This is a genomic window from Mucilaginibacter gossypii (genome assembly GCF_900100945.1).
Lineage (GTDB): Bacteria > Bacteroidota > Bacteroidia > Sphingobacteriales > Sphingobacteriaceae > Mucilaginibacter > Mucilaginibacter gossypii.
Map to the genome: position 1 here is coordinate 1 of NZ_FNCG01000023.1, position 57,671 is coordinate 57,671.

Consider the following 57,671-nt stretch of genomic DNA (forward strand, 5'->3'; position numbering starts at 1 on the left):
ATCGTACTTCTCCCGGTTTAAAGCCGAGCTATTGCAGGACGGCTCTTTTGAAAATATAGAAAATGCCCGCAGCGAGATATTTGAATATATTGAAATGTACTATAACCCTATCCGAAGACATTCAGCCTTAGGCTATATCAGCCCGATGGCGTTTGAGCGAAAGGCAAGTTATCCACAAAAAGCGGAGGCCCGATAAAAAGAAAAAAAGAAGCAAAAAAAGAAAAACGTGTTGAAATATGGAAAACTCTCCGAGTTTCCCACATTTCAACACCACAAACAAACAACAAGTTATTTATTTTTACTTTTATAAATCATGACAGATCAACTGTCCGGATAAACCATCACACCCCAGCGGGCAGGCCTCTGCGCACGGGTCTTCGACAGGCTCAGACTGACAGGCCATCTTTTGTCATTTCACCTTCAGAGGCCTCCGGGTTTAAACACTCAGCATCACAATCTATTAAATTCTACTCAAACACACTCTTCGCCTTCTTAATAGTTTTTTCCAGGTCGATGCCTTTTGCCAGTACACCTTTAAAAAGGTCGCCGGTTTCTTTAAGGCGGTCGATGGAATTAAAAATGGTAAAATCTTTCATGGTGAGCCCAGGTTTCACTTCGTCCCAATGCAGGGGCATAGAAACAGTAGCGCCCGGTTTAGGTCTTAAGGAATACGGCCCCGCTACGGTAGCTCCCGGACGGTTCTGCAGAAAATCAAGGTACATTTTACCATTTCGCTTGGCTACCATACGTTCCAAACTTGTATAATCGGGAATTTGCTTATGAACAATGCCCACCACGAGCCGCGCAAACATCTGTGACTGATCATAATCATACTTCGCGCCCAACGGGATATAAATATGCATCCCTGTTGATCCCGATGTTTTACAGTATGAAGGTACATCTATAGCGTCAAGCACTTTTTTTACCTCCAAAGCGGCCGCAATAACCTGGTCGAACGTATTTTTATCCGGATCGAGGTCGATCACGCAGTAATCAGGATTATCCGGCGATTGTACCCGGCTAAACCAGGGGTTCATTTCAATACATCCCAGTGATGCCATCCATAGTAAATAAGATTCATCAGAACCTACCAGATATTCTTTATGTTCCCCTTCGCTGGTGGTGTAAGGGAAAGTTTTAGTAATCCAATCGGGTGCTTTACCTTTCACATCCTTTTGGTAAAAACTTGGCCCATGAATGCCATTAGGAAACCTGTTGAGCGACATAGGCCTATCCTTTAAATAAGGTAAAATATATTCAGCGACCTGGTAATAGTAGTTGAACATATCCCGCTTGGTTACACCATCTTCGGGCCAGTAAACTTTGCTCAGGTGTGTAAATTTGAGCTCATGTCCGCAAATTTTGCGTACCTGGGTTTCATCTTTAGGATTAAGAAGGGTTTTCCGGTCAGTATTTTTCACGGGCTTAATGGCTTTAGCGTGTGTATCATTATCAGCTCCTTCGGCTTCCTCAACGGTTTCGGCGGTATGTTTCGGAGTTTCCAGTACAACATCTTTTGTTTTTTTATCGCTACGCATCCCTTTAAAAGAGGCTTGCCTGAACACTCCATCATTGGTCACTTCAGCAAATGCCACCTCGCAAACCAATTCGGGTTTAAGCCAGGTGGGTTTGGCCCCTAATCGCTGCGGCCTGAACCTTGACGGCTTATCCACATCAGGCTCCACTTCAAACGGACTTTTATCGGTAATAAGCGGCTTAAACTGTTCCATCATTTCTTTCTGCAGTTTATCAGAAAAGCCTGTACCCACTTTACCGGCATACTGTAGTTTACCCTTATCATCATATAAAGCAAGCACCAGCGCGCTGAACGATTTGGAAGTGCCCGCATTTTTGGTAAAGCCGGCAATGATCACTTCCTGCCTGCGTTGCACTTTTATTTTAAGCCACTCTTTTGAGCGAAGATCGGAAGTATAAACACTGCTGGCTTTTTTAGCGATGATACCTTCCAGTCCAATCCTTTCGGCGGCGTTAAAAAATTCGATCCCACCTGTATCAAAAACTTTGCTTTGACGGATGCGGTCATCATTGGTGGGAAGAACCGCACTTAAGATAGCCTGGCGTTGTTTAAGGGGCAATCCCATCAGGTTTTTACCCTCATACCAAAGGATATCGAAAACATAATAAACCAAATTGCCATCGGCCTCGCTCCGCCAGTTTTGCAGCGCTCCAAAATCGGAAACACCTTTATCATTCAATACCAGGATCTCGCCATCAATTACAGCATTGATCTGCCAGTCTTTCAGTAATTTATTAATTGGATAATATTTATCAAAAGGAAGATTATTACGGGAGATCAGCTCCGCTCCTTTCTTGTCGATCACGGCAATGGCCCTGTAGCCATCCCATTTAACCTCGTAAAGCCAATCGGGGTCATCAAAAGGCTCGTCTACAAGGGTGGCCTTCATTGGCTTTATCTTAGTTGGCGCTTTTGATTCAGGTGCTTTTTTTAGTAGTTGTTCAACATCAAAATCCTCCGTATCATTAGTGTCCACTTTCTTTTCCAGTTGTTCAACGGGTTCGTTCAGGACTTTTTTTTTACCTGTTTTTTCAGGCTTTTCTACATCCTCTTCATGCCCGTGCTGCCAAACCTTTTCGCTGGTTTTTTCCATATTTTCAATGGTTTTTCCAGAAAGAATAGATTTATCTTTTTTGGTAATATCTTTAACCGACGCAAATTGATCATTGTGCTTAATGAGCAGCCAGCCGTTTTCGCCCATACCATGAGTTTTAACAAGGGCATATTCACCCTCCAGCTTCTCGCCATGCAGTTTGATCTTTACCGACCCTGCCTCGAGTTGTTTAAGCAGGTGTTTTTCCTGGGCTTTTTTGCCTTTGATCTCTTCAATGGGCTCATAAGTACCCTCATCCCAAACTATAACGGTACCGCCGCCATACTCACCTTTGGGGATCAGGCCTTCAAAATTCCGGTAGTCAAATGGATGATCCTCAACCATCATAGCAAGGCGCTTGACCTTAGGATCGGTTGAGGGGCCTTTGGGTATGGCCCAGCTTTTAAGTACACCATCCATTTCAAGCCTGAAATCATAGTGTAAACGCGAAGCATCATGCTTTTGGATCACAAACATCAGGTGGTCTTTGTCCTTGCTCCTCCCCGCTTTGGGCTCACGGGTTTTGCTAAAATCGCGTTTTTCTGCATACTTTTCCAGGCTCATAGTGGTGCTATTTGTTGTTCAAAAATTTGGCTACCGCGACGGCTGAATTCCCAACGGCACGTACCGCTGTTTTTAACCTTTCCGGGCGAACTCCAAATTTGTTTGCCCAATACTCAACCTCATAATTTTCGCTGGTATTGATGATGCTGTTGTCATGCAATCCCGCTTTGTTCCCGTTGTTCATGATTAGTTTTATGATTGATATATTAACAGATCGGCCAATTAAAGGTTTGATTATTAATTAATAAATTATTGTACTAAAATTTATTAATCAGCAGATGGTTACTCCCACCCATCACTTTGGTCGGCGTAGTTTGGCATCATCATGTAAACCAGTACAGCAAGGCAGGCAAGCAATACCAAGCGGGTTACCCAGAATATAAACGTTTCCATAGTTATTTTTTTAGATATTTTAATTTGGTTTGCTGTGTAAAACTTAAGCATACCGCGTGCCATTTTACAACTATTTAAATACCAACAGGTTACATCAATACCACTAATTAAAATTCACCATATTTCGAGTATCGACGATTGTTTAACGATTATTAGTGATAAACACCCGCCCTTTTATTGATGCTACAAACAGTTTTTAAATCGCATTCAGGACAGTTTCAAACAACAAAGCCTGAGAAGTTTCGCTTCCCAGGCTTTTAGATAAAACGCTTAAAAGAATGTTACGATCAGGCTTTTATGTTTTGCCTGCCGGCCTTATGCCCTATTGTAGAATAAAAAAGGATAAACAGGTAAATAGGAATAAGCAAAATATAGGCAGACTGCGCCGAAAACTTTTCCGAAAAATAACCATAGAGCGGGGGCAAAACAGCGCCACCTGCAATGCCCATAACCAATAATGAAGATGCTATTTTAGTAAAGCGGCCTAAACCGGCCAATGCCAGCGGCCATATAGCAGGCCACATTAACGAATTGGCCAAACCAAGCAATGCAATACAAAATACCGATGCGTAGCCGTGGGTTAACAATGTTGCAATGGTTAAAATGAGACCCAAAATTGCCGAAGCTACCAACGCTTTTTGTTGTGTGATAAGTTTCGGGATACAGAAAACACCAACCAGGTAACCAACGATCATGGAGATCAAAGTACATGATGTAAAAAATTTAGCTGTTGATAATGGGATATGTTGAGAAGTGCCGTAAAGTGAAATTGAATCGCCGGCAATAACTTCGGCACCTACATAAACAAACAGGGTTGCTACGCCAAGCATCAAATGCGGAAACTGTACAATACTTGTTTTATTGGTATTTGCGGCAGCTACGGTTTCGTCTTCATGCTCGGTGTTGATCTCGGGTAATGATGAAAAATAAATAAGGATGGCCAGCAAAATCAAAACTACCACCATGATACTGTAGGGCATAATCACCCTTGATGCCAGCTCATTTAACTCCAGTGCTTTTTCTGTTGCACTTAAAGTTTTAAGCTTTTCGGTTATCGAATCAATATTGGCGAGTACTACAGTACCCAAAATAACAGGTGCTAAAGCGCCGGCGATCTTGTTACAGATCCCCATGATACTGATCCGCCGGGCAGCAGTTTCGGCAGGCCCCAAAATAGTGATATAGGGGTTTGAAGCGGTTTGCAGCACGGTTAGCCCAGTGCCCTGAACAAACAAGCCAATTAAAAATATCCCGTAAGTACGGGTCATTGCAGCGGGGATAAATATCAATGCACCTATTGCCATTACAAACAAGCCTATGGCCATCCCGTTTTTAAATCCAAACTTTTTGATGGTTTTTCCGGCGGGAATACCCATAACAACGTAAGCAATATAAAAAGCTGTAGTTACAAAATATGCTTCCTTGGTAGTCAGCTCGCACGCTATTTTTAAGTAGGGAATGAGTGTTCCGTTCATCCAGGTTACAAAACCAAAAATGAAAAATAAAGCACCGATAATTACAATTGGGTTTATCGCTGATCTTTTTACCGGCGATTCGATTACTGAACTTGTTGCCTGGGCCATAGTATATTATTTTATTTAGAGGTATTTTATTTTAAATGAATTTTACCGTACCAAAAAACTGCGACAAATGAAAATCAGGTACGGGGCTATCTATGTTGCTCCAGCTTATAAAATGCGGTTCGGGCAGGTCATCGCCGCATTTAAAAAAGTTTGCCCGGCTGGTTATGCCATTCAATGTTTGAATATCATGATAAATAAAAACATCAAAAGGAACCAGCAACGTTAACTCCCATTTATTAAAACTGGCTAAATCTTCAGCCCAATTTATCTTACTTAATACTTTTATGCCACTCACCGTATCATTAGGTACAGCCAGCCTTCCATTGCGGTCTTTACCAAAGCCAACCAATGCAGTCCCGAGGGCATTAAATTCCAGGTTGTAGTAATTTTGGTCATCGGCAAAACTTATAAAAAACTCCACGCAGCTATCTTTATAAACCGGATCATTTACAGCTTTATAAGTTACCTGTGTATATTGTTCCTCTACAAAATATTTTAGGGCTACACCGTTTTTGACATGAGCTATTGAAAAATTAACTGATGGAAAATATTGGGTATCGCTCCATAAAAGATTATCGATAGCGTACTTTTCTCCTTTTTCGAGTAAAACCGATAGCTCATCAAGGTTATTTTCATTGTAAGTACCCGGAATAAAGGGGGCGTAAACTTCCTTCACTGTTATTTTATAAAATGTTTAGTTTCAAATTATCAAAAGCGCATTCCAAATCAATGATTCATGCAGAATTAACAGGCTAATGTTAATTTTTCTACCAAAATAAACAAAAAGTTTATAAATTTTTTAATAATCTAAATTTACTTATTAAAAAAATATAAAAACTTTTCAATCCTCGTGCTTACCGGAGAACCACCTGCAATTTCTCTTTCAGTTCTACTTTATAATTAGCTACCTTGTACTAACCAATTTGTTATGAAAAGAAAAACTTTCATTCGATTAAGTACTACCTTGATGGCGTCTCCCTTATTATCATCATTCGAATCATTCGCGCAACAACCCCGCCTGCAAAACTGGTCGGGTAATTTAACTTACAGCACAGGCAATGTATTTTACCCAAAATCGGTTGAAGAGGTACAGCAGCTCATTAATAAGTACGATAAAATAAAAGCATTGGGCACCAGGCATTGCTTTAATAATATCGCAGACAGTAAAGATAACCTGCTCTCCACGCGCGACCTGAACAAAGTGGTATCCATCGACAAGCAAAATCATACAGTTACGGTTGAAGGAGGTATAAAATACGGCGAGCTTGCCCCGCATCTCGATAAAGAGGGCTTTGCGCTGCATAACCTCGCCTCGTTGCCCCATATATCAGTAGCCGGCTCAATTACAACGGCAACACATGGCTCGGGCGTAAAAAACGGTAACCTATCAAGCGCAGTAGTGGGGCTGGAAATTGTTAAAGCCGATGGCAGTATCGTTCATCTTTCAAAAGCAAAAGATGCGATAAAGCTAAATGCGGCCGTGGTTGGGCTTGGAGCATTGGGTGTAATCACCAAAGTTACCCTGCAAATACAACCAACTTACATGATGAAACAGCATGTATTTACAGGCTTGCCTATGAGCGAGCTAAAGCAGCATTTTGAAAAAATTGTTTCGGCCGGGTATAGTGTTAGCCTGTTTACCGACTGGCAAAGTGACGATATTAACGAAGTTTGGATAAAAAGCCGGATGGGTACCGATAAAGACGAAAACCTGAAGGAATTTTACGGAGCAAAAGCAGCTACAAAAAACCTGCACCCAATTATAGGGCTCTCTGCCGAAAACTGCACCGATCAAATGGGCGTTCCGGGGCCATGGTATGAGCGGTTGCCGCATTTTAAAATGGGCTTTACACCAAGCAGCGGAAAGGAGCTACAATCAGAGTTTTTTGTGCCTTTTGATCATGCCGTTGAAGCTATCGAAGCAGTGGCGCGATTAGGGAAGCAGATTGGCCCTCATCTTTTCATCACCGAGATCCGCACCATTGCCGCCGATGACCTGTGGATGAGCCCTGCCCATAATCAAAAATCGGTGGCTATCCATTTTACCTGGAAACAGGAAACAGAAGCTGTGTTGAAATTGCTCCCTCAAATTGAACAGGAGCTTTCTCCGTTTAAAGCAAAACCACACTGGGGTAAAATCTTTACCATCCCTGCTAAAACATTAGCAGCACGTTACGAAAAGATGGATGCTTTTAAAGCTCTGGTAGCCGAATACGATCCGCATGGAAAATTCAGAAACCAATTTTTAGCAAACGAGCTTTATACTTCCTGAAATCAATGGGCTAAGGCTGCAGCTAATTAAAAAATCAATTTATTAGCTTTTAGCCTTATGCTTTTTGCTTTAAGCTTTTCGAAAAAACTTATGGCTGCTGCCTGCGCGGGCGTTTTGCTCTTACCGGGGCCGCAGCCTCCTGCTGTTCATAGCGGTTATTTTCGCGCGGAAAGCGGGGCTTATTGTAACCTTGTGGTTTTACCTTGTTAAAACCGGGCTTAGGTTTTGAAAATTGCTGCTTTTGTTGCGGCTGGTGCTTTTGTTCTGCTATCCTCACGCTTATCTCACGCTCATCGATAGTAGCACCATTCATAGCGTCAATTGCCCGTTGAGCGCCTGCCTCATCAGTCATTTCTAAAAAACCATAACCTTTACTAATGCCGCTGTCTTTATCGGTAATTATCCGCACGGTGCTTACCGTGCCATAAGCACTGAACAGTTCAACAAGTTCAATTTCTTCCATGTCCCGCGGAAAACCCACGATAAAAAGCTTAATCATACTCTACCAAGTAATTGCAATAGGTAACCAGTCAGCAAATATAGTGCACAAAAATGGTTTAGCCTATTGCTTAACCACCTGTTAAAGGCTTATTTACAAAAAAAGCGTTCCGGATATTATCCCGGAACGCTTTTTCACACTAATTGTGTAGTAAATCGCTTTGGATTATTTCCATTCAAACCTCTTTAGCGTCTTAAATATTATCTCAACTCATAATCAATCCCTTGCCCTTTATTTAGCTACTTAAGCTGCATATATATACACGAGCATTATCACTGTGGATCGATGCTATTCAAAGGATTGATATAGTATCGGTATCGCTCGAGAATTCACGGCTTGATTTTTTCTTTTACCGTTGCTGTTAACACCTCGCACTATTGGTTAACTGGTGAAAATTGCTGATAAAATTACCCATAGTTCCTCAATATTGTAATGCCTGGTTAAAACTTATTAAACGCTGCTTAATTATTTTGCCTTGCGGATATAAAGACTGCCGAAGGTGGTTTTCATCAATAATTCGGGACCGCCGCCGGCTATTTTCCCGTAAACCCAATCCTCCATTTTCAGGCTGTACATTCCTTTTTCACCGGTATTTTTGGTAACAACCGGTTTGCGCTGCTCGGTAACCACATCAAAATCGGTGAATATATCACCCTGATCTGATTTTAACTTTACATTGGCCTTAAGGCTTGCCGGGAACGTAACATCAACCTTGCCGTTGAGCGTTGAAAATGCCATGGCCGCTTTTGCATCAATGCTTTTAAAGCTAACCTCAACATTGCCATTAACCGTATTGGCCACAACAGATCCTGATATATTATTTAGTTTGATATAGCCATTAACATTCCGTATTTCCAGGTCGCCGCTCAGATTGCTGGCATTGATGTTACCATTATTTACAGTGGACAATTTAACGCTGGTACTATTCATGGGTACTTTAATAGTCAAATTAGTAGTTTTATTAGGGCTGCCATGAACGTTTACCTGGTTATTGTTTTCCTGGGCTTGTACATCCAGGTTGCTCCCGGCCGATAAACGCCTCATTCCGCCCGGTGCCGGTTCCTTTTCACGGTGTTTTCTTTCTTCAGCCTGGGCATCAATAATAATATCCTTACCCTCATAACCTGTTATGGTTATTGAACCATTAATCAGTCCAACTTCCAGTTTATATGGCTTTCCCGGATCACTTAACGGCACAACTAACTGCCCTTTTTCACCGTCCTGCGCCCAAAGCCTCGTGCTTAACAGCGCAGTTAGTAGTAATATACCTGTAAATCTTATCGTTTTCATGTTGTTATTTTTTATTGTTGTTTTTTGATATAAATATTGCCGTTAAGTGTTTCAAACTTAAATAGCTTTCCGCCTGCCCCTATACGTACGCCATTATTTTTACTAAGCTTGTAAGTAGTGCTGCTGCCGCTTTTTGATTCAGTTTTACTTACTCTTGCAGGCAAAATCTCTGCATCCGGAAAATCGGTATAAAACTGTCCGTTCATACTTTTAAATTCAAGATCAGCTGCCAGGTTAGCCGGGTAAGTTACTTCAAGCTTACCATTAAGTGTATAATAGCTTGAAGCATCGGGTGGCACCGAGAGGTAAGTTACATTAAGCGGCCCGTTAATGGTATGTGCGCTGGTTGTACCTTTGGCATTGGCAATGGTTATGCCGCCGTTTACATTGTTTACTTTTAATGCCCCATATACATCATTAACTTCAATGTTACCATCGTTTACGGTTGATACGCACAGGTTTATACCATAGGGCACTTTAACAGTATACTCTAATTTTACCGTATAATCTATATGATGACGATCCTCTCGGTTCCAGTTGCGGCGTGGGCGGGTATCGTAGGGTTCGGCCGTGTAAGCGATAATACTATCAGCCTTTTGATCAAATCCCAGTTTAACTTCTTTTTTACCGGTTTCTACATCACCAGCGCTTTTGCCCCGGATGGTTTCATCTACCTCAATTGATACCTGGTTGCCTGAATATCCCTGCACGGTTATAGAGCCCCAAATATTGTAAATGGCCAGCGTAGTGCCCGAAGCCGCTCCCTGCAAAGTGAATTGCTTACTGATATGCTCTTTATAATCCTGGGCATGGGCCGAAATTTGGGCAAGGCAAAGCCCCAGACCTGCTAAAACAGGTAATAGTGATCTTTTCATGATTTGGTTTATTTTTAAATAAGTTGGGTTATCGTTTGTTTGATTTTATCGCGAACGCCATTATCAAGGCCTTTTTGTTTCAGTAGTTCTTTAAATGATTTTACTGATCGTTTTTCCTGCAGTTTCAGCATGACATCAGCAATGGCCAGTTGCATCAGCGGCGAATCCTGCTCAACTATTGATTTGATGAGGCCTTCCCTTACTTCCGGGTAACCGGTAAGGTGTGTCAGCGCATCAAGCGTGCTCAGGCGTACATTTACATTGGGGTCGTTGTTCAGCGTAGCCAGTAAAGCATCTATCACCTGCTTATCTGCATGCTTGATCTCGCTGGTATAGCTTACCCCCCTGATCCGCTCGGAGGCTGATGGATTTTCAAGCAGGGCCAGCATCATGGTTTGTTTAAGCTCATGCACCTGCGAGCTTAGGGCTTTCAGTTGTTTATCCTGGTCATCACTTTTGCTTTTACCGAAAAACAGGTAGCCTGCGCCGACTAAAATCACAACCATTGCCAGGTTATAGGCCATGGGCCAGCGTGGCTGCCACTCCCAGATCCGGCTTACCTGGTATTTAATATCAGCCCACAAACTCCTTTGCTCTTTTACAGATTCCTTGTAGGTATCCAGCATGGCATAAAACTTCACGCCCATATTGGCCGATGGTTCGGGCGTTTCGATTTGGCCCATTGCATCCCACATTTGCTGAAGTCCCTGCAGCTCTTCGCGACAATTGGCACAGCCTGCAATATGTCGCTCTAAAGCCCCACTTTCTTCAGGACTTAACTCTTTGTTTATCCAACCGGTAAACAGTTCCTCATATAGCTCACATTTCATCTTATACTGTTTTATCGTTCCATTTTTACATAAATACTTTTAAGCTCCTGCATGGCCCGGTGGATGCGCACTTTTACTGTGCCTTCGGTCATGCCCAGTATTTCGGCTATCTCCTGGCATTTTAGTTCCTGGAAACGGCTCAGGGCCAAAATCTCGCGCTGGCTTTCACTTAACTTTTCCATGGCACGATGTAGCTCAGCCTTAGCTTGCTTTTTTTCAAATTGTTCATCCGGCACCAGGCCCCCTGCCATGGTTTCAGCCGCTTCCACGCCCTCGTGTTGTACCTGCTGTTTGTTTTTGCGCCAGTGATCTTTTAAAACATTGCGGGCGATAGAGTACATCCAGTGGATATATTCGCCGGTGCCGGTAAACGTGTGCCGGTATTTGAGCATTTTGTAAAAAACCTGCTGTACCATGTCCTCACTTAGTTCGCGCTGGTAGGTCATGTGGAACAGAAAGCCATACAACTGCCGATTGTAGCGTTCAAAGAGCATACCCATCCTGTCAAGGTCGCCGGCTTTCACCTTTAGCATAATGGCATTGTCTGTAAGCGTATTCAATCAGTTTGTAATTATGTAATATACCTTAAGTACTTCAGCGGCGTAAAATGGTTACAGAAAATTTTTATTTTTTTGGAGGATGCAATTGGCGATCAAACTTAACAGAAATTTAAACCAAACAGGCAATTGGTTTGAAGTGTAATTAACTAACTTTATAATAACAATTAAAACCATAACATCATGACCACCACCGAAGTAGCAGCAAAATTAGTTCAGTATTGCCGCGAAGGCAATCATACCCAGGCTATTGATGAGCTTTATGCAGATAATATTGTGAGCCGGGAGCCAAAAGGTTCGCCAATGGAGCTTACTGAAGGTAAAGAGGCAGTTAAAGGCAAAACAGAATATTGGTATGCCTCGGTTCAGGAGATTCACAGCGGCGAGGTATCTGACCCGATTGTTACCGGTAATTTTTTCGCGGTAACCATGGATATGGATGTTACCTATAAAGAAGGTGGCCGTATGCCAATGAATGAAATTGCGGTTTATGAAGTGAAAGACGGAAAAATTATAGCCGAGCAGTTTTTTTATAATATGGGCTAAGCGCACCTAACCAATAATAAATGACAAAGGCCTTCGCTCTCCGCAAAGGCCTTTTGTTTTTATCTTCGGAGCAATAAAGATCACTATTCCATTGAGCGGATAATACCCAGCTCAAGCCCTCTTAATTCGGCAAGGCCACGCAGCCTGCCAATGGCCGAATAACCGGGATTAGTTTTCTTTTTAAGGTCATCAAGCATCTGGTGACCATGATCGGGGCGCATAGGGATACTTAATTTACGTTGTTTCATTACCTGCACCAACTCTTTTACCACAGCGTACATATCCACATCGCCTTCCAGGTGGTTATCCTCATAAAAATCGCCAAACTCATTGCGGCGGGTGCTGCGCAGGTGGATGAAGTTGATCCTGTCGCCAAATTGTTTTACCATGGCTGGCAGGTCATTATCCGATCTTACTCCGTATGAACCTGTGCAAAAGCATAAACCATTGTTTAATGAAGGTACAGCCTCAATAAGCGCGTTGATATGTTCGGCGGTGCTCACTACCCTTGGTAGGCCTAAAATGGCATATGGAGGATCGTCCGGGTGGATAACCATTTTTATATTATTGGCATCGGCAACCGGGATAACCTGCTGCAGGAAAAAGATCAGGTTTTGCCTCAGCCTTTCCGCATCAATGCCGTCATAGGCAGCAAGGGCGTCCCTGAATTTATCCAGCGTAAAGCTTTCTTCGCTACCGGGCAGGCCGGCTATTATATTGCGCTGAAGTAGTTGCTTGTCATCATCGCTCATGCCACCAAAACGGGCTTTGGCACGGGCAAGTTCATCGGCGGTATACTCCTGTTCGGCCCCTTCTCTTTTGAGCATAAATACGTCGAAAGCTATAAATGCAGCATTTTCAAAGCGGAGGGCCTTTGAGCCGTCTTCAACTGTAAAAGCGAGATCGGTACGCGTCCAATCCAGTACAGGCATAAAGTTATAGGTAACGATATGGATCCCGCAGGCGGCCAGGTTTTGCAGGCTTTGTTTATAGTTTTCGATGTATTGCAGGTAGTCTCCGGTTTGGGTTTTGATGGCTTCATGAACGGGTACGCTTTCAACTACGTCCCAGGTAAGCCCGGCAGCTTCAATGATCGCCTTGCGCTCGTTAATGGCCTCAATTGTCCATACCTGGCCATTGGGTACCTGGTGCAGGGCGCTTACTACGCCTGTACATCCCGCCTGCCTGATATCGGCCAAACTTACAGGATCATTAGGGCCATACCAACGCATCGTGTTGATCATACTGAAGGCATTGCTTGTATTGGTATCACTCATTTTATATAGTAGTAGATTTAATATTCAAAAACAGGGTGTTCAATTTTAGAAAGGTTGAACACTTCAAAAAAAGCCAATATTGATAATCAAGCACTTAAGTGTTCAAAATATTACAGCAAAATAACTAAAGCACTAATAATCAACAAAATAACATTTAATAACTTATTTCATTGAACACCTGATTTTTAAAAATTGAACACTGACACAGCCATGTCAGTAAACACATATCAAGCTGCAATTATCACGCGCCAATAATCGTTATATTTTTTTAATAGCCTAACAGGTAATTACAAATAATTTTGTGTGCTGGTTGAGCTTTGAGCAATCTCACATTCAATCCTTTCATTATGCAGCGCGATCCTTACGGCAGGTAAAAGAAATTATTGTTATCAAACTTGCATCGTCGCGCTCTTGGCCGCGCGGGGCCAGGTACTTTTGTCTTGATACAAAAGTACCCAAAAAATCAAGTCAGCAGGGAGGCTTCTTTGCGCTCACCCACTCCACAGCCCGTCGCGCCGGCCTTTGCCCTGCAAAACGGGCAGAACCACGGGCTGCAATTATTTTGCCCCGCTACGCTCGCGCTTTCCCAATGCTTCTGCAAAAACTTGCTATGCCCCTTCCTGCGCTCAAGGCCACTATTGTTCTGCCCGCTTTCACCCGAAGCTTACCTGCTGACGGAAAAGTGCTTTTTTCAACGGCCCATGTTGAGCCAATCGAAGCATGGTGCGCAAGGCCTTTGCGCGCGACCCTTCGACTGGCTGCCATTGACAAGTGTACAATATACTGATTATCAGACGCAAAAAAATGTCATCTGCAATGCGATCATTTGTGAACAAATAAACCCCTACTCAGGGTGACAAGCCCCTCTCTTGGTTTACGCCCAATCAAAATCAACCACCCTGCCATTCAGTTTCCATTTGGTTGGCAACATGGTTTCCATCCAATCTAATGGCTGGCCCTGTGGCTGTACTTTGGCGGCTTGTGCGAAAGCCGTTTTTACTGCTTTCTTTTGATCTTCGCCCATGGCTTCGGGCTGACCGGAGATGAACAGCGGCGCGCCACTTTCGGCTAATAATTGCAGCCACTGCTTGTTCCTTTTCCATTCAATATCTTTAGTAAGACCTACGCAATCGCCATCTACTGCATAAAAGGCATTGTGCTGCGGCAGGCGGAAAGCGAGCGTGTTAACGCCCATTTTACGGGTACGCGCCCATTCATGACCACTGGTATCATCGCCGATACGGCAAAGTTCAAACACCCCGGCCGACAGGTGGCTCATCGTATTACAACCAATCACATAAATGCCATCACCCGCGGCTTCACGGATGGAGCGGTACAGGTGCAGGATGATTTCGGCGTTGGTTTTTGTCCTGTCGTTAAAATGCCAGCCCGGCGAAGTAAAGCTGTCCTTCATATCAAAACCCCAGCGGCCTGCTATGTCATAAGTGGTAAAATCATGCTTTACCATTTCGTATCCCCATTGCTTGTACACATCAAAATTATGTTTAATACGGGCTATATTTTCGGGGATGGTTGGATCGAGTACCGGATTTTTCGGGTCATCCCTGCCGGGGACCTTTGGCGCCAGTAAGCTGGTCTTCTCATCATGCTTAGCACAAAGCGGACGCATCCACAGGCCGGGGCGCATACCCAATTTTTTGATCTCATCACCCAGCGCATGCATATCCTTAAACTTATCGTTTGGCTTTGAAAAGTCATCGTTCCAGCCGCCGTCACCGGGTAATAACGGCGAATAAGTGGCCCAACCGGCATCTATAACCGAAAAAGGTTTATTACTATGATCGGTAACCAGTTCGGCCATCATAGCGGTGGTTTTTTTGATCAGTTCGGCCGAGTTGTTTCCGTAAGCAAAGTACCAGTCGTTAATCCCGTATACCGGTTGCTTTGGAATGCGCGGCTTTTCGCACATCATTTTACAAAAGCGATGGGTTGCAGCAAAAGTATTCTCTCCTGTTTTAGCATTGGTGGTTATAACATCCGCAGCATGCAGTTGCCTGTCGCCCAGCAGCACCCCCACACCACCCGAAGTTGTATCCAGGGTAAGTTCAATGCTGTCATTATTTACGCCCCACCAGCAAATACTATTAGCACCGGTTTTTACCCCGAAGCAGGCCGTTTGCTTATCATCATGAATAATTACATACCACGGATTTTTAATGCCTGCAGCTATAGTTTTCCATTGCAGGTCGCCATAAGAACGTTCCCAATGATCGCCCAGGAACTTGGCTGATGCAGCAGTATTGTGTTTCCACTTTAATCTTATCGCGTTTAATTCCTGTTTTGGCGATGAAACGAATACGCCAAGTGCATTGCCATTAGTTTTCAAGCTTACGCTTATTTCTTTATTAGCGTAGTGAGATCCGTTTGACGCAGTAAGCTTAACCCAATCGGTACCGGATTGAGCCCAAACCTCATCAGGGGCGTTCATCATCGCGGCTCCGTTCAGGGCCGAATAAGTAAGCTTGCTAAAAAGCATTGCAGCGCCCGTGGCTGCAGAAATTTTGATAAAATGCCGTCTTTGCATAGTAGATGTAATTGCAGTGATTATCTGTTAAGGTAACATTTAAATTGGTTTACAACGTTACTAAAAGGATTAAGCAAAAACTAATACAATGTTGAATTTTTATTGAAGTTACCCAACCAACTCATCTTGACTGCTTTTTCAACGGCGGCCGGAGGCCGCTTGATAGTTGCCGCTCGGCTGGGGCCGAGCGGCGGCGAAATGCAATTGGATTTTTTGGGTAGAGACGCATAGTTGCGTCTCTCATAGGACAAGCGGCTTTCCTCGTCGTTTTTTACTTGCCGTAATTTGCATTAGGGAGACGCAATTATGCGTCTCTACAATTAAAACAATTGAATTTAAACAGTTTATCTGTGAAACATAAAGGCCGAATCAAAAATAAACCACAAACTCCGTTTGCCTTTCAGCCACCGTTTTTAACGAAAACTCAAAGCCATGGTTCAGCATGATTTCACGTACCAGGGTTAAGCCTATCCCCTGCCCGTCTTTTTTGGTGCTGAAGAAGGGAGTAAACAGGTTGGCATTTTGTTCGGCTGAGATACCTTTGCCGGTATCAGTGATAACGAGCTTTTTTTCTTTGAGGTTGATGGTAAAGGTTACTGATCCCTGGTCATCAATAGCTTCAATAGCGTTTTTTACAATGTTAATGAATGCCTGCTCCAGTTGTTGTTCATCAGCCATAATATTAACCGGTTCTTCGGGTAAATGAAGGACTAATGCCACATTTTTTTCTTTGGCACGGATATTCATCAGCTTTACTACCGATGCTAAGAGCTTTTGCAATACAACCGGTTGTTTGTTGGCCGGCGGCAGTTTCACCAAATCGGCAAAATTGCGCATGAATAAGTTAAGGTTTTGGTTCCTATCCATTGCAACCTGCAAGGCATCTTTTATCGGATCGAAATCATGACCGGCCCAAAGCTGATCGGTTTTCATGGCCGATTGCATGATGGAATTAACCGGGCCTATGGTATTATTAACTTCATGTGCCATCATCCTGATCACTTTACCATAAACCTTCTTCTCAGCTGCCAGGATCTCAGCGGTCAAATCCTCCAGCATAATAAAATGGCGCGAAAATCCCCGGTCGATAAAATGCGATTTTTGGAGTTTGAATGAATTGATCCCATCCAGCTTAACCACTATGGTTTCACCCGATTTAAGGGCTTTGATCTGTGCGAAGAGCGGGTGTTTCAATTCTCCTATCAGTTCACCTATCAGGTCTTTTGCGCTCATGTTCAGCGCCTGCAGCGCCTTAGGGTTTACCTGTTGCACACGGTCATCAAAATCAAGGATGATGATACCTGTTGGCGAAGTGTGGATGAGCTTTTCTAAAAAGAAATGCTGCTGTTCCTGTCGTGTCCGTTCGGTTCTTAGCTCGTCCATCATTTGGTTATAAACATCAATCAGCGCGTCAACCTCGTGCTTGCCGGTTGAAAGGAATTTCACATTAAAATCTTTATCTTTAATAGCCTCAACGCCCTGCATCAGCATTTTTAGTGGCTGAATGAGCTGCCGGTAAAGCTGCACGGCAATTACCGAAGAGATGATCACAACCACCTCCGATATGATAAAATAGATCTTGTTATCGTTGAAAATAAAATAAGTAAGCACCAGGGTTAGCAGGTGCAGGATCACTACGAATAAAATGTATTTAGTCCTCAGCTTCATCGTACGGGATCTGGTATTTCTCGAGCCGCCGGTACAGGGCGCTGCGCGTAAGCCCTAAAGCAGCGGCGGCCTTGCTTATCTTGTTTTTATGATGATCTAAAGCCCGTTTTATCATCTCTACTTCAACCTCTTCTAAAGTTAAAGTACCCACCCCCGGCAACTGGATATTTCCTTTTTTAACTGGTGATAATTCCAATTGCGACCGGAAGTCATCGATACTCAGTTCATCCCTGCGGCTCACCAAAATGGAGCGCTCCACCAGGTTTTTCAACTGCCGTATATTGCCCGGTAAAGGCAACTGCTGTAACCACTTCATAGCCGATGGTGCTACCGACAAATTGGGCCGGTTATAGATCTGCTTCAAGTTATTAATAAAAAAGCTAACCAGCAATGGAATATCCTTCGGCCGCTCGCGCAGGGCGGGCAGGTAAACAGTGATCAGGTTGATTCGGTACAGCAAATCCTCGCGAAAAGTACCCCGGGCCACCATCTCGTTAAGGTTTTTATTTGTGGCGCAAACCACACGCGTATCAACGGTTTTGGTGCGACTGCTGCCCAATACTTCATAGGTGCGGTCCTGCAATACGCGGAGCAGCTTTACCTGGCTGCCGGCATCCAGGTCGCCTATTTCATCTAAAAAAATGGTGCCTTTATTTGCCATTTCAAAGCGGCCTATCCTGTCAAACCGTGCATCAGTAAACGCTCCGCGGATATGGCCGAACATTTCGCTTTCAAACAACGATGTTGAGATGCCCCCAAGGTTTACTTTAATAAACGGCTTATTACGACGCAGGCTATTTTGGTGAATGGCCTCGGCTATCAGCTCTTTACCTGTGCCGCTTTCGCCCATGATCAGCACCGATGCATCGGTCGAGGCTACCCGGCCAATGGTTTCCAGGATATCGAGCATCCGGGGATCTTCGCCTACAATATTTTCAAAGTTGTAGGTTTTATCCAGTTGCTTACGGGTATGGTGCTCGGTCTTTTTATCCTGCAGATCGAGCAGGGTTTTAACTGATTGAATAAGGTACTCGTTATTCCACGGCTTATTGATGAAATCATTGGCGCCCAGTTTCATACCTTTAACTGCCAATTCAATGCTCCCCCAGCCGGTGATCAGGATCACGGGGATAGCGCTGTTAAAAGCTTTGATCTTTGCAAGCAGTTCCATTCCCTCCTGCCCTGATGTATCTATCGAAAAATTAAGATCTAAAATGACCAACTCAGGAGCCTTTTTCTTAATGATCTTAAGGGCTTCGGCAGGCTCATCGGTACCTGCAGCATCATACCCCTCGCTTTTTAGCAGCAGGATCAGCGAGGTGCGTACGGCAATATCATCATCAATAACCAATATCATAACAAGCGGTCAATATCGTAATTATTCTTCGTGTAAAGCAACAGCCGGGTAAATAGCCGCGGCCTGTTTGCCGGGGTAAAGCGAACAAATGAGCACCAGCAGGTAAACAAACAAAACAGATATTAATATCCCTTCGATATAAACAATTGCAGGCAAATCAAAAACGTTTAGCAATGGAAACTGGGCCGCGAAAAAGGTCCCGATAATAAGGGCCAGCGTTGCCAGGATCATAGATTCGGACACTAATTGGGCTGATACCGCGCCACCTGTAGCACCAATGGCCCGGCGTAAACCTATCTCTCCCCTGCGCTTATTAATATTATACCACAATACGCCAAACAGGCCCAGCGCCACGTTAATCACCAGGAATGTGCTCACGATAGCCAATATGATCATAGGCACCAAAGCAAAGTAGTTAGCATCGGTTCGTTTACTGGCAAGGTGTTCAATTTCGATATTGGCATTTTTCATATCGTTGGCCATTGTTTTGTACAATTTACCTTCAAAGGCAGCATCGGCACCATGATCAACCTTTACCAGGATCTTATCGAGCCATCGGAATGAGCCTGTATCCGTTCTGAAATACATACCCGGCCCTGGGTTTAAATAATCCCCATTCTTTTTAATAGTTTGAATTACCCCGACTACCTTAAACTTGTTTTTATCATCATCGTTGCCTAAAAGTTTCCCAACAGCAGGTTCTTTACCAAACGTAGCTTCCTTTAAAGCAGCATCAATAATGATACTTTTGTTTTTGCCAACCACATCTTCCTTATCAAACCAGCGCCCTTCCAATAAAGTAACATTCATTACTTTTTGATAGTAATCTTCAACAGTAAAATTATTAAGATGTTGAACGTGCTTACCCCTGAAAGTCAACCCGCTTTCGTTTGTTCGTGATGAAAACGGAATATTGCCGCTAACAAAAGTGATTTCTTTTATATGGGGTAATGATTTTATTGTTTTGCGAAGCGTTTCGTAATAAAGATTAAGTGAATCCACATTTTTGGTTTGGTATGAATTGTTATAATTAATAACCCATACATCCTGGTAATCAAAACCCATGGGCTTTTTGTAATTGTTATAGTAATACATCATAAGTGTAAATACCGCAAACAATACCAGGAAGGATACCAGCATCTCGGTAATGAGCAGAAAGTTCTGCTTCTTTTTATTCCAGATGAGTTTAAATAAATGCTTGAACATAATATTTTGATTTAAAAGTAAATGACCATTAAGCTTTTAATGCCGTAACCACGTTCAGTTTTGACATGCGCCAGGCCGGATAAACACCTGATAGTAGACCAAAAACAAGACAAACCAGCAAGCCTATAAATAAAACCGTAAAGTTGATGCTTAGCTCAAGATTGGCTATAAGATTAGCGTTATTGATCGCAGAAAGCACAATCAGCGATAGAACAATCCCAATTAAGCCGCCCAATAAAGTAAGTATCAGGTTTTCGACAATAAACTGGTAAACCAATGTTTTTGACGAGGCACCAAAAGCCTTCCGTACGCCAATTTCTGACGAACGTTCCATAATACGGGTGATATTGATGTTAACCAGGTTAAGTGTTGGCAGCAGGGTAAATATGAATACAAATATGCTTATGGCCGTGACTACTATGAATACGCCAGAATGTTCTTCGTTTCCGGTATCAACATAACTCCTGAAAAAAGTGTTGGCATGGCTGTAAAGGTGTTTAAATTCCTTTCGCTCAACAGGCACCCGTTTTATAATATTCTCATATTCGGCCTTCATTTTGGGGACATCCCCTGGCGAGTTGGCAAGCAAAATGCCCAGATAACCGCCCAGATAACCTTTGCTTTTATAATCTTCTTTTGATACGGTATACGGCAGGTAGATATCGCTGTAAAGCATGTAATTAGTTACCGGTACGTTCTTAACAACACCAATTACCCTGTAATTCACGTTATCTGCCTCAATGTACTTACCTACCACCTGTGTTACATCGCCAAAGTATTGCCGTTTCATATCTTCTGATATGATAGCTACACGATCTGCATTGCTTACCTGCTGCTTATTAAACGGTTTCCCTTCTGTAAAATCGTAATCCAGCACATCCCAGTAATCGGCATTGGTGTATTTGAAGTTTACAGCTATCTTTTTATTGTTGACATAGGTATTGGTTCCCTTAAACATAGATGATATGGCAACCTTTACAGGGGTTTTCATCATGCTCGTATAATGGCTTAAAAAATAATAAGATAAGGTACTCGACATCATATTATTATCCCCCGACTCCTGGATCCGGGTAATATACAATGACCTGTCACGCTTTTTATCCGGGTAGTTATCACCAATTACCTTATCAATAAAAGCTGTTAAAACTATCAGGATGGTAAGCGTAAAACTAATCCCGAACAAGCTGATAAACGTAAAAAACTTACGGCGCTTGAGTACCGCTATGGCTATTTTAAAATAATTTTTTAGCATAACTTTAATTTTAAAACCGGTTAATTATTGAACTTGTGCACCATCAAATAAGCGCACCAGCCTGTGGGTTTTATGCGCCATATTTTCATCGTGCGTAACCATTACTATGGTAGTGCCATCATTACGGTTAAGGTTAAGGAGGATCTCCATAATTTCATTGCCCATAGCACTATCGAGGTTGCCGGTAGGCTCGTCGGCTAAAATAATTTCGGGTTTGCCTACAATAGCCCTTGCTATGGCCACACGCTGCCGCTGACCACCAGACAGTTGTGTAGGAAAATGTTTTAAACGGTTAGCAAGCCCTACCTTTTCCAGTGCTTCGGCAGCCAGTTCACGGCGTTGTTTGGCGGTAGTATCGCGATAAAGTAAGGGCAGCTCCACGTTATCAAGCACCTGCAGATCGTTAATAAGATGATAGCTTTGAAAAATAAAACCCAGCTTTTTATTCCGGAAAGCTGCCAGTTGCTTATCATTCATACCTTCTGTTTTTTGATCGTCAATCCTGATCTGTCCTTTTGAGGGCGCGTCAAGCAGGCCCATGATGTTAAGCAGGGTGCTTTTGCCGCAGCCCGAGGGGCCCATGATGGATAAAAATTCGCCTTTGGCAATATCAAGGCTTACGCTGTTCAGGGCCAGGGTTTCTACGGTATCGGTGCGGTACACCTTTTCAATGTTTTGTAAACGTATCATGAGTGAATAATTATTGAGTTAGTGAATTAGTGATTTTTATCGTTTATGTGTTTAGGGTTTTGTTAAATAAATTATTGATTTAGTTATAGGTGATTTTTTTGTTTGTTTCAAAATCATAGAGCGAAAGGTAACGCAACTGGTAGTAAGCTCCCCAAAAATCACGGAGGGCGGCTACATAATCGCGCTGGGCCTGGTCGTTTTCGCGGAAGGCAATGCCAAGGTCGGTAATGCTCAGGTCGCCTAAAACATAGCGTTCACGTGCTATCTGGTATTTTTCGGCGGCTATGCTATCGGCCTGCGCGGTATAAACCAGTTGCTCTTTCATTACATTAAAAAGCGATACCTGGGTTACTATCTGCTGTTTAAAAGTTTGTTTATCCTGCTCAACAGCATACTCGGTAAACTGCTGGTTGGCTAAAGCCGTTTTAGCACGGGACTTGGATCTGCCCCAATCCAGTATCGGTATAGAAAGCTGTACCTGCAGCAATTGCTGGTTTTGAGGGTTCTTGTATACATCAGGAATATTGGTAGCTGTATTTGAAAAGCCCAGGCTGGCGGTAAGCGTGGCGGTTAAACCATTTTGCCCTTTGGCTTTAGCCACATCGCGCTTTGCTTCTGCAATACGGCGTGAAAAAGCGATTGCATCCGAGCGGTTGGCGTAAGCTTCGGCCAGCACTTTATCTGATGATACGGTCATCTGGCTAATATTTTTCGGTACTACCAGTACTATCCGCTCACTCCCCTCCTGCCCCGTAAAACTGCGCAGGTTCAGTGTTGCAATCTCCATATCGCGCCTGGCTGTACCAACGGCTTTCTGCGCGTTGATCTTTTCCAGCTGTAGTTGCAGGATCTCGTTTTTTGATACCTTTCCTAACTCGTACTTGAGGTTGGCTACCTTTAAGATCCCCTGGGTATTAGTCAAGTTGGTTTCGGCAATCTTCAGGTTTACCTGGGCCAGCAGCAGGTCGAAAAAGTACCCTTCCACGTCAACAGCTATCTTTTCCTGGGCTTCAATATAAACCTGTTTGCTTTCATTAAACTTTAAAGGCTCAATTTTTTTATCCCATTTAAGGCTGTTGAACTGAAACAGCGGCTGTGAATAATTTATACCGTAAGGGATACCGTTATACAATACATTATGCCTGTCAAAATCATCAAACCGCTGTAATTGTGTGGTGCCATAAATAGTACCGCCGGTAGCTGTAATACTTTGGCTAAAGTTAAGCTGTAATGATGAGTTATCGTTATGAATAGGCTGGAAAAGTATAGTACCGTCAGGCTGCTGCACCTGCGAAAATGTTTTAGTATATCCAGGTAAAGTACCGCTTAATGCCAGCTGCGGCTGGTAGTTTGATTTGTAGGTGCGGTATTCCCAATATTTGGTTTCGCGTACAGTAGCAGCCTGCTTGGCGGCTATTGAATTGGCTTTGGCCATGTCAACCACCTGCTGCAGCGTTAGCCGCAGGGTATCGGTGCCAGCGTGTGCTAACGCCACTGAGCTTGTGGTTAATAATAGTATGATGTATATAAATTTCATGATGCCCGATTCTATTTTTTAACCGTTTTTAATCTGTTATGGTTACCCCGCCGTTGTTGGTGTTGTCAGCAACAACCGTTTGGGGAATTTTTTAATTCCCTCCCTTGGGAGGGGTGTGTAGACATGCGTAGTGGCAGGGAGGGGTTTATCCGCCATTTAAACGAATTGTTTGTCCACGAAACCCCTCCCTACACCCTCCCAGGGGAGGGAATCGCACAGCCCTCGCTTTTTTTGTTTCTTCCAAGGGCCTGCCGTGATAACACCGTTGTGTCACAAGCTCCTGTTTCTAATTTTTCACCGTTACTTCCTTCGAATTTTTATATTCGCTCATATCCGATGTGATTATCACATCACCAGGCTTTACGCCGCTCTGTATCTCCACATAGTCAAAATTGGTGAGACCAATGTGTACCGTGCGGCGTTCGGCTTTACCATTGTTCAGTACAAAAATGTCCTGAACAGAAGGGCCTTTAAATGCCGGGCCGTTAGCCACGCGCATAATTTTATTATGTGTAGCCGTCACCAAAAAAACGTCGACTTTCATATTGGGCCGGAGCAATTTGCTGGCCCGGTCATCCAGCTGCACATCAAACGAAATGATGCTGTTTTGTACCGATGGGGATATATTGCTTACATGCCCCCTTAGCTGGGCATCATTGATCCGCACAATAACCGGCAAGCCGCTATGCAGCTGATCGGCAGAGTTATCAGAAATACTGCCCTGGATCCTGAAACTGCCCAGATCGGCAATCCGTGCCAGGGTTTCACCTTCGTGAATGTTGGCGCCAATATTTTTGTTTACGTAGGTGATCACTCCTGCCCGTGTTGCCACCACATTGGCCAGGTCAAGTTTACGTTGTAATTCTTTCAAATCGTTTTGCTGGATATCTGCCGCTATTTCAGCTTCTTTAATCTCCAGCTGCATGGTTTGCTGCTTGCTTTTGATCTCGTTTTCCAGCTGTTTTTTTTCAAGCTGTGCAACTTTGAGGTTCAGCTCGGCCTGTTCAATATTTTCGCGGGTACCGCCGCCGGCTTTATACAGGCGTTTGGCATTTTCAACGGCATCGGCAAGGTTGCTGATGTGGAGTTGTTTAATATCATTATTGGATTGAATGTCGTAGAAGCTTTTGTTCAGATCAAGCTTGAGTTTGCTGATCTCGGTGCGTTTGGTTTCGAGCTGAAACTTTTGTTTTTCAAAATCGGTTTGGGTAGCCGATTTATCCAGCGTTAATATCGATTGGCCGGCTTTGACCTTATTACCCGCATCCATCAGCGCACTCTTGATAGATGCATTTATCGGGCTGGTGATGATCTCTTCAAACTCAGGCAAAACCTCGCCAGTGGCGTTTATGGTATTTTCGATATTGCCGATTTCAACTTTGGCGGTTGTAATTTCGGCCCTGGTAATGGTTGATTTAATATATCCGCGCAAAAGCATTACGGCAAGCACCAGAACAGCTATGCTGATAATGATGACTACCGCGCTTTTTTTGCGTTTGGCAGCTGTAACTTCAAGTGTAATTTCCTTATCCATTGTGATAAATTTGGATAAGGTTTTGCAAGAGCTATACCAATATTAAAACATTAAATATCAATAAGTTACATGTTTTTAATTTTGAAAAAGTGATCGATATCGGACAAAATATTCAATACCGACCGTTGATTGATTTTTGATTGCGTTGATGGCGCTGATTTATTTTTATACCGTTGAGTTGTTGTTCATGTCCCCTCAGGGTCTCTCGCAGAGGACCCTGAGGTATACGCCATGCTTATTTGCCGTCCTGGATAATCAATCCGGTAGATATTTAAATTGCGGTGCCCCTCAGGGTCCTCTGCGAGAGACCCTGAGGGGACGAAGATGCTGCAAACCTTTTGCACCTCTGGTGCAAGTCCATAAGTTGAACCTGCCGGCAACCTAAAAATCAGAATAATCTGCCGGGCGCAGAAAGATAATATCAGCATGGGAAACGTTATGCTGATACTCAGCTTTAGCCGAAAGCGTTTTCCAGTAAGCATCTTTACCAAAAGTGTCCCAATGCTTGTCCCGGTCTTCTTTACTGTTAAAAGTGGTCATGTACATTAAATTAGGCATATGACTGCCCGCAATAACCTCCGAATAAAAAACGGCATTAAAACCAAGCCGTTTAAACAGGCCTATTTCATCGCCCACATTAAACATGGTTACCTTATTGACATTGTATTTTTCGGTAGGACTTTCATAACTACGCAATTCATAAACCCTATCGGCTTTTTTAGCGGTCAAATTAGGCACCGCTGTTGAAGGCATGCCCGGAAAAGCCTGTAGTATAATTGTTTCAAAACGGGTATAAGGCTGATCATTATAAGCGGCGTCAATGTAATCCTTTCCATCCGCAAGATATGCGGCATCGGCCTGTAACTTTTGATCGATACCCATTAACTTGTCCCATGATTGAAAGGGTGTAAATACATATAACAGCTTCGCGGTATCTGCCTGGCTTACAGGCTTAAACACACCGACATTCTTAATGCCGGCCCGGTGCAGCGCAGGTATGTAGGCCTGTTCTAAATACTTTTCAATGGTATTTTCCTGCGCCTGGGTTTTGTAATGGTATATTTTAAGCTGATAATAATTACGCGCCGGTGCATTTGCCAATGCCACTGCAGCGATAAATAAACAGGCAAAAAAAGCGATAGATGATTTTACAAAAGGTTTCATAACTGCGTTATATTTTCGAAGTAAATATAATGTCAATTCATTAAACCTGCATTATGTCCGTTTATATATTTACCCCATTTTTCAAGCATTTCCATTAAGTCAGAAAGTTTCATGGGCTTGCTCAGATAATCATTCATCCCGGCGTCAATACATGCCTGCTTATCTTCAGGCATTGCGTTTGCGGTCATGGCAATAATTACTGGTTGGTCCTGCATGTTACTGCGGATAAAGCGCGTTGCTTCCAAACCATCCATATCGGGCATTTGTACATCCATCAAAATAAGGTTGTAATGTTTTGTTACCATAGCATTTAACGCAGCATGACCATTTTCGGCAATATCGGCGCTATAGCCCATTTTACTTAACATATGCATAGCAAGCTTCTGATTTATTAAGTTGTCCTCGGCTATCAGAATGCTCATGGGGTAATTTTTAGCAAAATCTTTAGAAAACGCTGTTTGCACCTGGTGGTACTCAGTTTTAATACCGCTGCCGGCTTTTAACTGCTCAACTATATGCTTATGTAACAGATTATGCTTTGTAGGCTTAGTTAACACCGCGTTAAATACATTGTCTTCCCGCTTGCTTTGTTCGCTGCCTATCGAGCTTAATAATACAATAGGCATTTCAGGAAATTTCCGTTTTACTTCTTTAGCCAGCTGCAGGCCATCCATTTCGGGCATGCTCATATCTGTTATCAGCAGGTCAACATGCTCATGCTGATCGTTAAGCACTTTTAACGCCTCAGTTGCCGATGCCACAACTACAGGATCATATTTCCACTGCCTCAGCTGCGTGTCAATTATATCGCGGTTGGTAGCATTGTCATCAACAAATAAAATACGCTTGTTTTCAAGCTCGGTAAGGTTAAGGTAAACGTAATTTCGTTTTACCTTTTGCCCCACTTTTGATTTTATGGTGAACGAGAAAGTAGTCCCCCTGCCTATTTCACTTTGTACGCTGATTTCGCCGCCCATTAGCTTAACCAGTTTTTCGCTTATAGCCAAGCCTAAACCAGTGCCGCCATATTTACGGGTTGTACTTGAATCAACCTGCGAAAACGGCTTAAACAAACGCTCCAGTTTATCCTCGGCAATGCCGATGCCTGTATCCCTTATTTTAAAGATCAATTCCAGGTCGTCATCTTTTTGCTCTTTTACCCCTACCAGTATAAAAACTTCGCCCTGGGTTGTGAATTTCACCGCATTGCCTACCAGGTTAATCAGGATCTGTCGAAGACGTATCGAATCGGAAATAATTTGAACCGGCACATTATGTTCAACCTGGTAAACCAAATCAAGGTTTAACCGCGAAGCTTTTTCGGCAAAAACATCCAAAACGCCTTCTATGCAATCGCGCAGGTCAAAATCCTCTTCATCAAGCTCCATATTGCCCGATTCAATTTTAGAAAAATCAAGAATGTCATTAATAACCGTTAACAGGGCATCGCCGCAATTTTTTATGGTTTCGGTATACTCCTCCTGCTCGCTGGTAAGCCGGGTACTGGCCAGCAATGTTGCCATGCCGATAACACCGTTCATAGGTGTCCGGATTTCATGGCTCATGGTAGCAAGGAAAATACTCTTGGCTTTATTGGCGCTTTCGGCTTCTTCACGCGCTTTTTCTGATGCCTCACGGGCCAGGCGTTCATTCGCTGTCATTTTTACCAAGCTTTCGGTACGTTCTTTTACCTGGCGTTCCAGTACGGTTTTCTGTGCCTTCAAAAATTTAACCCGGTATTTAAAAATAAAGTATACCAAACCAATTATGGTTACCGCGGCAATTAATTTAAACCACCAGGTTAACCAAAACGGCGGCACAATAGTAATTTTTAATCCCGCTGAAGGTGGCGACCATAACCCTGATGTATTCTGATACTTTAACTTAAAAGTATACTCGCCCGGCGGCAAATTGGTATATGAAGCAGTATTCCGGCTTCCCACATTGTTCCAGTCTGTGTCGAAGTTTTCGAGTATGTAACTGTACTTCTTTTTATCAGATGAAGAGTAATCAAGCGCCGCATACTGTAATGTAATTACAGATTGAGTATAGGATAATTTAATTGATTTGGTATCACTTATATCTTGTTTTAAGGGTGATGGGTCATCCTTGCCGCGGGCAATTTTAACTGTTTTATTGAACAATTGAAAATTGGTGATAACCAGGGGCATAAAGGCGGATGGTTTTAAGATCTGTCCGGGTGTAAAGGAATTAAAACCGTTAATTCCCCCAAAAAAGATCCTGCCGTCCTTAGTTTGCAGGGCCGAATGTGATTTAAATTCTTCATCCTGTAAACCATCTTCAATAGTATAGTTTTTAAAGATGTTCTTAACCGGATCGTAGTTGGATAAACCATTATTGGTACTAACCCATATGGTGCCCAGCTTATCTTCGCGCACAGCATAAATGACATCGCTTGGTAAGCCATTTTTGGTCGTAAACGCCGTAAAATGTTTGGTAACCGGGTTAAATAGATTAAGCCCCGAAAGTGTACTGATCCAGATGCGGCCCTTACTATCCTCAAACAAATCGGGGACACTGTTATTGCTGATACTGTTACGCCTCTCGTCGTGCTGAAACCGGGTGAAGGTACCTGTTTTCCTATCCATCAAATTGAGGCCGGCATCAAAAGTGCCAACCCAAAAATTGCCGTTATGATCCTCAAGCAGGGAATATACCCTATCGCTGCTGATACTTTTAGGATCATTAGGATCATAATTAAAAGCCGAAAATGTGCCCGACTTTTCGTCATACAAATCGAGTCCGCCGTTATAGGTACCTACCCAGATGCGGTTGTCGCGGGTTTGGGTAAGGGCATAAACATTGTTATTACTTAAGCTGCCGTGCTTTGCCACGTCATGTTTAAAACCGGTAAAACTGCCGGTGCGGGGATTAAACCGGCACAAACCATCAGCCCAGGTGCCTATCCAAAAGTCACCTTTAAAATCCTGGATGATGTTCAATACATAATTTCCGGTCAGGCTATTGGCATTAGCCGGATCATTCACATAATGTTTAACGGTACCATCCTTATTAAACACATTAACACCGCCCCCGTCGGTGCCTACCCAAATATTACTATCCTGATCTTCATGCAGGCACAGTACAAAATTATTGGCCAGGCTGTTTGGCGATGAGCTATGCCTGAAATGCGAAAAACTTTCGGTACTGCGCTTATACAGGTTAATGCCGCCACTAAATGCCCCAAGCCACATATTCCCCATCCTATCCCGGCAAATACTGTAAATGGAATTACCATTCATACTGCCCCTGTCAATATCATCATGCTTGTAGGCTGTTATTTTTCCGGTTACAGGGTTCAGGATATTAACGCCATTATTTTCGGTACCTACCCACAAATTACCGTTCAGGTCCATGTTTAATGCCAAAACACTATAGCCTGAGTTAGAGCCGGAATCTTTTTTATTCTCAAGGTAATGTTTAAATGTGCCTTTTCCCGGGTCAAATAAATTAAGCCCGCCATCTTCCGTCCCTATCCATAACCTGCCCTCAATATCTTCGTATATAGCAATTACATAGCCTCCTGAAATACTGGCGTTTACCCCCGGCTGGCTTTGATATCGTGTAAAAGTTTCCTTCTTTCTGTCAAACAGATTAAGACCGTGGCTCAGGGTACCAACCCATAAACGGTGCTTGGAGTCTTCCTTTAACGCGGTTACATCATCGTCACTTAATGACGACAGGTCGGCCTCGTTGTGTTTATAATGAGTAAATTTATTTTGGTAGATATCAAACCGGTCGAGCCCGCCTTTTTGGCTGCCTATCCATAAAATACCATCATGATCAAATATCAGCCTGTTTACAAAATTGCTTGAGATGCTGTTTGAATTGGCGCTGTCATGAAAGTAATGTATAAACTTACCTGTTTTGCGGTCGAGCTTATTTAAGCCAAAAAGGGTGGCCAGCCATATGTTGCCCTCTTTGTCTTCGGCGATATCTGATATCAGGTTACTGCTTAATGAATTATCATCCTGGATACTGTGCTTATATATCACAAAGCTATATCCGTCATACCGGTTAAGGCCGTCGCGGGTACCTATCCACATAAAACCCCGGCTATCCTGAATTATGGTACTCACATTAATTTGTGATAAGCCCTCCCGGGTGCCGATATGCTCAAACTTAAGGTTCCTATCTTGCGCAAACCCATTTCGGGTAATCAACAAGGCAACCACAACAAACAAATATTTATAGATATTCAAAATAACAGGCGGTGTTGAGTTTTAATTTTCGTGAAAATCCGTTCCTTAAAAAGAGAAACAGAATGGTTTATAGTTAACTTATACGGCTATAATATTTATAAGTTTAATGTAGACAAAAAAAAGCAATGATATAAAAACTGAAAGCGGAATACACAAAAACCAAAGCTAACAGACTGATTAGTAAATAGACTATATAAATAGCGACAGCGTTTAGCAACCGTAGGTTCTACCTTTAGAATATTAAATACCATAAAAAAAGCCTCCCGGCATTACCGGGAGGCTTATCATATTTTCAAAAATTAGTAGCGTTGCTTACAGCTCTCTTACCCAAATATTGCGGAAGCTAAGCGGTTCGCTCTTATCGCCATGGGCCTGTAACTTAATTGGCGACGGGCCATGTTTTTTGCCTTCGTACGATGGTTTGCCGATGTATTGAGTAGGACCAAGCAGCTCAAAATTATTTTCAACAAGCACACCATTGAAAAATACGGTAGCCCTTGCTGCCGATTTCAATGAACCGTCTTCGTTAAATACAGGAGCGGTCCAAATTACATCATAAACATTCCACTCGCCGGGTTTACGACCAGGGTTTGCCAGTGGGATCACTTGCTTATACAAGCTGCCTGCCATGCCGTTAACATAAGTTTTATTTTCGTACGAATCTAAAACCTGTAGCTCATAACCTGCGTCACCTTTACCTATCGAAGCTAAGAACACGCCGCTGTTGCCGCGGGCCTGCCCGCTGCCTGTAATGTTTGCAGGTACTTTCCACTCAATGTGCAGTTGGTAGTTGCCAAAGCTTTTTTTAGTTTCTATGTTACCGGTAGCTTTATTTACGGTAAGTACATCTCCTTTTACCAGCCATTTAGCAGGGGTTTTATCTTCAACAGAAACCCACTCGTCAAGGCCTTTACCGTTAAACAAAATAATTGCGTCTGAAGGGGCATCGCCTAAATTTTTGCCCGGTGTAACTACCTTAGGTACCGGTTCCCAAATCTCGGTGTCTTCAGGTTTGGCACTTTGCGCGTTTGCCATGAAGCAGCTGCCTGCTAAAAGGGCGGTTAGTATTAATGGATATTTCATCTCTCTAAAATAATTGGTTTAAACGTGAAGCGTATTTTTAAGGTATGAAGCGCTTTTTGCAATGCTCACATACGGGTCGATATTGGTATAGTTTTCCTGCTCAACAATAAAGTGCTTAATGCCTGCAAGCTTAGCTTTACCCAATATGGTTTTAAAGTCGATATCACCGTTACCTATTTCAGTATTCAGTTCGGCATTGGTTTTATCCCTGTCTTTAACATGCACAAAAGCGAACCGGCCGGGGTGTTTTTCAAAAATCTCAACCGGGTTTTTACCGGCACGCACTACCCAGTAAATATCCATTTCCATGGCTACCAGTTTAGGATCGGTATTGGCAAGCACCACATCGTAAAAAGTAGTGTCACCAACCGGTGCCCACTCAAAGTTGTGGTTATGGTAACCTAATTTTAAGCCCGATGCTTTCAGGATCTCGGCAATCTTGTTCATTTTCTCGGCCACACCTTTACAATCATCAACAGTTTTAATAAAGTTGTGGTTTAAAGCCGGGATAATAATATGTGACTGACCAATGGTATTGGCAACTTCAATGTAAGCGTTCAGGTCATCAGTTTTACCTGAGCCTAAATACTCGTCAAGGCCATAGTGACCGCTTGGAGTTGTTAGTCCGTTATCTTTTAAAAGCTGACTAAATTCTTTACCTTTTAATCCCCAATAACCGGTTTCTTTGTTAAAACCAAAGGTTTCAACTTCGTTATAACCGGCTTTTGCTACTTGTGCAATAACACCTTTTACATCTTTGGGTAACTGATCGCGCAGGCTATACAATTGCAGGCCCACTTTATTTGAAGCTTTCGCCGATACCAATTTCGGCGCAAGCATTGCGCCTGCGGCCATTAATCCGGCTTGTGCTAAAAATGTTCTTCTGGTTGTCATGTATTTGTTTTATTAGTTTAGCTTTTTAGAGTGATAAGGTGATGTAAGGTTTAAACATCACAAATATGCACCGCCTTTTTAAGCGAAGCTATTTTGTCTTTCTGTTTCGGGATGAACTCCTGGGCTACAAAGCCTTTATGCCCTACCTCCACAATGGCACGCATAATGGCCGGGTAGTAAAGTTCCTGGGTTTCATCAATCTCGTTACGGCCGGGAACACCGCCGGTATGGTAATGAGCGATGTACTGATGATTAGCGCGGATATTGCGGATCACATCGCCTTCGTCAATCTGCATATGATAGATATCATACAGCAATTTAAAGTTTTCTGAACCAAGCCTGCGGCAAAGTTCGGCGCCCCACTCTACCCTGTCGCACTGGTAATCTTTGTGATCAATTTTGCTGTTCAGCAGTTCCATTACCAATATTACGTTGTGTTTTTCGGCAAGGGCAACCATAGGTTTCAAGCCTTCAACGCAATTATTCCAGCCTTCCTCATCGGTTTTACCGCGACGGCTGCCGCTAAAGCAGATCAGGTTTTTATAACCCGCCTCTGCCACCAGCGGGATCATTTTGGTATAATTTTCATGCAGTTTGGCATGAAACTGTTTATCACCAAAACCATCGGTAAGGTTGATCTCGGCACCATTGCACATAGATGAGAACAAGCCGTATTTTTTTAGTGTAGGCCAGTCTGAAGGGCCAACCAGATCGATCCCTTTTATGCCGATGTCCTTAGCAGCGGCACAAAGTTGATCTATCGTAAAATCGCCGTAACACCAGCGGCATACAGCATGGTTAATATTGCCTTTGAGCTTATCATCAGCCTGCATATGTTTTTCAGTTTCGATGGTAAATGAAGATAATACACCCGACGCGCCAATTGCCGCCGTGCCCGCGATCATGCTTTTGATAGCCGACCGCCTGTTTTGATTTGATGCCATAATTATATTTCGGTTTGTGCTGATGGTTCCTGAATATCCAAACCTGGTTTTGTGGCCATGCTTGTTTTATCTTTAAATAAAGCGAGGAATAATATCAATACCACAGCGGCAATACCTGCAGGTATAAGCCAAATGGTTTGCCAGTTATGTGATGTATCGGATACTTTCCAATGATCAACAATAGGGCCTGAAATGTACGAGCCTATAAGCATACCTACGCCATAAGTAGCTAAGGTAATAAAGCCCTGGGCCGCGCTTTTAAAACGCTCGCCCGCTAAATTATCGGTATAGATCTGACCGGTTACAAAGAAGAAATCGTAACAGATACCATGCATTACTATACCCGCAATAAGCATCCAGTAGCTTGAACCTGCGTCGCCGTAGGCAAAGAATATATACCGCAGTACCCAGGCCAGCATACCAATAGCCAGCATTTTTTTTACACCGAACCGCACAAAAAACAAAGGCATCGCTGCCATGAACGCCAGCTCGGATACCTGCCCCATTGCCTGTACACCGGCAGCGGCTTTAACGCCCACTTCATTTAAAAAAGGGTTGGTAAAGTTGTAGTAAAACGCCAAGGGCACACATATGGCTACCGACGCCAAAAAGAAAATTAAATACGACCTGTTTTTTAACAAGCTGATTGAATCTAAGCCAATGATATCGCCAAATGTAGTTTTTTGGCCCCTTTTTACCGGAGGGGTATCAGGTAAGGTAAAGCTTAATAAACCTAATATCAACGACGCTATTGATGCCATTTTGAAGGTGAGCACAAGCGTTCCGCTTTTTTCCCATCCTAATAAGCCGATAACAATACCTGCAATGATCCACCCTGCTGTTCCGAACACCCTGATTAAAGGAAACTCTTTACTTGGGTTTTGCATCTGCTTAAATGAAACCGAATTTACCAGTGCCAGTGTTGGCATGTAAATGATCATGTAAAACAGGATATTAGGGTAAAACTTATCAAAATCAGCTATGGTAGTTGCATAATAAAGTGAGGCCGCGCCCAACAGGTGCAGTACACCCAGAATCCTTTGTGCCGAAAAATACTTATCAGCAATAAGTCCGATAACAAAAGGGGCTATAATAGCACCTAACGATTGCGTTGCGTAAGCACCCGCATTTTGTGTGCCGGTAGCCTTTAACGTAACTGTTAAATAAGTGCCCATTGTTACAAACCACGCTCCCCAGATAAAGAACTCCAGGAACATCATTGTTGAAAGTTTTACCCTAATTCCGATATTCATAATTATATTTTAAAGCCAGACTAACTTATCCTTCTCGTTATTTTTTTAATGATAAAATATATTTAACGATTTCTTTGGCATCGCTTTCAGGCAATGAAGGGTGTGGGGTCATGGCTATGTTGCCCCAGTTGCCGCTACCGCCGGCGATGATCTTTTTAGCCAACATTTCGATATTAGCATCTGAAGCTTCGTATTTACCTGCTATATCCTGAAATGCAGGGCCAATAACTTTGGTGTCAACTTTATGACAGGTGCTGCAATCTAACGTTGCAATTAATTTTTCGCCGGCTGATGAACCTGCAGAACCACCTGCCGGTTCGGTGCCGGTTTTTGCTACTACAGTATCAGCATTGGCATCGGCAGCTTTAGCTGATTGGTTTGTACCGTTAGTGCTATCGCTACCACCGGTGTTTTTTGATGAATTTCCGCCACAGGCAGCAAACGCTGCGCTGATACAAAGAATAACGAATACTTTTTTCATAAAGATTAATTGTGGTTTATGATGATAACCTAACAGAAAATCTGTTCATTAACAATGCCCCTGCTGTTTTTCATCATGTAATTTTAATTGGGTTGGTTAATCAGGCGAAAATTACAACTTTTTATCATAATTAAAGCCTCATTAAACCGATATAGCGCCTAATGAAGCGGTTTTTTTACGTGAGCGCATATAAATTACCAATCCTATAAATGCAACGATTAATGCAATCGGGATAATCAGGGTAGTATTTAATACTTCAGGACCTGCCGCCGACCGTGCTGCATCAAACGCTTTAGCCATATCCGAGCCCGCCGGCGCCGACCGATAAGCGTCCAGACTGGCACCCGCCGGTAATTTTGAAGCCATGATTTTATCGTAAAAACCGCCCATAAACATCATATAAATAGATACCCCGAACATACCGGCCCCGCCCATCAGGTTTAAACCTACGGCACCTGTACGCGGCAGGTTTTCGGCCACAAAGCCTATCATGCAAGGCCAGAAGAAAGCTACACCAAGACCAAAAACTACCGCTGCAAAATAGATAGCATCACCATGCAGGTGTACCATCAAATAAATGCCCAAAGCTGATAATACGGCCGAGATCAACAGTACCCCCTGTGGTGCCAAACGGTGAACTATCGGGCTTGCAAACGCGCGGCCCAATACCTGTACCGAGGCAACAAAAGTTAAAATAAGGATGGCGTTGTCCGTAACTGTTTTGAATAAAACGTCAGTCCACTGGTTGGTGAATAATTCGGTAATAGCTGTTCCGAACATACAAATGATCATGAACAGGAACAACGGGTTGACCAATGCCTTATACATATCCTCGGTACTTATACCGGCAGATACACGCTCGGTAACCGGGAAATCCAACTTCGAGAACAGGTAACCATAAGCAATGGTAGGGATCAGCATCAATGCTATCTCAATCTGCGAGATCCAGTACGGTTTAGGTGATACACCGTGAGCCAAAGTGGTATCCAGTCCGAACACGATGAGCGTACCGATCACGATGCCCGCCGGAAACCAGAGGTGAAAGTGATTAAGCTTTGTAGTTTTATTATCTGTATATAGCGAAGCTACAAGCGGGTTACATGAAGCTTCAACCGTACCATTAGCAATACCAATCATTAAGGTAGAAAGAAACAGCGTCCAGTAGCCATTGGCAAAAATGGTAAGCAGGATCCCCACCAGGTGAAACACGAAAGCTGACACCAGCAGCTTTTTCATACCGATGATATCGACAATAAAGCCGCCTACAATGATAGCCAGCGGAAAGCCCCAGAAAGCAGTTGCTGCAATGGTGCCCAGTTGCGAAGCGTTCAAATGAAATCTTACGCCCTGGTCATTCAAAATCCCGGCACGGATACCGAATGATAATGACGTTACCAGCAACGACAGGCAGCTTGCCCTGAATAGCTGTGTACGGTTAATAGTTTGCATTTTAAATTATTTAAGGTTATTTGATAATTGGTTAATTGGCTGTATCAAAATGCTTTTTGCCGAAATTATTTCAGCTGTATGTTTCCTTTTAGTAAAATCCCATGTTTTACCGATGGGCTATTTTATGATTAAATAAAGTCATTATCGCGAGCGCAGGCCTGTTATCCTTAGCCTGTCGAAGGGTCGCGCGTAAAGGCCTCCCACCATGCTTCGGCAGGCTCAGCATGACACTCGTTTTTGATCTGGCATTTGTAGATCCAGACTTACGAAGTTTTAAATCATGTCGTCATGCTGAACTTGCTTCAGCATCCCACTTGCCAGGCAGCCATGCTAAGCACTCGCATACCTATCTTGTGGGGTGCCGAAACAAGTTCGGCATGACGTTTTTTACGATTTTATAATTCCGAAATCAAAAATCCCAATTCCGAAATCAAAAAATTATATCCCTAACGTTTTCCTGTTGAAAGCGTCATCAGAACCCGATGCGGCGAAATCATCAAAAGCTCGTTCGGTTACACGGATAATATGATCTTTAATGAATTGGGCACCTTCCCTTGCACCGTCTTCAGGATGTTTGAGCGCACATTCCCATTCAAGCACCGCCCATCCTTTGTAATCATATTGTGTTAATTTACTGAATATCGATTTAAAATCTACCTGACCATCACCCAATGAGCGGAAACGGCCTGCGCGGTTAACCCAGTTCTGGTAACCACCGTAAACACCCTGACGACCTGTTGGATTAAACTCGGCATCCTTAACATGGAACATTTTAATGCGCTCATGGTATAGGTCGATATATTCCAGGTAATCCAGGCACTGTAATACAAAGTGCGAAGGATCATACAGTAAGTTAGCACGTTTGTGGCCTTTTACATGATCAAGGAACATCTCGTAAGTGATACCATCATGCAGGTCTTCACCCGGGTGAATCTCGTAGCAAAGGTCGATGCCGTTTTCCTCGTAAACATCCAGTATCGGCGTCCAGCGTTTGGCCAGTTCGCCAAAAGCAGTCTCAACAATCCCGGCAGGGCGTTGAGGCCACGGATATACCATTGGCCAAAGCAGGGCACCACTAAAAGTTACCGATGCATTTAAACCTAAATTTTTTGATGCCTGTGCAGCATATTTCAATTGCTGTATAGCCCATTTTTGCCTTTCGGCCGGGTTACCGCGTAAATGCTCGGGTGCGAAACCGTCGAACAGATCGTCATAAACCGGATTTACCGCTACCAGCTGGCCTTGAAGGTGGGTTGATAGCTCAGTTATTTCTAACCCTGCGGCGTTAACTATACCTTTAATTTCATCAGCATAAGTTTTGCTTTCGGCGGCTTTTTGCAGGTCGATAAAACGGGTATCGTTTGTTGGCAGCTGCACACCTTTGTAGCCTAAACCCGCTGCCCACTGGCAAATAGATTCAAGGCTGTTAAATGGTGCCGCGTCTCCTATAAACTGTGCTATAAATATGGCAGGTCCTTTTATAGTAGTCATGTTGTTTGTTTTAAATAGATGGTGGATTAAATAGTGAAATCAGTCCATTTGGCATCTGATTTACCTGATGCTATCACATTTTCAATAAAAGCCATTCCCCGAACGCCTTCTTCGATACCCGGAAAATCAAGTTCTTCGGGAGTGGCCTGCTTACCTTCCAAACCGGCTTTAACTGTCAAAGCAAAATTACGGTACAGGTTGGCGAATGCCTCCAGATAACCTTCGGGGTGACCGGCAGGCGTACGTGTATTATGCTGCGCGAATGAGCTGGTATACCCCCCGCCGGTGCGCCAGGTTTCGGCAGGCTTATCGGTATACATTACAGTTAATGAGTTAGCATCGCTCTGGTGCCATTCCAAACCGCCTTTTTCACCATAAACCCTGATCTTCACATTATTTTCTTCGCCAGCCGCAATTTGGGTAGCTGTGAGCACGCCGCTTGCACCGTTGTTAAATTTTAACAACGCCGCGCCATCATCATCCAGCTTGCGGCCTTCAACTACAATGTTGATATCGGCACAAATTTTAGTAACCTGTAAGCCGGTAACGTATTCGGCAAGGTTAAAGGCATGTGTACCTATATCACCCATGGCACCGGCAATCCCGCTTTTACCCGGATCGGTACGCCAGGAGGCTTGTTTGTTATCTTCTCCTTCTAAAAAACTGCTCAACCACCCCTGCGGATACTCAACATAAACCTTCCGTATTGTACCTATGGCGCCTGCTTTAATCAATTGCTTAGCTTCCTTAACCATTGGGTAGCCTGTGTAAGTATGTGTAAGGCAAAATAGTTTGCCAGATGTACTAACTACTTTTTCCAGTTCCTTAGCTTCCTCAAGCGAAAAGGTCATGGGTTTATCAAGCACCACATGAAAACCGTTTTCGAGCGCCATTTTGGTTGGGGCAAAATGCACATGGTTAGGCGTTACAATGCTGATCACCTGCACACGTTCGTTCTCGGGCAGTTGCTTTTCTTTTTCAATAAGTTCCTGGTATGAGCTATATGAGCGGCTTGCCGGTAAGCCAAGCAAAAGGCCGCTGGCCTGCGATTTTTCGGCATTACTGCTAAAAGCGCCGCAAACCAGTTCATACTCACCATCAATACGGGCAGCTATGCGGTGTACGGCACCAATAAAGGCACCTTGTCCGCCGCCTATCATTCCTAATCTTAATTTCATTTGTTTTTGTTGGGGTTGATGTTTTTGATGATTAAACGCTTCTCAATCGATTGTATACATCAAAAACAGCATTATTACATAATGCTGTTTTTGATAGCAATTCAAATTTTGTAAAAATCAAAGGTATAATCAATTGATATTGCAATTTTTTAGGTTGCCCAGGCTTTATCACCTTTTTTGTATGGCAGGTTACCGTCATATTTACCAGGAACGGCTATATAACGTAATGCCTGTGTGGCACCCGGTTTTGAAGTGAAGAAACCCAGCAGGGTTAATTCCTTCAGCATCCTGAAATAATGGTTAGGATCTTCGGGCTTTTTGGTTTTGGTATAGTCTTTTTGTTCTTTGTCAAGCGCAGTTAATAGTTCGGTACGCTGCTCCGGAGTGGCCTCCAAAAACTTTTTACCAAATTTTTTGTCGCTTGCATCATTCAGGTCTTTAAGGCCTTTGGTGAAAATTTTCTGATCATCGGCAGTATAGCAATCCTGTACCATTACGGTCATAAATTTGCCAATTTCGGCAGCTTTAGCCCCAGGGGTTGAGGTTGCAGGCAAAATGGTTTCGCCAATTTCATCCATCAGGGCTACATCATCCTGTGTAAAAAGGTCGTTTACTTTCGGCGAAGATGATTTACATCCGGAGATGAAGAACTCGGCGCCGATGATGGTACCGCCAAGGATCAAACCTACCCTGCCTATCGCTTCTCTTCTATTCATGTTTAATTATTGATTTACTGAATTAGTTGGGTTAGTGAATTAGTGTTTACCAGACTTACGAAGTTTTAAAAACTTCGTAAGTCTTTCCCCAACTAATCACGTATTCCTAAATTACGCTTTTAACACGAAACCTTCGCGGTAATCGCGTTTTATATATTGGTTAACAGCATCAAAGTTGGTAACTTTCATAGCCTGGTTATCCCAAACCAATTTTACTCTGCCGCCATTTAGCTCATGACCGCGAACCGCAAGGTTAGCCATCAATAGCGCCTCAGTAAGCGGACCAGCCTTATCAAACGATGAGCTTAACTCTGTTTTACCATAACCTGCTATACATCCTTCAACCCACTGTGCGTAGTGGCCGTTAGCGCCGCCCGGTACACGTGCCCATTTCTGCGGAGCTTTAGCGCTTTTGGTAAGCGATTTCGGCAATAATGTTGCTGCATCAGAATAGGTGCTTGCATACATTTTACCTTTTGTACCGATAAACAATGTACCGTTACCTTCTTCACCGCCAAAATCTTCGCTCGCTAATAATTCAGCAGGCCTTTCTGGTTGGATACCACCGTCCATCCAGTGCAGTGTAACATCACCTTTGGTTTTATCGGTTTTAGGGAATGTTAACGTGATGTGGCTTGATGGAGGGCAGCTTTCAGGGAAGTGGCCTTCTTTAAACTCATCTACATAAACACTGCCAACACTGGCCTGTACATCCTTAGCATACTGAATACCCAACACGCGGAAAGGAGCTTCAACCAGGTGACAGCCCATATCGCCAAGGGCGCCGGTACCGTAATCCCACCAGCCGCGCCAGTTAAATGGTACCAGTTTATCAACATAATCTTTTTTAGGTGCTGTACCCAGCCACAGGTCCCAATCCAACTCTTTAGGGATATTTGGTTGGGGCGGTGGCCATGCAATGCCTTGCGGCCAAACGGGGCGGTTTGTCCAGCAGTAAACTGTGTGCACATCGCCAATCAGGTCGGCATCATACCATTCCGACATTAGGCGTGTACCATCATTTGATGCACCCTGGTTACCCATTTGTGTAACCACTTTATACTTTTTGGCAGCCTCTGTTAGTAAACGGGCTTCCCAAATATCGTGCGTTAGCGGCTTTTGAACATAAACGTGTTTGTTCAGCTGCATAGCATTGTAGGTAATAATAGCGTGGTTGTGATCGGGTGTTGAAACCGATACCGCGTCAAAATGCTTGTGTTCTTTGTCAAACATTTCGCGCCAGTCCTTATAATACTTTGCCTTAGGAAAATCGCTGCGTGATCTTGCTGCTCTGCGGTCGTCAACATCGCACAGGAAGGCGATCTCGGCCTTGCCGCTTTTGTAAAAATTAGCAATATCGCTTTGCCCTTTACCACCGGCACCTACGCCGGCAATCAATAACTTGTCGCTTGGAGCTATAAAACCTTTACCGCCCAAAACATGGCGCGGAACTATCATAAAACCAGCGGCCGCTATGGCGCTGCTTTTAATAAATTGCCGTCTCGACGGGTTTGGGGTTTTGTCCTTTTCTTCAGTCATAGGTGTTTTTATTAGGTTGTTTTTATGTGATGTTGGTTAAATTTCACCTTTTTTAAGGATCTCAACAGCATGGTTGGCTGCACGTGCGGTTAATGCCATATACGTGAGCGACGGGTTTTGGCATGCAGCCGAAGTCATACATGAGCCATCGGTAACAAATACGTTCTTAGCATCCCAAACCTGGTTCCACTCGTTCAATACTGAAGTTTTTGGATCACGGCCCATACGTGCGGTACCCATTTCGTGAATACCACGGCCAAGGAACGGATTAGTGCTTGAAGTTTGTACATCTTTAGCGCCAATAGCTTCCAGCATTTCTTTGCCGTCTTTTTCCATATCGATACGCATTTTCAGCTCATTCGCTTTCAATTCGGCATCAATGGCAACAACAGGCAAGCCCCATTTATCTTTTTTGGTTTTGTCGATGGTAACCTTGTTTTCGTGATAAGGCAATGTTTCGCCAAAAGCGCCCATACCTATATGCCATGAACCTGGCTCGGTCAATGCATCCTTAAACGCACCGCCAATGTTCAATTCGGCAATGTCACGGCTCCAGCCTTCGCGGCTTGCCGAGCCCTGGTAACCGAAACCACGGATGTAATCACGTTTTTCGCCGTTAAGGTTACGGTAGCGCGGGATATAAAAACCATTTGCACGGCGACCGAAATAATATTTATCCTCATAACCTTCGATCCTGCCATAAGCGCTAACATTAAGGTGGTGGTCCATCAGGTTGTGGCCAAGCTCGCCGCTGCTGCTGCCTAAGCCACCTTCCCAAACGTCGGTTGCTGAGTTCATCAGGATCCAGGCCGAGTTAATGGTTGATGCGTTTACGAATACGATCTTAGCGAAGTATTCATAAGTTTTATTGGTTTCAGCATCCAATACCTCAACGCCTTTGGCTTTTTTGGTATCCTTATCGTACAATATTTTGGTAACTATAGACCAAGGGCGAACGGTTAAATTACCGGTAGCCATAGCCGCAGGCAATGTAGCCGATTGTGTGCTGAAATAAGCACCGAACGGACAGCCCAACCAGCATTTGTTACGGTATTGACAGTTGGTACGGTTGTTATGCGGTACAGTGATATTAGCCGTACGACCGATGATCATGTGACGCGCTTCTTTATAAAATTCTTTCAAGCGTTTTGAAACGTCTTTTTCAACCACGTTCATTTCCATAGGCGGCATAAAATCGCCATCAGGAAGGATAGGTAAACCATCTTTATTACCGGAGATCCCGGCAAACTGCTCAGCGTAGCTATACCACGGAGCGATGTCTTTGTAGCGGATAGGCCAGTCGACAGCAATGCCATCCTTTAAGTTGGCTTCAAAATCAACATCAGCCCAGCGGTACGATTGGCGTCCCCACATCAGTGAGCGGCCTCCTACGTGGTAACCACGGAACCAGTCAAAACGTTTAATTTCTGTATAAGGACTATCTTTATCACTTGCCCAATAGTCAAGGTTGGTTTCATTTAACGGATAGTCGCGTTTAAGAACCGGGTAATCATCAATCATTTTCTGGGTACGGCCGCCTCTGTGCGGAAATTCCCATGGATCTTTGGTTGCGTTTACGTAATCTTTAATGTGCTCAATATTACGGCCACGCTCAAGCATGATGGTTTTCAAACCCTTTTGTGTTAGTTCCTTGGCAGCCCACCCGCCTGAAATTCCTGAGCCAATGACTATTGCGTCATAAGTGTTTGCAGACATACGAATAATATGATTAGTTAAATTTGTTTAGTACTTGGTTGTGTCGTTAAATGTATGAATAAAATTCATTTTCCAAATATTACATTGTGTTTTTTTTACACGAAGCCTTTAGTTGTAGTAGCACTGGTAGTAAGTTTTAGTAGCAGTAGCACTGGCAGTTGCAGTTAGTTTCCCCTACATATTTGCTGTTTTCTACAACTTTTACTTTTAAATAGCTGCTACTTTTAACTGCAACTGCTACTATTTAAATAACCGCCACTCAAAACTACACTATATATTCCCCTTCTTCATCTCGCTCATGGCATAATCGGCGGCCCTTGCCGTAAAGGCCATATAAGTTAGTGACGGATTTTGGCACGAGGTTGATGTCATGCTGGCGCCGTCGGTAACAAATACGTTTTTAACGCTATGCACCTGGTTCCATTTGTTTAATATCGATGTTTTAGGATCATTCCCCATACGGGCACCGCCCATTTCATGAATATCAAGCCCCGGTGCTCGTTTATCGGTACTTGCTTTAATGTTAGTAAAGCCCGCGCTGGTGAACATCTCAGTTAACTGCTCCACATAATCCTTCTTCATCTTCTCGTCGTTATCGTCGTAATCAATGTTCATCTTTAATAACGGCACACCCCAGGCATCTTTTTGCTTGTCATCAAGACTTACAAAATTGCTTTCCTTCGGGATGGTTTCGCCCATCATGTGCGAGCCTACACGCCACGGGCCAAGCTCTTTGTTAGCCAGGTTATCTTTCAGACTGCTACCTACGCCGTCCCAACTACGCTGCGGGGATCTGTAAGCGCCAAAGCCTGAAGCATAACCGCGTAAAAAGTCGGTTTCTTGTTTGTACACATTCCTGAACCTTGGGATATACCCCCCGCCGGCAGGGTTACGGCCATCTGTAGTCCATTCCTTTGCACCATCATACTCGGCTCCAATATGGGCCGAATAATTATGGAAAGCTACATATTTACCCAGCACACCGCTATCATTGCCCAAACCATTAGGGAAGCGGTGTGATTTAGAATTAAGCAATATCAGGTTGGTATTTAACGCCGCTGCATTGACAAATATTACTTTGGCGTAGTAGTCGATAGCTTCTTTGGTATTGGTATCAATAACCCGCACACCGGTAGCTTTACCCAGCTTATCATCATATATAATAGATTCCACTACCGAAAATGGCCTTAATGTGGCGTGACCAGATTTTAAAGCCCAGGGGATAGTGGTAGCGTTAGCGCTGAAATAGCCACCAAAGGGGCAGCCACGCTCACAGATCGTTCTCCTTTGGCATTGTACCCTGCCCTGATCAAGGTGGATTTGATTAGGGGTTGACAGGTGGGCGCAACGAGCGCTGATCACATGTCGGTTTTTATACTTACTTTTTACGTGATCTCTGAAATATTCTTCAACAGCATTTAATGGGAATGCGGGTAGGAACTCACCATCCGGCAATTCGGCAATGCCATCACGGTTACCCGAAATGCCGGCGAATTTCTCTACATAACTATACCATGGTGCAATATCTTTGTAACGGATAGGCCAGTCTACCGCGAAACCATCGCGGGCGGGGCCTTCAAAATCAAAATCGCTCCAACGCTGGGTTTGGCGCGCCCAAAGCAGGGATTTACCGCCAACCTGGTATCCGCGGATCCAGTCGAAGGGTTTATCCTGAATGTATGGGTGCTCTGCATCTTTAACAAAAAAATGCGCGGCGCTTTCTCCAAAAGCATAACAGCGGTTTACAATAGGATTGGCTTCCTGTACAGCCATCGGCAATTCGCCCCGGTGTTCAAACTCCCAGGGGTACATATTGGTAGTCGGGTAATCCTTAATGTGCTTCACATCGCGGCCACGCTCCAGTATCAATGTTTTTAACCCTTTATCTGCAAACTCTTTAGCAGCCCATCCCCCGCTCATGCCCGAACCAATTACTATCGCGTCGAAAGTGCGTTCTTTAACGCTGTCGATATTTAAATTAGCCATTACTTATACTGCTTGCTTTTGTTTGTAAGGGAAATGCGCATTGTACCTGCCCGGCACAAGCTCATATACCACCTCTTTAGTCATAAAATATTTTGAATTGGTATAACCGTTTATGGTTTGCCTTTTTACTATGCTGTAAAACTTCTTAAGCTCGGGCGAATACTTGCCTGCAGGAGGAGTGGCAGGTGCAGCATCTTTTTTATCACTGTTTTTTCTGGCCGCCTCTTCTTCCGCTTTACCTTCTTTTTCTATATCCAGCAAAAATACTTCGCGGGTTTTAGTATCAAGCTGGTCAAACGTTTTACTATATAATTTTTGAGATTGATCTGCGAAATGGCCCATGCCAGTTACAAATGCCTGCTGATCTTCCTTTTTATAGCAGTCATCCACCATCTTCAACACAAATAAATGCAGCTGCAGGTCTTTGGCACCCGGCGTTGTTGTTTTAGGTATAATAGTTTCTGCTACATTGCCTATCAACTGTTCCTGATCGGCAGTGATATCAATATTTTTGAGTGCAACCTTCGACTTTGCTTTATCCTGCGAACAGGCCGGGAGCAATGCAGCCCCTCCTATTATTAAAGCCAGGTTTTTAATGACGGTACGCCGGTCCATTGTTTAAACTAAATTGTTTTAGCTAAGCCCATTTATCTGCCACAAAACTTTCAACTTACTGAACAGGTAACGAGAAAGGCTTAATATGATTTATAATGTGTTCCCAAACTTAATAATTACAATTCAAAATAAAAGGCTGTAAAAATTAAATCTTCACGGGTGTAAGTTAGTCTTATACTATTAATAGCCCCATTTTTTCATGATTTGTAAATCAATTTTTACACAATCGATTGGGTCTTTGCCCTGGTATGCTTCCTGCTCAATAATGAACAACGAGGTGCCGCCTTTTTTTGCCCCAGCCTTTACAATATCCCTAACAGGCAGGATCCCCGCGCCTAAAATAGTACTCTCAGTATCATCGCCACCATGAGGCGGTACTTTAATTTCGTCCTTTACGTGCATGGACTGGAAACGGCCGGGATATTTATTGATAAACTCCAACGCCCTGCCACCAGTAGTGTACATGTTGCCGATATCTATTTGCTGGGCCACCAAAGCCGGATCGGTATTTTGGATGATATAATCATAAAGGGTAATATCCCCTACTTTGGTACTGATCTCAAAGTTGTGGTTATGGTAGCCAAACATCATGGATGATTGCTTGCAAAGCTCACCGCATTTGTTAAACTGCTCCATAGTGCGTTTCAGGGCATCGGTATCTGTACGTACCTTTTCATCAAGCCAGGGGCTTATCACAAACTTTTGCCCCATAGTGGCCGCGTCTTCAACAGTATACTTCCAGGCATCGGTAAAATCATTTTTGGCTGCATCCCAGTGCTGAGGTGTCATTACGGTATGGCCGCTTGGCATTTTAAGGTCAAGATCGGCCAGGATCTTTTTAAATTCTTTGGCGGTATAGCCGTAAAATTTTCTGTCGATGTAATTTGCATGCTCCACATGTGCATAACCTGCATCAGCTATCTTTTTAAGCGTTCCCTGCGGATCGGCCTTCATGGCATCGCGTACACTATAAAGCTGCACCCCTACCCGTTTAAGCTTACTATCCGTAGCGGCAAATAAACTATCAGGAAGTAGTGCCGCCCCGGCTACTGCCATTGCGCCGGTTTTTAAAAATGATCTGCGTGATGTATACATGGTTATATGTTTAAGGTTATTTTGCAATAGGAAATACAGGAAACAATAAATCAGAATTACTTACAAATGCCAGGTGCTTGCTATCCGGCGCCCATGACGGGGTATTGATAGTACCCTGACCGCCGTATAAATAAGCTACCACTTTTGAAGGGCCTCCGCCTACCGGCATCAGCCTTAAATAGACATGCTTATAAAAAGGATGGTCGCCGGGGGATACTTCGTTTTTCAGGAAGGTAATATAAACTATCCATTTACCATCCGGCGAAATATGCGGGAACCAGTTGTTATAATCATCATTAGTAAGCTGGGTTTGTTCACTACCATCGGCTTTCATGCGCCAAACCTGCATCAGGCCGCTGCGCACCGAATTAAAGTAGATGTATTTTCCATCGGGCGAATATTCGGGGCCATCATCCAAACCGGGCGTGTTGGTAAGGCGCTCTTCGGGACCACCAGCGGCGGGGATGCGGTAAACGTCAAATTCCTTATTGCGCTCACCGCAAAAAACGATGTACTTTTTATCAGGCGACCAGCCATGCATATAACTTGCGCCGTGCCCGGTTTGGGTTACCCGTGTAGCCTCGCCACCGGCCGAAGAAACTGTGTATCCTATTGATGGGCCACCATCGCCGCTGCTGATAGCCAGCATTTTGCCATCGAAGGAAAGCACATGGTCGTTATTATTATTTTTAGCGATGCCGGTATTGAGTACCGTTGGTGTATGCGATTTAAGATCGAATTTATACAATGAGCCTTCGCTGTTATAAATGAGTGATTTGCCATCAAGCGTCCAGTTTGGTGCCTGAAGTGATTTTGGTGATTGATAAACCACCGTGGCATTCTGACTTTCAAGGTCAAGCAACTCAATGGCGCTGCCTAAATATTGTTTATAAGGAATCAATGAGGCCGGTGCGGGTGTAACTATACGTACGTTATTGAATACAGCTTTCTCGGTAACATCCGCATTGTGCGAGCAGATGAAAATGCCTACATAAACGTCGTCGCCCAGGTCAAGACCGGTTACTTCCTCGCTCACAAAGAGATCGCCTTTGCGGGCTACCGACATGGTATAGGTATTACCTTTGCGTTCCAACTGGATCACATCGGCCGCAGTGATGGATGCCTTCTTTTCTTCGGTAATGCCGCTTACCGTTTTACGGTATTGCAACGAGGTTAAGCCATCTCCATGCACAACGGCATTGATATGTTTTGAATTTGAATCAAGCGTGGTGCGAACCATTAGTCCAACCTTGCGATGCGCTTCAAAACCTTTGCCTATAAATGCGGCGTTGGTGCGAAGAATGAAATCGCCTTTCATTTTCTTCCACACAAAGTGAAAATCATCATGCGTAGCCCAGATATTCTGGCCCGAACCAATAAGCGTATATTGCTGTAATTTAGCGTCATATACACCGCTGCCCTGATGCTTGACCGTACCAACATCGGTTTGGCCTTCAAATATTCCTACGTCCTGAGCACTAACCCGGGCAGAAAACAAGGCAATGCAAGCTATGCATAACACAACATTTAATATTTTACAGCGCATTGGTTTGGTGTTTAGTGTACACTATAATCGGTTCACTAAGGTATATAATCAATTCGCTATTAAGATAGTACTATTTTAACAATTCTCCACATTTTTGATATATAGCCAGATTTTTACAAAGTGTAATTTTAACACGGAGAGGAGGTTAAAACAGGACGCTGTTGTTATTGGTATTGTCACATTGCCGTTGTTGGTGTTGTCACCAACAACCACCAGATAGGTTAACGCGTCGGATGACATAGAGCGGAGATCACCAGTTGAATTGCACAGCGCATAGTTGTTGGTGACAACACCAACAACGGCAAAAGTTTTTCAATTCCCTCCCCTGGGAGGGGTGTGGTAGGAAATGTGTAATGGCAGGGAGGGGTTCATCTGCTATTTCCGGTATAGGCAAAGCGATGAAACCCCTCCCTACACCCTCCCAGGGGAGGGAATCGCACAATCCAACGCCTTTTCTTCTTTCCACAAGATGACGATGACAATACTAACAGCAGCCAAAGTGGCGGCAAACCAAACAAAAAGGCCACAGCACTTATCTTGCTATGGCCTTTTAATGTATTTAATAACAGCTTATTCCGCCGCTACCAATATTTCAGCAACTGGTATAGCCGCTGGCGATACTACCGGTCCCGGCGTACAATATTCCTTCAAAAAATCAGCTTTTGAATCGCGGTATGAGCTTACAGCTCCCAGCATACTCATCATTTTAATATAACACCAGGCCAAATCAAACTGATATGGCTTAAAGCCAGAGCGGGCGCTTTTAGGATATAAATGGTGGTTGTTATGCCACTCACCTGCTACATAACCCGGCCACAACTGATTGATTGACATATCCTCGCGGTTATGGTCGATACCTTCACGGCGCATATCTTTTCCTTTTCCATGACCTTCGTAGTTAAATGTACGTACACCAACTGCCCAAATGCCGGCAGAGCCAAATACAGCACAAGCTAATGCCGGTCCGCCTAAAAGGTAGAAAGCTGTAAACCAAAAGCCCCAGTTCAGTATAATACCAATTATGGTTCGGGTTGGATTAGCCAGGGTGCCCCATTTTTGATACTGCTTGTAAGTATTTGTATTTACCCCCGTGTGTTTCATCAGGTTAACACATTTTTTGTAAGTGACTTCGTCCATGTTTCGTGCTATGGGCTGATGATTAACATCTGCTAAAAAGCAATACATAAAACCACCTTGTGCATTGTAAGGATCGCCCGGCTGATCAGATAAAGCGTGGTGCACATGGTGCGATACTGCGTAGATTTCTTCAGGGATGATCTTCAATGTAAGGTTCTGGGTAAAAAAACGCCAGAATTTATTTTTAAAGGTGTAAGCTCCGTGAGTGCAATACCGGTGGTGCCAGATTGTACCATGGGTGCCCATAATAATCATACTGTATACGAAGGCAACAATAAGCCCGGTGATACTGAAATATTTAAAGATGAACAGCCCCAGGAACGGCACTAAAGCCAGCACCAGCGACCAGCTTAAAAACGAAAGCCAGTTTTTTTTATCCCTGAATACATTTAGCCGTTTAAAAAATTCTTTTACAATTTGTGTGTTAGTAGGTTTTGAGAGGTTGCCAAGCCCATCTGTCCAACCATATGCAGGTGGTTCGAGCACAGTGTTTAAAAATGCCATTAAGTGTTTGGGAGATTAGTTTAAAATTGTCGGAGAATTGTTATAAATTGTCACAATATAGTAAAAAGTACCTACTGCTTATACGTAACAACGGGATAAATAGATTTAAATTACCCAACAAATGATTAAAACTTTTTCAAAATAATTAAATTTCTTTATAAGAAATTATAAAAGTTAATATCAGCTACATATTACTTAATAAGCATTAATCGTATAGCAGACCATTAATTTAAAATAGGAATAATTTTTGAGGAAAGTTTAATCCGTTACCAAGGGAAGACTAAAACTGAAGGTACTGCCCCTGTTCAATTCTGAATTTACCCAAAGCCTGCCGCCGTTAAACTCAATAAGCTCCTTGCATAAAAACAAACCAATGCCGGTGCCTTTCTCGCCGGAAGTACCTGTTGCTGTATATTTCGTATTAAGGCTAAATAACTTGCCAAGTTTTTCTGCAGGAATACCGTTGCCGGTATCGTTAACACTGATCACCACCATACCTTCATCAACGGTGCTTAGCAAACTAATAATACCGTAATTGCCCGTAAACTTAATAGCATTACTAACCAGGTTACTTAAAACTACTTTTACATGCCTTTCATCGGCCTGTACACACATCCCGGGTAAAGCCATGTTTTCAAACCTGATATTTTTTTGCTGAAAAAGGTAACTAAAAATCCTCCCGATTTCATTGCCAATTAAATAAATATCGACTGCTGATGCTTCAAGATTAACGCCTTTGATTTGGCTGCCCGCCCATTCAAGCAGGTTTGAAAGGGTTAATTCGGCACCCTGTACTACCGGCTCTATTTCCTTCATCAGGTCCTGAACTTCATCATCGCTTAAAACACGGGTGTTGTATAAACGTAATATAGAATTCAGATTAGCAAGCGGTGTACGCAGGTCATGCCCTATTACAGCCAGTAACTTATCTTTAAGATTATTAATATTTGCCAGGTTTGCCGATTGGTCTTCTATCAGTTCTTTTTGAATTAATAAGGCTTTATGCTGCTTGCGCATCCGGTTATTTAAAACCCGCTTTTGTTTATAAAGGTAATAGGTAACCGACAAAGCCAATATTACAACCAGCAATGAAATAAGCAGTGTAATGATTATAACCTTTTGCAAATGAATTTTTTCGCGGTATTGCCCTGCCTTTTCCTCAACCGCGGCAATAGCATTAAGACGGCTGTTGAGCTCAAAATAACTCTGTATGAGCTCGGTACTTTTACGCTTATTGGCAGCGCTAACGCTATCGAGCGCCTGGGTGTACTTTTTCTGATAGACTAACGACTGTACCATATCATGCTTTTGCTCAAAGCTGTAGGCCATGGTTTTATAAGCCGACGAAATGCCATCCATAACACCGATGCTATCGGATAAATCCGCGCCTTTTTTTGCAAGGTCAACGGCTTTGTCAAACTGGTTTAACGAATTGTAAATAACAGCACGTTCAATAAATGAGATAGCCCTTAAACGCTTATTATTAACAATATAACTCATTTGCAGGGCAGTGTCTGAATAAGCGACCGCCTGTTGATACTGCCCTTTTAACCGATAAGCATTAGCCAGCCGGCTATATAATATACATATCGCGGGCTGGTCATTTACCGTACGGCTAAGCTGCATGGCAAGTTTGGCAAGAGCAATGCCTTTATCATATTGTTTAAGCCTGGCGTAAACAAATGAACGCTCGTTATAAACTTCGGCAAGCATTTTAGGATCATGACCGGCAAACCGGGCCGCGATGTCTAAATTTTTTATAGCCTTGCTATAGTTTTGCAAATCTGTATAAGCCCTGCCGATAGAACTATAACAGTGGGCCAGTAACAGCGGCTTGTTTTTGGGCAGATAATTTAAAGCCGAATTAAAATAAAACAAACTGATAGGATAGTATGACTGCGACCAGTACACATGCCCTAAATTTAAAAAAGCGGCGCCCGTACCTTCATTATATTTTATTTTTTCCGAAAGCAGCAAGGCATGTTCAGCACTTACCCTTGCCTCGTAGGGAGCACTAACATAGGTTTCCTCAACCAATTTGTTAAGGCTGTCGATGGTTTTGATTAGTGACGGCGATTTTTCCGGCTCAATTCCGCTTGTTTTTTGCGCATAAACAGTACTATGCATTAATAACAGCAATAATAAACCAAGGGGCCTTGTCATTCGCTAACAGTTTCAGACTGCAATCTAACAATAAACTTAATATAGGCAATAGCTATCCGGCAACAATGCACCGCTCGCCCTGCAGCAGTTCAATACAATTCTCGTAGTTATCGGGCATTTGAATTTGTTCAACCTCTTTCATATAACTCTGCTTAATCTCTTTACGGCGGCGGGCTTCAATAAAACGCCTTACCTGTTCCCGGTTTTCCAAAACCAGGCCGGGCACTTTGGCCGGCTTGTTAAAATCATCTTTAGCTACCATAGTAAAATAGCTGGTGTTGGTATGTTTTACCGAATGGTTTTTGATATTTTCAGATATCACCCGGATCCCTACCACCAGCGAAGTATTGCCTACATAGTTTACCGATGCCATGAGCGATACCAGTTCCCCTACTTCCACGGGCTGCAAAAAATCCACAGTGTCGATAGATGCTGTTACACAATAATTACCGGCGTGTTTGGCGGCACATACATAGGCTACTTTGTCCATGAGCGAAAGCAAGATCCCTCCATGGATCTTTCCGCCAAAATTGGAATACGAAGGGATCATCAGTTCGGTAATGGTGGCCTGCGAAAATGCCACGCTTTTATAGCCGTCTATATCGGGTAAGGGGTTCATAATATATGGTAATATAGTATAAGGTTAAGCACTAAAATACAATATATGCAACATTAGTATTACATAGGGTTAAATAGTTAAACCTTCGTTAAACTTTAATGGTCAATAACCTAAATTGACCCTAAACTATGAAAAAACACTTACTGCTCGCGTTTATCGGTATTCTTTTTTTATCAACTGCCTATGCCCAGCAAGCCCGCGAAGTGCGTGGTACGGTAGTTGACAGCGTGGGCGCCGTACCCGGAATTACGGTAAAACTGATATCCGACAAAGACAGCGTAGTGGTAGCAACCAGCACTGCCGGGGCATTTTATTTCCCCGCCGTTGCCTCCAAAAACTTTAAACTCACCATCAGCGGTATCGGTTACCAGCCCTTTACCCGCCGTTACGTAATGGATAACGATACCAAACCCATTAACCTCGACCCCATCAAAGTAAAGGTACAAACCAATATGCTAAATACGGTAGTTGTTTCGGCAGTGATCCCTATCACGATTAAGGAGGATACCGTAGAATATAAGGCCAGCGCCTATAAGGTACGGGAAGGATCGCCGGTGGAAGACTTACTTAAAAAACTGCCCGGCGTAAGTGTTGATAAAGACGGCAATGTAACCGCGCATGGCAAACAGGTTACCAAGGTGCGGGTTAATGGTAAGGATTATTTTACCGGCGATGTACAAACCGCCACCCAGAACCTGCCTGCCGATATTGTGGAAAACATACAGGTGATTGACGATTACGGCGACCAGGCCAACCTTACCGGCATCAAAACCGGCGACCCGGACAAGATCCTGAACATCACCATACAAAAGGGAAAAAGTAAAGGTAATTTTGGCCAGGGCAGCGTTGGCGTTGGTAATGACGACCGGTATCAGGCCCGTCTTTCGGCCAATTCATTTTATGATGCAAGGCAACTGGCAGTTATAGGCACCTGGAATAACAATAACACCAATAGCTTCAACCTTGGCAGCAGCGGTGGCGGCGGCGGTCGGGCCGGACGAGGAGGTGGCGGAGGCGGCAGCAGCGCGGGCGGGGTGAGTACCGCCAATGGTATTACTACCAACCGCTCCATAGGTACCAATTACCGCGATGACTGGAGCAAAAAAGTTACCGTGTATGGCAGCTATAGTTTTGCCGATAAAGACAGGGATATTAACAGCACAACCTTGCAGCAAAACCTTTATCAATCGGGTAATATCATCAATATGGACAACAGTACTAACCATAACCATGGTATCAACCACCGTTTTGATTTCAATATCGAGTACAAAATTGATACGTCTAACTATATCAAAATAAACCCGGGCTTTTCATACGCCACTGCCGAAAACATGAGTACCGATACCTTCAGCAATACCCGTAACCAAAGTTTAGTTACCGGCAATGAGCTGGCTCTCACCAATAATTCATCACAAACAGGCAGTCTTAATGTACTTTATAACCACAAGTTCCATAAAAAGGGACGGAATTTCAGCGTCAATGCCAATGTAAGCTATTCTAAAAACGATCAGGAACTGAATGATAAATATACTACCCGGCAGGATACCGTGGTAACGCCATTGTTTCAGCAGATCAACTCTGATAATCAATCGCAAAGGGTAAGCCTGCATTTTTCATACATCGAACCTGTTGGCAAAACAACTTACCTCGAAAGCAATTACAGTTATAATTATTCAAATACCGATAATAACCGCTACAACTACCGGGTTGATCCTGTAACAGGCAATCAAACCTACGTTGATTCATTGAGTACGTTGTATAACTACCAGTTCATCACCAACCGCATCGGGTTAAACCTTCGCGGGATACAACCTAAATATAATTATACGCTGGGCCTGGCTGTTCAGCCTTCAAAACTTGACGGGGAATCGCACAATTTTCATACCTCCACATCTACCTTTAATATCATCCCTACGGCAAGATTTATCTATAACTTTTCAAAAAACCATTCATTCTCGTTCAACTATAGCGGCTCAAATGCCCAGCCATCATTTAGCCAGCTGCAACTTCAGCCCGATTATTCAAACCCCCAAAACAGGGTTTATGGCAACCCTGACCTGAAACCCGAATTCACCAACAGCTTTAATGTGCGTTATAACCAGTTTGATATTGCCAGCGGCAATTCACTGTTCGCCAGTTTATCATTTGCCGAAACCCAGGATAAAATAGTCACCAATTCGGCCCCTGTTACCGATAGCACCCAAAGCACAAAAGGCAACAATACCATACAGGCAACCCGCTATATTAACACCAACGGTTTTTATAATGTAAATGGCAACTATTCATTTTCAAAACCATTCGCCGAACGCAAGTACACCGTATCCTTAAACGGCGGCGCAAGCTACAACAACAACATTTCATATATTGAAAATCAGCGTAATGAGGGTAAAAACTGGGTACTTAACCAGGGCGTTAAGCTAAGGGTTGATCTTGACAGCATTATGGACAGCGAGATCAGCGCTAATTACAGCATTAATACTACCCGTTATAGCCTGCCGTCCTCATTAAATACCGATGCCCAAACCTGGACATTAGGGCTCGACGGCCGCAATTATTTTTTTTACAGTTGGGTGCTTGGTTACAGTTTAACTCAAACCATCAATCACGGTTTCAGCAGTACCGTAAAAGCGAACCCCACCCTGCTGAGCAGCTACCTGGAATACCAGTTTTTAAACAAGCATATAGCCTCGCTTAGGTTCCAGGCTTTTGATATTTTTGACCAGAACAAAGGTATAACCCGCACCGCCGTAGGTAACCAAATCATTGATACACGCACCAACCGGCTGGGCAGATACTTTATGCTGAGCTTTACGCTCCGGCTTCAAAAATTTACCGGCAGTCGTCCGCAAGGCGGGCGTAATGGCGGCGGCAAGGGCTTTGGTGGCTTTGGCGGCGGTCGGCGTGGAGGCAGGGGATAATTTGTATCCTGCTTTTTTTTGGAGATACGTGAGCCGCTGTTATATATTTACAACAATCTATATTCCTGCATTGAGAAAGCTTATTTTAACCTTTATATCGATACTATTTATCGGCAGCACATTTGCGCAAACCAAGGATGCTGCCGCTGCAAAAACTGCCCCGGAAACCGTTGTTGTAAAACATCGCCTCACCGATTCGGTAGTTGAACGGTTTAACGTGCTTAAAACGAACAGAGGCATAAGGCAGGGGCTATACCAGGCCCTTTATCAAAAAAACTATGCCCTGGCCAGCGGTTACTATGATAATGATAAACGGACCGGCGTTTGGCACTTTTTCGACAACCGCGGACACCTGGTACAAAATTTCGACTACAGGACCAACCAGATCACCTATGAAGCACCTGAAGACAGTACTTCAAACCTGCAGTATTTTGTTGATGTAAAACTTAATGATTCGGCCAAAACAACCAAACCACTTAAAGTAGGCGGCAGATTTTTTGGCTACCTCCCCTATCTGAACTTATTTAAGCTTCCGCCCGATTTAATGAACCTTAACCCTAATGTATCATTTGGAGCGGTAGAGCTATTGATTAGCCCATTGGGGAGGCTTGCATCATTTAAAGTGCATGTGTACAGCGGCTCGTTCAAGAAAACATTCAATATGAGCATTGACGTACCCGACCCTGCCGATAAAATCTTTGTACCGGCTACTGTAAACGGCGAAGCAGTTGGTTGCCGTGTGCTTATTAAGTGCGCATTCAGAAACGACGGGGGGCTGGAATTCTATTAAGCAGGCAAGCCCCCTCTAAATCTCCCCCGGACGGGAACACTTTAATAGCAACAAAATAAAAAGGTTCATTTAGCATTATGCTAAATGAACCTTTTTATTTAAAGCCCTCTCCCTTTAGGGGAGGGTTGGGTGGGGCTTAGTGAGCGTGATGACCATCCGGGCCGTGAGCGTGGCCGTGTGATAATTCTTCGGGAGTTGCAGGGCGTACGTTAAGGATATTACCTTTAAAGTGCAGTTCCTGACCAGCCATTGGGTGGTTAAGGTCAACAATAACAGCATCTTCGGCAATTGAAACTACCATAGCCTGGAAACGGTGGCCCTGGTTATCCTGTAAAGGCAAAATGCTGCCAATTTCAGGGATTTCAGTGCCCTGAAACATTTCTTTTGGCAGGTTGGCTACTGCTTCTTCATCATATACGCCGTAAGCATCTTCGGGAGATAAGCGAAACTCGTACGCATCACCTGTTGAAAGTGTGCTCAGGTTATCTTCAAATTTAGGCAGCATTTGTCCTGCACCAAATAAAAAGGTTAACGGTTGTTCCTGGGTGGTACTTTCTACCAAAGTTTCGGTACCTGTGTTTTCGCGGTCTACGTACAAATCGTAGGTTAATGATACTACGTGCTGAGGTGCAATCTTCATTGTAAATTGTTTTTAGTTGTAAAATCTGGCTTCAACTTCTTTTATGGCATCGGCCGGGTTATGAGCAGGTAATCCGCAGGTTTTATCTTTACAAATGAAAATTTGCGTTGATGCACCAAACTTATCCTGCAGCAAAGGTAAACTTCCTGTATTACCGCCCAACATAATTTTATTGGGGATGTAATTATTTTCCATTTCCTTTCTGAAAGTTTCCGCTCCGGCACCTGTTATCGCAATTTCATTTATTCCAAACACCTCATCCAGCAAAAGCATCACCCAGTTTGAATAGGCCGAACCATACTTTGCCAGCTGTGGCATCACATTGCGTAACAACTGCGCCGAAACTTCAATGTAACTTTCGTTATCAAAAAGCAAGCCTAACTTTTTAAGCACCCGTGCCATAACCGAATTAGAGGCAGGTA

The 57,671-nt window shown here is 43.5% G+C and carries 45 protein-coding genes (1 of these 45 running past the window's edge); 5 read left to right on the forward strand and 40 right to left on the reverse strand.

Going from position 1 to position 57,671, the window contains the following annotated elements; translation table 11 throughout:
- A partial coding sequence (locus BLS28_RS31440; protein ID WP_256337559.1) for an IS3 family transposase occupies positions 1-196 on the forward strand: 196 nt, incomplete at its 5' end.
- Positions 197-467: 271 nt separating this feature from the next.
- Here the strand turns inward: BLS28_RS31440 and ligD are convergent.
- From ligD to BLS28_RS27580, 4 genes are all read right to left on the reverse strand, one after another.
- Positions 468-3,194: a DNA ligase D gene (gene ligD, locus BLS28_RS27565; protein ID WP_091175353.1), complete on the reverse strand. Its 2,727-nt coding sequence runs from the start codon at positions 3,192-3,194 to the stop codon at positions 468-470.
- A 7-nt stretch (positions 3,195-3,201) separates the two neighbouring features.
- Positions 3,202-3,378, reverse strand: a complete 177-nt coding sequence (locus BLS28_RS27570; protein WP_091175355.1) for a DUF3606 domain-containing protein — start codon at positions 3,376-3,378, stop codon at positions 3,202-3,204.
- A gap of 496 nt (positions 3,379-3,874) precedes the next feature.
- Positions 3,875-5,170 (reverse strand): sugar MFS transporter, encoded by a 1,296-nt coding sequence (locus tag BLS28_RS27575; protein ID WP_091175357.1) that lies wholly within the window; start codon positions 5,168-5,170, stop codon positions 3,875-3,877.
- Between the two features lie 31 nt (positions 5,171-5,201).
- Complete coding sequence (locus BLS28_RS27580) at positions 5,202-5,846, reverse strand: carbohydrate-binding family 9-like protein (RefSeq protein WP_176844579.1); 645 nt, start codon at positions 5,844-5,846, stop codon at positions 5,202-5,204.
- A 252-nt stretch (positions 5,847-6,098) separates the two neighbouring features.
- On the opposite strand from BLS28_RS27580, the gene BLS28_RS27585 reads away from it, so the two are divergent.
- Positions 6,099-7,442 carry an FAD-binding protein gene (locus tag BLS28_RS27585; protein WP_091175361.1) on the forward strand — a complete coding sequence of 448 codons (1,344 nt, stop codon included), beginning with the start codon at positions 6,099-6,101 and terminating at the stop codon, positions 7,440-7,442.
- Between the two features lie 88 nt (positions 7,443-7,530).
- Here the strand turns inward: BLS28_RS27585 and BLS28_RS27590 are convergent, their stop codons facing one another.
- The 5 genes from BLS28_RS27590 to BLS28_RS27610 form a co-directional block, all read right to left on the reverse strand.
- Positions 7,531-7,941, reverse strand: coding sequence for an RNA recognition motif domain-containing protein (locus BLS28_RS27590; protein WP_091175364.1), 411 nt, complete (start codon positions 7,939-7,941; stop codon positions 7,531-7,533).
- 465 nt (positions 7,942-8,406) lie between these two features.
- The gene (locus tag BLS28_RS27595) at positions 8,407-9,231 is read right to left on the reverse strand and encodes a DUF4097 family beta strand repeat-containing protein (protein ID WP_091175366.1); all 825 of its coding nucleotides are present in this window, start codon (positions 9,229-9,231) and stop codon (positions 8,407-8,409) included.
- Between the two features lie 11 nt (positions 9,232-9,242).
- Positions 9,243-10,106, reverse strand: a complete 864-nt coding sequence (locus BLS28_RS27600; RefSeq protein WP_091175369.1) for a DUF4097 family beta strand repeat-containing protein — start codon at positions 10,104-10,106, stop codon at positions 9,243-9,245.
- Between the two features lie 14 nt (positions 10,107-10,120).
- Entirely contained in the window at positions 10,121-10,936 is an 816-nt protein-coding gene (locus tag BLS28_RS27605) for a zf-HC2 domain-containing protein (RefSeq protein WP_091175371.1), read from the reverse strand.
- An 11-nt stretch (positions 10,937-10,947) separates the two neighbouring features.
- Positions 10,948-11,496: an RNA polymerase sigma factor gene (locus BLS28_RS27610; protein WP_208057811.1), complete on the reverse strand. Its 549-nt coding sequence runs from the start codon at positions 11,494-11,496 to the stop codon at positions 10,948-10,950.
- Between the two features lie 180 nt (positions 11,497-11,676).
- On the opposite strand from BLS28_RS27610, the gene BLS28_RS27615 reads away from it, so the two are divergent.
- The gene (locus tag BLS28_RS27615; protein WP_091175378.1) at positions 11,677-12,039 is read left to right on the forward strand and encodes a nuclear transport factor 2 family protein; all 363 of its coding nucleotides are present in this window, start codon (positions 11,677-11,679) and stop codon (positions 12,037-12,039) included.
- Between the two features lie 83 nt (positions 12,040-12,122).
- Here BLS28_RS27615 and uxuA read toward each other — a convergent pair whose 3' ends face one another.
- The 29 genes from uxuA to BLS28_RS27765 all read right to left on the reverse strand — a co-directional run bounded on the left by uxuA (position 12,123) and on the right by BLS28_RS27765 (position 52,901).
- On the reverse strand, positions 12,123-13,316 hold the full coding sequence (uxuA, locus tag BLS28_RS27620; protein ID WP_256337561.1) for a mannonate dehydratase: 1,194 nt from the start codon (positions 13,314-13,316) through the stop codon (positions 12,123-12,125).
- Between the two features lie 874 nt (positions 13,317-14,190).
- Entirely contained in the window at positions 14,191-15,861 is a 1,671-nt protein-coding gene (locus tag BLS28_RS27630; protein WP_091175383.1) for a hypothetical protein, read from the reverse strand.
- A gap of 369 nt (positions 15,862-16,230) precedes the next feature.
- The gene (locus tag BLS28_RS27635) at positions 16,231-17,529 is read right to left on the reverse strand and encodes a sensor histidine kinase (protein WP_091175385.1); all 1,299 of its coding nucleotides are present in this window, start codon (positions 17,527-17,529) and stop codon (positions 16,231-16,233) included.
- On the reverse strand, positions 17,513-18,886 hold the full coding sequence (locus tag BLS28_RS27640; protein WP_091175388.1) for a sigma-54-dependent transcriptional regulator: 1,374 nt from the start codon (positions 18,884-18,886) through the stop codon (positions 17,513-17,515). Before BLS28_RS27640 ends, BLS28_RS27635 begins: the two co-directional genes overlap by 17 nt.
- A 21-nt stretch (positions 18,887-18,907) precedes the next feature.
- Positions 18,908-20,092, reverse strand: coding sequence for an ABC transporter permease (locus BLS28_RS27645; RefSeq protein WP_091175390.1), 1,185 nt, complete (start codon positions 20,090-20,092; stop codon positions 18,908-18,910).
- 28 nt (positions 20,093-20,120) lie between these two features.
- Positions 20,121-21,344: an ABC transporter permease gene (locus BLS28_RS27650; protein WP_091175392.1), complete on the reverse strand. Its 1,224-nt coding sequence runs from the start codon at positions 21,342-21,344 to the stop codon at positions 20,121-20,123.
- Positions 21,345-21,368: 24 nt separating this feature from the next.
- The gene (locus BLS28_RS27655; RefSeq protein WP_091175395.1) at positions 21,369-22,034 is read right to left on the reverse strand and encodes an ABC transporter ATP-binding protein; all 666 of its coding nucleotides are present in this window, start codon (positions 22,032-22,034) and stop codon (positions 21,369-21,371) included.
- Between the two features lie 79 nt (positions 22,035-22,113).
- On the reverse strand, positions 22,114-23,571 hold the full coding sequence (locus BLS28_RS27660; protein ID WP_091175398.1) for a TolC family protein: 1,458 nt from the start codon (positions 23,569-23,571) through the stop codon (positions 22,114-22,116).
- Between the two features lie 286 nt (positions 23,572-23,857).
- Positions 23,858-25,105, reverse strand: a complete 1,248-nt coding sequence (locus BLS28_RS27665; RefSeq protein ID WP_091175401.1) for an efflux RND transporter periplasmic adaptor subunit — start codon at positions 25,103-25,105, stop codon at positions 23,858-23,860.
- Positions 25,106-25,486: 381 nt separating this feature from the next.
- Positions 25,487-26,269: an NIPSNAP family protein gene (locus BLS28_RS27670; protein ID WP_143020893.1), complete on the reverse strand. Its 783-nt coding sequence runs from the start codon at positions 26,267-26,269 to the stop codon at positions 25,487-25,489.
- Between the two features lie 32 nt (positions 26,270-26,301).
- A complete protein-coding gene (locus BLS28_RS27675) occupies positions 26,302-30,465 on the reverse strand; it encodes a hybrid sensor histidine kinase/response regulator (RefSeq protein ID WP_369596638.1) in 4,164 nt (1,387 codons plus the stop codon).
- Positions 30,466-30,804: 339 nt separating this feature from the next.
- Positions 30,805-31,575: a 3-keto-disaccharide hydrolase gene (locus tag BLS28_RS27680; protein WP_091175406.1), complete on the reverse strand. Its 771-nt coding sequence runs from the start codon at positions 31,573-31,575 to the stop codon at positions 30,805-30,807.
- An 18-nt stretch (positions 31,576-31,593) separates the two neighbouring features.
- Positions 31,594-32,469 carry a sugar phosphate isomerase/epimerase family protein gene (locus BLS28_RS27685; protein ID WP_091175408.1) on the reverse strand — a complete coding sequence of 292 codons (876 nt, stop codon included), beginning with the start codon at positions 32,467-32,469 and terminating at the stop codon, positions 31,594-31,596.
- Between the two features lie 50 nt (positions 32,470-32,519).
- Positions 32,520-33,413, reverse strand: a complete 894-nt coding sequence (locus BLS28_RS27690) for a hydroxypyruvate isomerase family protein (protein WP_091175411.1) — start codon at positions 33,411-33,413, stop codon at positions 32,520-32,522.
- Positions 33,414-33,415: 2 nt separating this feature from the next.
- The gene (locus BLS28_RS27695) at positions 33,416-34,666 is read right to left on the reverse strand and encodes a nucleoside permease (protein WP_091175413.1); all 1,251 of its coding nucleotides are present in this window, start codon (positions 34,664-34,666) and stop codon (positions 33,416-33,418) included.
- Between the two features lie 37 nt (positions 34,667-34,703).
- Positions 34,704-35,147 (reverse strand): c-type cytochrome, encoded by a 444-nt coding sequence (locus tag BLS28_RS27700; protein ID WP_091175416.1) that lies wholly within the window; start codon positions 35,145-35,147, stop codon positions 34,704-34,706.
- Positions 35,148-35,288: 141 nt separating this feature from the next.
- The gene (locus BLS28_RS27705) at positions 35,289-36,596 is read right to left on the reverse strand and encodes an MFS transporter (protein ID WP_091175419.1); all 1,308 of its coding nucleotides are present in this window, start codon (positions 36,594-36,596) and stop codon (positions 35,289-35,291) included.
- Between the two features lie 438 nt (positions 36,597-37,034).
- Entirely contained in the window at positions 37,035-38,087 is a 1,053-nt protein-coding gene (locus BLS28_RS27710) for a sugar phosphate isomerase/epimerase family protein (RefSeq protein WP_091175421.1), read from the reverse strand.
- Between the two features lie 26 nt (positions 38,088-38,113).
- Positions 38,114-39,265 (reverse strand): Gfo/Idh/MocA family protein, encoded by a 1,152-nt coding sequence (locus tag BLS28_RS27715; RefSeq protein ID WP_256337562.1) that lies wholly within the window; start codon positions 39,263-39,265, stop codon positions 38,114-38,116.
- Positions 39,266-39,414: 149 nt separating this feature from the next.
- Positions 39,415-39,981 carry a gluconate 2-dehydrogenase subunit 3 family protein gene (locus tag BLS28_RS27720; protein WP_091175423.1) on the reverse strand — a complete coding sequence of 189 codons (567 nt, stop codon included), beginning with the start codon at positions 39,979-39,981 and terminating at the stop codon, positions 39,415-39,417.
- Between the two features lie 111 nt (positions 39,982-40,092).
- Positions 40,093-41,520, reverse strand: a complete 1,428-nt coding sequence (locus BLS28_RS27725; protein ID WP_091175426.1) for a Gfo/Idh/MocA family protein — start codon at positions 41,518-41,520, stop codon at positions 40,093-40,095.
- Positions 41,521-41,556: 36 nt separating this feature from the next.
- Entirely contained in the window at positions 41,557-43,236 is a 1,680-nt protein-coding gene (locus BLS28_RS27730) for a GMC oxidoreductase (RefSeq protein ID WP_090524591.1), read from the reverse strand.
- 270 nt (positions 43,237-43,506) lie between these two features.
- Positions 43,507-45,222 (reverse strand): GMC oxidoreductase, encoded by a 1,716-nt coding sequence (locus BLS28_RS27735; protein WP_091175428.1) that lies wholly within the window; start codon positions 45,220-45,222, stop codon positions 43,507-43,509.
- A gap of 3 nt (positions 45,223-45,225) precedes the next feature.
- Positions 45,226-45,837 (reverse strand): gluconate 2-dehydrogenase subunit 3 family protein, encoded by a 612-nt coding sequence (locus BLS28_RS27740; RefSeq protein ID WP_091175430.1) that lies wholly within the window; start codon positions 45,835-45,837, stop codon positions 45,226-45,228.
- A gap of 180 nt (positions 45,838-46,017) precedes the next feature.
- On the reverse strand, positions 46,018-46,932 hold the full coding sequence (locus BLS28_RS27745) for a TIM barrel protein (protein ID WP_091175478.1): 915 nt from the start codon (positions 46,930-46,932) through the stop codon (positions 46,018-46,020).
- Positions 46,933-46,948: 16 nt separating this feature from the next.
- Positions 46,949-48,478 carry a TolB family protein gene (locus tag BLS28_RS27750; protein WP_091175432.1) on the reverse strand — a complete coding sequence of 510 codons (1,530 nt, stop codon included), beginning with the start codon at positions 48,476-48,478 and terminating at the stop codon, positions 46,949-46,951.
- A 570-nt stretch (positions 48,479-49,048) separates the two neighbouring features.
- Complete coding sequence (locus BLS28_RS27755) at positions 49,049-50,119, reverse strand: fatty acid desaturase (protein WP_091175435.1); 1,071 nt, start codon at positions 50,117-50,119, stop codon at positions 49,049-49,051.
- Positions 50,120-50,377: 258 nt separating this feature from the next.
- On the reverse strand, positions 50,378-52,282 hold the full coding sequence (locus BLS28_RS27760) for a tetratricopeptide repeat-containing sensor histidine kinase (RefSeq protein WP_091175438.1): 1,905 nt from the start codon (positions 52,280-52,282) through the stop codon (positions 50,378-50,380).
- Positions 52,283-52,334: 52 nt separating this feature from the next.
- Entirely contained in the window at positions 52,335-52,901 is a 567-nt protein-coding gene (locus BLS28_RS27765) for an acyl-CoA thioesterase (protein ID WP_090524579.1), read from the reverse strand.
- Between the two features lie 128 nt (positions 52,902-53,029).
- Here BLS28_RS27765 and BLS28_RS27770 point away from each other — a divergent pair, with 128 nt between their 5' ends.
- Both BLS28_RS27770 and BLS28_RS27775 read left to right on the forward strand, forming a co-directional pair.
- Positions 53,030-55,819, forward strand: a complete 2,790-nt coding sequence (locus BLS28_RS27770) for a TonB-dependent receptor (RefSeq protein WP_091175441.1) — start codon at positions 53,030-53,032, stop codon at positions 55,817-55,819.
- Between the two features lie 70 nt (positions 55,820-55,889).
- Complete coding sequence (locus tag BLS28_RS27775; RefSeq protein WP_143020895.1) at positions 55,890-56,609, forward strand: toxin-antitoxin system YwqK family antitoxin; 720 nt, start codon at positions 55,890-55,892, stop codon at positions 56,607-56,609.
- 136 nt (positions 56,610-56,745) lie between these two features.
- On the opposite strand, the gene BLS28_RS27780 is transcribed toward BLS28_RS27775, so the two are convergent.
- Both BLS28_RS27780 and BLS28_RS27785 read right to left on the reverse strand, forming a co-directional pair.
- The gene (locus BLS28_RS27780) at positions 56,746-57,249 is read right to left on the reverse strand and encodes an FKBP-type peptidyl-prolyl cis-trans isomerase (RefSeq protein WP_091175447.1); all 504 of its coding nucleotides are present in this window, start codon (positions 57,247-57,249) and stop codon (positions 56,746-56,748) included.
- 12 nt (positions 57,250-57,261) lie between these two features.
- Positions 57,262-57,671, reverse strand: partial view of a thioredoxin domain-containing protein gene (locus tag BLS28_RS27785; RefSeq protein ID WP_091175450.1) — the final stretch only. 1,612 nt of this gene lie beyond the right edge of the window; 410 of the gene's 2,022 nt are visible here — the last part of the coding sequence; its start codon lies beyond the right edge, outside the window; its stop codon occupies positions 57,262-57,264.

Excerpts from the sequence above, each read along its gene's own strand:
- ligD (WP_091175353.1), bottom strand. The coding sequence starts at position 3,194 with ATGAGCCTGGAAAAGTATGCAGAAAAACGCGATTTTAGCAAAACCCGT.
- BLS28_RS27570 (WP_091175355.1), bottom strand. The coding sequence starts at position 3,378 with ATGAACAACGGGAACAAAGCGGGATTGCATGACAACAGCATCATCAAT.
- BLS28_RS27575 (WP_091175357.1), bottom strand. The coding sequence starts at position 5,170 with ATGGCCCAGGCAACAAGTTCAGTAATCGAATCGCCGGTAAAAAGATCA.
- BLS28_RS27585 (WP_091175361.1), top strand. The coding sequence starts at position 6,099 with ATGAAAAGAAAAACTTTCATTCGATTAAGTACTACCTTGATGGCGTCT.
- BLS28_RS27590 (WP_091175364.1), bottom strand. The coding sequence starts at position 7,941 with ATGATTAAGCTTTTTATCGTGGGTTTTCCGCGGGACATGGAAGAAATT.
- BLS28_RS27595 (WP_091175366.1), bottom strand. The coding sequence starts at position 9,231 with ATGAAAACGATAAGATTTACAGGTATATTACTACTAACTGCGCTGTTA.
- BLS28_RS27600 (WP_091175369.1), bottom strand. The coding sequence starts at position 10,106 with ATGAAAAGATCACTATTACCTGTTTTAGCAGGTCTGGGGCTTTGCCTT.
- BLS28_RS27605 (WP_091175371.1), bottom strand. The coding sequence starts at position 10,936 with ATGAAATGTGAGCTATATGAGGAACTGTTTACCGGTTGGATAAACAAA.
- BLS28_RS27615 (WP_091175378.1), top strand. The coding sequence starts at position 11,677 with ATGACCACCACCGAAGTAGCAGCAAAATTAGTTCAGTATTGCCGCGAA.
- uxuA (WP_256337561.1), bottom strand. The coding sequence starts at position 13,316 with ATGAGTGATACCAATACAAGCAATGCCTTCAGTATGATCAACACGATG.
- BLS28_RS27630 (WP_091175383.1), bottom strand. The coding sequence starts at position 15,861 with ATGCAAAGACGGCATTTTATCAAAATTTCTGCAGCCACGGGCGCTGCA.
- BLS28_RS27635 (WP_091175385.1), bottom strand. The coding sequence starts at position 17,529 with ATGAAGCTGAGGACTAAATACATTTTATTCGTAGTGATCCTGCACCTG.
- BLS28_RS27640 (WP_091175388.1), bottom strand. The coding sequence starts at position 18,886 with ATGATATTGGTTATTGATGATGATATTGCCGTACGCACCTCGCTGATC.
- BLS28_RS27645 (WP_091175390.1), bottom strand. The coding sequence starts at position 20,092 with ATGTTCAAGCATTTATTTAAACTCATCTGGAATAAAAAGAAGCAGAAC.
- BLS28_RS27650 (WP_091175392.1), bottom strand. The coding sequence starts at position 21,344 with ATGCTAAAAAATTATTTTAAAATAGCCATAGCGGTACTCAAGCGCCGT.
- BLS28_RS27655 (WP_091175395.1), bottom strand. The coding sequence starts at position 22,034 with ATGATACGTTTACAAAACATTGAAAAGGTGTACCGCACCGATACCGTA.
- BLS28_RS27660 (WP_091175398.1), bottom strand. The coding sequence starts at position 23,571 with ATGAAATTTATATACATCATACTATTATTAACCACAAGCTCAGTGGCG.
- BLS28_RS27665 (WP_091175401.1), bottom strand. The coding sequence starts at position 25,105 with ATGGATAAGGAAATTACACTTGAAGTTACAGCTGCCAAACGCAAAAAA.
- BLS28_RS27670 (WP_143020893.1), bottom strand. The coding sequence starts at position 26,269 with ATGAAACCTTTTGTAAAATCATCTATCGCTTTTTTTGCCTGTTTATTT.
- BLS28_RS27680 (WP_091175406.1), bottom strand. The coding sequence starts at position 31,575 with ATGAAATATCCATTAATACTAACCGCCCTTTTAGCAGGCAGCTGCTTC.
- BLS28_RS27685 (WP_091175408.1), bottom strand. The coding sequence starts at position 32,469 with ATGACAACCAGAAGAACATTTTTAGCACAAGCCGGATTAATGGCCGCA.
- BLS28_RS27690 (WP_091175411.1), bottom strand. The coding sequence starts at position 33,413 with ATGGCATCAAATCAAAACAGGCGGTCGGCTATCAAAAGCATGATCGCG.
- BLS28_RS27695 (WP_091175413.1), bottom strand. The coding sequence starts at position 34,666 with ATGAATATCGGAATTAGGGTAAAACTTTCAACAATGATGTTCCTGGAG.
- BLS28_RS27700 (WP_091175416.1), bottom strand. The coding sequence starts at position 35,147 with ATGAAAAAAGTATTCGTTATTCTTTGTATCAGCGCAGCGTTTGCTGCC.
- BLS28_RS27705 (WP_091175419.1), bottom strand. The coding sequence starts at position 36,596 with ATGCAAACTATTAACCGTACACAGCTATTCAGGGCAAGCTGCCTGTCG.
- BLS28_RS27710 (WP_091175421.1), bottom strand. The coding sequence starts at position 38,087 with ATGACTACTATAAAAGGACCTGCCATATTTATAGCACAGTTTATAGGA.
- BLS28_RS27715 (WP_256337562.1), bottom strand. The coding sequence starts at position 39,265 with ATGAAATTAAGATTAGGAATGATAGGCGGCGGACAAGGTGCCTTTATT.
- BLS28_RS27720 (WP_091175423.1), bottom strand. The coding sequence starts at position 39,981 with ATGAATAGAAGAGAAGCGATAGGCAGGGTAGGTTTGATCCTTGGCGGT.
- BLS28_RS27725 (WP_091175426.1), bottom strand. The coding sequence starts at position 41,520 with ATGACTGAAGAAAAGGACAAAACCCCAAACCCGTCGAGACGGCAATTT.
- BLS28_RS27730 (WP_090524591.1), bottom strand. The coding sequence starts at position 43,236 with ATGTCTGCAAACACTTATGACGCAATAGTCATTGGCTCAGGAATTTCA.
- BLS28_RS27735 (WP_091175428.1), bottom strand. The coding sequence starts at position 45,222 with ATGGCTAATTTAAATATCGACAGCGTTAAAGAACGCACTTTCGACGCG.
- BLS28_RS27740 (WP_091175430.1), bottom strand. The coding sequence starts at position 45,837 with ATGGACCGGCGTACCGTCATTAAAAACCTGGCTTTAATAATAGGAGGG.
- BLS28_RS27745 (WP_091175478.1), bottom strand. The coding sequence starts at position 46,932 with ATGTATACATCACGCAGATCATTTTTAAAAACCGGCGCAATGGCAGTA.
- BLS28_RS27750 (WP_091175432.1), bottom strand. The coding sequence starts at position 48,478 with ATGCGCTGTAAAATATTAAATGTTGTGTTATGCATAGCTTGCATTGCC.
- BLS28_RS27755 (WP_091175435.1), bottom strand. The coding sequence starts at position 50,119 with ATGGCATTTTTAAACACTGTGCTCGAACCACCTGCATATGGTTGGACA.
- BLS28_RS27760 (WP_091175438.1), bottom strand. The coding sequence starts at position 52,282 with ATGACAAGGCCCCTTGGTTTATTATTGCTGTTATTAATGCATAGTACT.
- BLS28_RS27765 (WP_090524579.1), bottom strand. The coding sequence starts at position 52,901 with ATGAACCCCTTACCCGATATAGACGGCTATAAAAGCGTGGCATTTTCG.
- BLS28_RS27770 (WP_091175441.1), top strand. The coding sequence starts at position 53,030 with ATGAAAAAACACTTACTGCTCGCGTTTATCGGTATTCTTTTTTTATCA.
- BLS28_RS27780 (WP_091175447.1), bottom strand. The coding sequence starts at position 57,249 with ATGAAGATTGCACCTCAGCACGTAGTATCATTAACCTACGATTTGTAC.